The sequence below is a fragment of the Pristimantibacillus sp. Z349TD_6 genome (genome assembly GCF_056173205.1).
Map to the genome: position 1 here is coordinate 5,652,007 of NZ_CM149662.1, position 45,494 is coordinate 5,697,500.

The window sequence follows — 45,494 nt, forward strand, 5'->3', positions numbered from 1 at the left end:
CTTCAACATGGATTTCGTGTCAGACAACGTATTTCCGTCATTCAAATCACCGATAATCCATTCCATTTGGCCGTCATTTTCAATAACCGAACGACGGATTGACATATCCACGCCCGTCTCAGCCATATGGTGGATGGAGCTGAAACGAACATGAGCGCCTGGCTTCACGAACACTTCAACAACAGATGGATGTACGAAAGGAGCACTGCTTGCTCCCGGTTCGGATACAACACAATCCACATATGTCACTCGGCTATTATTGTCCGCTACGATCAAGATATGCGGAGCAAATGTCGCTTCAGCATTATCATTGTAAAAAATCGCTTGAAGCGGCAGCTCGACTTCAACATCTTTAGGAACGTAAACGAATACGCCGCCGTTCCAAAGTGCTGCATGAAGCGCTGTAAGCTTATCTTCGTCCTTCGCTACTGCTTGGAACAAATATTTTTGAACGAGGTCGCCATGCTCTTTGCATGCCGTCTCCAAATCTGTGAAAATAACGCCTTTGCTAGCCAATTCGTTTGAAAACTGATTCCATACGATGCCGGAATTACGTTGAACAAGCAAATTTTCAGTTCCTTCTGTGATCAATTCACGAACAGCTTGTGGAAGTTCGCTAATTGCTCCAACCGTTGTTGGTTGCTCGTAGTTTCCTAGTGCCGTCAAATTCCACCGTTCAATACGAACCTTCTCAGGCTTAGGCCATCCGAGTGTTCCGGCAAGGTCTGCCGCTTCTCCGCGCAGTTCAACAAGCCAGTTCGGCTCGCCTTTACTACGTGCCAGCGCTTCAGCAGCTTGACGGTTGGCCTGCGTTGATAGTTGTGTACTCATCCGTTTTGCCCCCTTCTCTGCTTAAGCCTGACCGACCGTTTCATCTTCGATTCCAAGCTCTTCTTTTACCCAATCATAACCTTCGTTTTCCAAACGCTCAGCCAGCTCAGGACCACCCGATTTAACGATGCGGCCTTGCATCATAACATGTACATAGTCTGGAGTAATATAGTTAAGCAAACGCTGATAGTGAGTGATGATAAGGAAACCGCGATCTTCCGAACGCATAGCATTTACGCCTTGTGATACGATACGAAGTGCATCTATGTCAAGACCTGAATCGATCTCATCAAGAACAACGATTTTTGGATCAAGAAGCATCATTTGCAAAATTTCGTTACGTTTTTTCTCGCCGCCTGAGAAACCTTCGTTAAGGTAACGGTGAGCGAATTCAGCATTCATTTCAAGCTCTTTCATTTTGCTTTCCATTTTGCGAATGAATTTAATCAACGAGATTTCATTGCCTTCGCCAAGACGTGCATTTAGCGCGCTGCGTAGAAAGTCAGAGTTCGTTACGCCTGGAATTTCACTTGGATATTGCATTGCAAGAAACAAACCAGCAAGCGCGCGCTCGTCAACACCCATTTCAAGAATGTCAGCGCCATCTAGTACTGCCGTTCCTTCTGTTACTTCATATTTAGGATGTCCCATCAAAGCGGATGCCAGTGTAGATTTACCGGTACCGTTCGGGCCCATGATTGCGTGAATTTCTCCACCTTTAATTTCTAGGTTAATACCTTTCAAAATCTCTTTTCCGTCGATAGCCGCTTTCAGACCATCAATGACAAAATGAGTAGACATAATATGCTGATCCCTCCAAGGTTGGTTTAATTCGCTCAGTCACTTCTATAAATAATAGACTTTCTATTATAGAGTGATTCTCAATGATTCTCAATAATCATTTTAATATAGTTTTTGTTATAAATCAATGTGAGATGTCTTTGATTCATTGATAATGTCTTTTTATTGTAGATATAAATCGAAAAGCTAAAGGTTGATTTCGGCTTATATTTCTCCTATTTCACCTTTAATCGGCAATTAGATGGGTTTTCCACGTAAGATCCTTTGATCAAAATAAATCTTTTATGCCAATGCATTTTTAATCTTTTGAACTTCTGACAGAAATGTTTCTTCATCCAGTACAGGCAGCATTTTTGGAGATGGTATTTCATCTTCCATTCTTACCCAAGATTTGCATCCATTATAAGCAGGCCTCATCGAAATTTCCAAAGGCGTCTCCAATCGGTAAACACGGAGCAATAAAACATGCAGCGGCTTGGTTTTTTTCCAGCGCAATCTTTCCTCTGCAAACGTATCTGTCCATATATGCAAATCGCGTAAACGATCGAGTGTTTCTTGATCCGTTACTTCAATATCTTCAACGACCTCGGCGTAAGCTTCTAGCTTAATCGTTTCCATGTCTATCGACCAATTCGCTAACGTTTCTTCCAAACCGTCAACATATTGCTCCTTTAATAGATGCTTCTTTTGGTGCTCGTACGCAGGCATTAAATAAAAGCTAGGGCTAATAAGCTGGAAATCTCGCGTTTCTTCTATGATTCCGCCTTTACGCATAACGATAATTTGCTGCCCCTCTGCGAGCGCTTTTACACTGACAGCCCACTCTTTCAAAGCGATCGACTGTTGTTCATTTTGTGCAGTCACTATACTTCCTCCATCCAACTTGTCTATAATTGATAACATTATATCAAATGAGGGTATTCCAAGGCGAAATAATATACATTATACTATGTTGAGATGAATACTGGGCATTGCTGCCCAACTACTATAAACCGGAGGTGGACAGCCGTGTCTGCATATCATCCATTATCAGAACAAGAAGCCATTCAAATAGCTCTTTCGCTTGACGGTTATTTCCCAGAGGGAGCAAGTTTAACCAGCCGAGAAATTGGAGACGGTAATTTAAACTTGGTTTTCCACATTGTTGATTCTAGCAGCGGCAAGAGCCTTATTATGAAACAGGCGCTTCCTTATGCTAAAGTTGTTGGTGAGTCTTGGCCGCTTACACTCGATCGTGCACGTATTGAAAGTGATAAGCTTATTTTGGAAGGCGAGCTTGCTCCTGGACTTGTTCCAAACGTTTATAAATATGACCCAGAGCTCTATCTCACCATTATGGAAGATCTCAGCGATCATATTATCATGCGTCAAGGGTTGATTGGCGGAACACGTTATCCTAAATTCGCGGACGATATTTCAACATTTATGGCGCGGACTTTATTTTTCACCTCTGATCTTGGCATGAACCAGCAGGAAAAGAAGCAGCGCGTAAAAGCTTTTATTAATCCTGAGTTATGTAAAATAACAGAGGATCTCATATTCGACGATCCTTATACCAATTCGCCTAACAACAGCTTTGATCCAGCAATTCAGGATGCTGCTGAGGCGCTTTGGCAGGATTCACAGCTTCATCTTGAAGTATCGATTTTGCGTGACAAATTTTTAACAAATGCACAAGCGCTGTTGCATGGCGATCTTCATACGGGCAGTGTTTTCGTAACGCCTGAATCTACAAAGGTCATCGATCCTGAATTCGCTTATTATGGGCCAATTGGCTTCGACATTGGTGCTGTTATTGCGAATTTGCTTCTCAACTTTGCAGGGCAAGAGCATTGGAGCACGGATACAGAAACGAGAAATGACTTCCGTCGTTATTTGACCGATTCGGTGCGTGATGTGTGGAACCTATTCGATCAAAAATTCCGTGCATTATGGGATGAGCATGGTCTTGATCGTATTGCTTCTTCAACACCAGGCTATCAAGATTATTATATGAATCGTTTGCTGCAGGACGCTGTTGGTTTTGCAGGCTGCAAAATCGTACGCCGAATCGTCGGTTTGTCTCATGTAATTGATGTAGATCGTATCCCTGATGCAGCTGTAAAAGAGAAAGCTCAGCGCCTTGCTCTTGCTATTGGAACATCGCTGATTCGCAACAACCGCAATACACAATCCATTGAGGAAGTTATCGACGTTGCCTTATCACTTGCAAATAAATGATTGAACACAGAGAGGAAATGACACCATGACAACAAATAATTATGCTGGCTTGCAATCGGTTATTTGGACCGAAGACAGGCTTGATCTACTTGACCAACGGCTTTTGCCAGAAGAAATCGTTTATTTGCCTTTAACGACAGCAGAGGATGTTTGGGAAGCGATTCGCCACTTAAAAGTACGCGGAGCTCCAGCCATCGGCATTTCAGCAGCTTACGGCGTCGTTCTAGGCAGCCGTGATGAGCAAACCACTGAGGCATGGCTCGCGCAAGTCGTCAAGCAAGCAGAATATCTCGCGACTTCAAGACCAACCGCTGTTAACTTGTTCTGGGCACTTGATCGCATGAAAGCAGCTGCCGCTTCTTACATCGAGAAAGGCTTGTCGCTCGAGGAAAACAAAGCCGCTTTGTTAACGGAAGCAATCGCGATTCAAAGCGAAGATGAAGAAACAAACAGAATGATCGGTGAACATGCACTATCATTGTTTAAAGATGATATGGGCGTATTGACACACTGTAATGCTGGCGGCTTGGCTACGGCTAAATATGGCACAGCTCTTGCACCCTTCTACTTAGCCTTGGAACGCGGTATTACACTGCGTGTATATGCTGACGAGACGCGTCCTGTCCTTCAAGGCGCTCGGTTAACAGCATTTGAATTGCAGCAGGCAGGCGTCGATGTTACGCTTATTTGCGACAACATGGCTGGTATGATTATGGCTAAGGGCTGGGTAGATGCGGTTATCGTAGGTACTGACCGCGTTGCTGCAAATGGTGATGTAGCTAACAAAATTGGAACGTACAGCGTAGCTGTACTCGCTAAAGCTCATGGCATTCCTTTTTATGTAGCAAGCCCTCTTTCCACAATTGATTTGAATACGCCGACTGGTTCTGAAATTCCAATTGAAGAACGCAACGCGGAAGAAATTACAGAGGGCTTCGGCAAGCGCACTGCTCCTCAAGGCATTAAAGTATACAATCCAGCGTTCGACGTAACGCCTAATGAATATGTAACAGCCATTATTACTGAAAAAGGCATCGTCCAAGCGCCATACGATGTTAACCTTCGCAAGCTGTTTGAATAATCACTAAATAATAAGAGCCCTAATCCGATGTTCGCGGCATTCACGCGTACAGCTTGATTGGGGCTCTTTGTTTTATTTTTGTTAAAGCATCAATTGGAGCGCTTCCGAGCCCTTCATGCCTACTACAACACCCTTTGTCTCTGCTGTTAAAGTAACCGATTCCAAAGGGGCTTCCATCAACTCTTCCAACGTTTTTACTCCGACAGCTCTGCCAGCTATAATTTCCCGGTCTTTGAGTCGCTCATTAAGCAGAGAAACATCAAGCGCACCGCACATAATATATCCTTTGTCCGTCATGATAGCGAGCAAAGTTGTTTTGGGCAGCTTCACTTCAACGCCAAGAACGGTTTCTCCATTCTCCAGTGTGAAAGGAACCATCCGCATCATATAGGATCCACCCCCTTTTTTTACATAATGTAAGAGGCAATGCACTGCAACATCAGTATATGCAAAAGTAAATTTGCAGTGTTGGACGTTTGCTCATTTATGCAGTGGTTGAGGGGTGAAATCACAAATGCAGTCACATATTTATGAGTGAATCAATTTGCTCTGCCAGCTCTTGTTGCATTTGGAGACCACATGAAACAGAGTTTTCATTACCCTAAAAAATTCAGCTCTTCTTTAATTTTCTTTATCTCATTTATAGCATGTTCAATCAAATTTCTATTGATTTTTTCACCAGTGTATACATTGTAATCATCAATTACTTCTATTAGATATTCCTTCAATTCGGCATCAGACTTATCCAGCAATTCTATACCATGCCATACTCCATCCCAAATCGCAGCAACACGCTGCCTTTCATCGTCATTTGTTTCGTCAAAATAAAATACCCAATAATTATACTTCTTATTGATTTTCATCTCCTCATCTCCGTAAAATGAAACCGTTATTTATCCTCAAACTTATGTGGCTCAATAACAAAACTTTTTAATATATATCCACACTTTATACAAATTACATGAGTAACATCTGATCCTAATGTTAGCATTTTTTTCATAGGGTATACTCTGGCTTCACCGTGCGACTTACCTTTCCCAAAGTTGGTTCCTCCACATTCGGGACAAAATTCTTCTTTTTTCATCTCGAACCTCTCCCTTTGAAATTAACCTTTCCTTGCCTTTCTAATCAAACTAATCACAACCTAACGGATACTTACTATCCTTATACTTATACGTCAGGTACTCTGCACCTTCCCCCTTCAAAAAAGAAAATCAACTGGTTAACAAACTCGGATGTTTTTCATCTTTACTTATATGGCTTTCTAGGCTTTAATTCTGTTTCTCCAATGACAAATCCCTTCGCTCTTTATTTTGTATGGTTCTTCTTCTCTCTAGTCTATTACCCATAGAAATTGCAATAACGAATGACTTCTTGTTTAAAAGATATTTCTCACCTCAGGCAGATGTCCAAGCGGGCAGGTTAATGCCTGCATTAAATAGTTAGAAATTATAAATAGGAGGGATTTAGGTATGGGTTGTAATAATTCTGCAACTGCTTTAACTTGTTGTGCTGATAAAAACTTTGTGCAAGATAAAGTATGTACACCATGGAGCGGTACCGTTGTCGCTGCTGACGTCCTAGTTGTCGTATTCACAAATAATATTAATCAAAATATTGTCGGTACCGGGTATTTGCAATACGACATCGGTCCAGATGATATTACATTTGATTTTCTCGACAGCACGGGAACTCCTATCAATGCTGCTCCATTTACACTCTCTCCCGGAACAAGTCTTGCTTTTACGTATAGGCGCTTCAGTGCCATTCAAATAACGCTTCCAGCAGCATCACCAGGTACTTATCAAGGTGAATTCTGCATAACTACCCGTTACCCTGTCCAATAAAATAAACGAGTGGAGGGATAAACGAATATGTGTGAAACAAATTCTACACTTAGTTGTTGCTCAGACAAAATCATTGTGCAAGATAAAGTGTGCTCGAATTGGCAATTAGCTGCAGCTGGAACCCAAATCATTTATTCGGACAATATATCACAAACCATCAATGGGACAGGGTATGTTAAATATGAAACCGGTACAGCACCATTAACAGTAAACTTCTTCAGAACAGGAATCGTAGCAGCTATTCAAACCATAGTTATTCCTGTTGGAGGCAGTGCATCATTTACGGTAGCACGTTTTAATACCATTTCCTTAACGACGACGGCAGCAGCACAAGGAGAGTTTTGTATTACAGTCCGTTATAGCCTATAAATCATATAGCCTAAAAATAAGGGTGGTTCTTCATTTATTGAAGAACCACCCTTTATAATTGTTCATTTAATGGAATGGGGTTCGAATGCAGACCAATCGTAGTTGAAATTACATATTTCCCTTCAATATAAAGTAACTCATTGCCTTTTGCAGAAACTTTTACAGACTTAATGCCTTCACCAATAAAATTAACCGTATTACCAGGTGGCACAATCATTAGTTTAGTTTCAGTACCAACAATTTCTACTTCCAAAGGATCAGTGCTCGATGGGCTCGAGTATATAGTCATTTGCGCCACCTTAACTTTTGCTTCAATATCTGTTTCCCATATTTGAAGTCCTGTTAGATTACCTTGGAGTAATATATTTCCACAGCATTCTTTTTCAACCAACGTAGTCGTAGGATCAACGCAAGGTGGATCTGGACATGGTCTAGGACAAGGCCTTGGACATGGTCTCGGTCTTGGCCTGTGACATCGCTTAGGAGGACACGGAAATATTGGGAAACATCTCTTCCTACGCGTTCTTTTTTTACAGCATTTTTTCTTTATTATATATTTTGATTTTTGCTTATTTATTTGAATAAAAGAGGGTTTCACCATGAGAACATTCATTGATTCAAATAAGGGCTTTTTCTTTGAACAGAATCTCCTTTTCAGCATATTCCCCCCTCTTTCAAAAAACACATATTCCATTTCATACTTATATTAAATGTATCTTTCCGGCACATGGTTATACATTATCTGAATTTATTCCAAAAGAGGTCATATGCCTAGTAGATTTAACCTCCATTAACGAAATGCATGATTGATTATTACGTAAGTTCATGCATGGACCAAACTACACCATTTGTAGATCCGCCACCTATATTAAGTGCGATAGTCAGACCGTTCGCATTATAGTAAAGCCCAACAACATCACCAGCGGTGAGCGTAACCTCACCTGCCAAGGTTACAGTTCCATTTCCGAGTACGGCTCTTAAAGTTAGAAGCAATGCAATATTAACATTCAAAATAGGTAATAATCCCGTAACTAGACTTGTTGTTGTAGGTGCTGTTCTTTGAACTAGAAAAAAGGGGTTTACTCCAGCTCCGAGGCTTACGCCAATAGCTGCTGTGGTTATATAATTTACTGTTGCTAAAATAGAATATCTACCAGTGACCGGTATTGTGAAATTTCCAGTTGCAGCATTGAAATTCGCATTTCCGTAATAAGGATTCGCTACAGACCAGTTAATAAGCTGACCTGTTGCAGATAAAGTAAGAGTAGACAAAAATGCTGAAAATCCTTCAGCAGCAAAGTTTGGGCCAGTAGCTCCTGTAGCGCCGGTTGCGCCGGTTGCGCCGGTTGCGCCGGTTGCGCCGGTTGCGCCGGTTGCTCCTGTTGCACCCGTAGCTCCTGTCGTTCCGGTTGCCCCAGTTGCTCCTACTCCTGTTGCACCCGTCACTCCCACTCCCGTCGCTCCTGTAGCCCCAGTTGCACCCGTTACTCCTACTCCAGTGGCTCCTGTCGTTCCGGTTGCTCCAGTTGCACCCGTCACTCCTACTCCCGTAGCTCCTGTCGACCCGGTTGCCCCGGTTGCACCGGTTGCACCTGTCACTCCTATTCCCGTCGCTCCTGTCGACCCTGTTGCTCCCGTTGCCCCGGTTGCACCTGTCACTCCTACTCCCGTCGCTCCTGTCGTGCCCGTTGCCCCAGTTGCACCCGTCACTCCCACTCCCGTCGCTCCTGTAGCGCCGGTGGCCCCAGTTGCACCCGTTACTCCTACTCCAGTGGCTCCTGTCGTTCCGGTTGCTCCAGTTGCACCCGTCACTCCCACTTCCGTCGCTCCTGTAGCGCCGGTGGCCCCAGTTGCACCCATTACTCCTACTCCAGTGGCTCCTGTCGTTCCGGTTGCTCCTGTTGCACCCGTCACTCCCACTCCCGTCGCTCCTGTCGACCCGGTTTCACCCGTCACTCCTACTCCTGTAGCGCCGGTTGCCCCAGTTGCTCCTGTCACTCCTACTCCCGTCGCTCCTGTCGACCCTGTTGCCCCGGTTTCACCCGTCACTCCTACTCCCGTCGCTCCTGTCGCCCCAGTTACTCCTATCGCACCTGTTGCCCCTGTCTCCCCAGTTGCTCCTGTCGCTCCTGTCGCCCCGGTCTCCCCAGTTGCTCCTGTCACTCCAGTTATTCCCGTTGCCCCTGTCGCCCCTGTTTCACCCGTCGCCCCCGTCGCGCCAGTTATCCCCTTCTTACGCGTCCCGTCGCAGCTTAATGAACCGGAGCATGAACAATTGCTACTTGAACATTGCGATCTGTTAAGTTTTGAGCTGCCACAATACTTATCCATTAGCCCCATCCTTTGTTCAACAATCTCGAATTCATATATCATAAAAAATCAGAATCGATGAAATTTTTCGATCCCAATTTTCCTATCATTGAATCTATATAAAACTTATCATCTAAAATAAAAATTCTCCCAGAAACAGAAAACATTCTACCCCTCTATCGGCAGACTCTATTAATAGTAAATGAATTTTCCTCAGTTAATGATTGTACTCAAGCCTTATTTTCCAAATAATAGTCATTTGGAGGATACCTAAAAATAGAGCCACCGCTGCCTTCAATAAGGCAAAGTGACTCTATCTTTTTCACTACTTTTAACCTGTCTAACCCTTCCCATACTAAGACCACATAATATATCGAGACCAACAATCCATTTTTTATTTTTTTATAAAATTTTACATTTATTCTGGATTTAATCTTTACATCACAACTTCCGTTTAATGTTTCAAAGAAATAATAATATATGCTAAAATAGATCAGCCGAACTTTATTATAAGTAGTTAGGTCTTTATACCGTATAGCACAGATTTAATCTAAATCCTGTATCTATCCATTTGAATGCGGATACATTTTCTTGCATCACTCGAGTTATCGCCGCTCACTACTACATGAAAAATCGATTTAGTGGTATATTAGTACTATATCGAATCGTCCGGAGGTCCTATGGAAAAACATAACTCTTCACAAGACCGAGCATCCTTTATTTTTAATATTGAGGTGCTTGTAGAAGGGAAAAACAACGCTGCAGCGCTTGAGCAATTGCTTCATTCGCTAAATGGTTCTGACTTTGTTGATTTCCGTATATTATCCGGCATCCAACTTGGAGAGCAAATCGATCATCGCAAGAATAATACAAGCTCCACCCGTGAAATTCCTTTGCCGCCTAACCTAACTAAAAATGCTGACAACGTACAACCTAACAGAACTTCAACCACCACTCCTGAGAAAACAAAAGAAGCTAAAAAGGTCGACAAACCAGCAGCAGATGCTCTAGAAGCTTTAAGCTATTACGACAAAATAAGGGCACTCATGAAAAACAATACCTTAATCCGGCTCCTCGTTAATAAAGGCTTAGGTATTACGCTCAGCATTCCTTGCCGAATCATTAATATGGATGAGTCGGAAAATATTATTACCGTTTATCATGTCGACGAGAAGCAAGTGTACACGTTTCGAATGAACGAAATTGAAGACTTCTCATACTAATCCACGCATGAAGAAAAAAAACCGTTCAATGACTGTTTTTCAGCCATAGAACGGTTTTTTATGCATAACCGGGGGATAACATTTGTTCAATGTTGTCACTTGATACAGGGGGACTCCAGAAGAAGCCCTGCATTTCATCGCATTTATGCTTGCGAAGAAACTCCATTTGCCCTTCAGTCTCCACGCCTTCTGCGATAACCTGAATATTCAGGTTATGAGCCATTGCAATAATTGCAGCAACGATTTCTGCATCACTCGGGTCCTGCTGAATATCACGTACGAAGGAGCGGTCAATTTTCAACCGATCAATCGGGAAGTTTTTCAAATAATGGAATGAACTATAGCCTGTGCCAAAATCATCAACGCTAATATTAACGCCTAATTCCGTCAAGTCGAGCAAACAGCGAGACACATGGCTAACATCCATCGTCATCGACTCCGTGATTTCCAGATCCAAATATTTTGGATCGAGGCCTGTTTTCTCAAGTACTGCCGCTACCTTGCCTGCGAGATCCGTTTGAACGAATTGCCTAATCGATAAATTGACGGATACTGGCATTAATGGCAATCCAGCGTCTTGCCATGCTTTGTTTTGACGGCAGGCCTCTTCCAGCACCCAATCGCCAATTTGGACAATCATGCCGCTCTCTTCAGCTAACGGGATAAAGTTCCCTGGCGGTATCATGCCTTTAATCGGATGATTCCATCTTACAAGCGCTTCTACGCCAACCATAGTACCTGAGCTCAAATCATATTGCGGCTGATAATGCAAAATAAATTCCTCGCGCTGAATCGCGCGATACATCTCATGCTGCAGCGTAAGTCGCTCCAATGACGAATTGCTCCAGTCCTCCGAATAAAGCAGGCAATCATTTTTCCCGCTTTCCTTCACTTTGACAAGCGCCATATCTGCTTTCTTGATAAGCGAATAACTATCATCATCCGCGTTGCGGTTTGTAACCAAACCAATGCTCGCTGTAATATGTAACGGGAAGCCGCTCAGCTCATAGGGCTCTTCAATCGACTTGAGGAGATTTCTGCACAGCTCAAGCAAATGCTTCTCCGATCGTAAATTGCAAAATAATAAAGCAAATTCATCGCCTTCCATACGCGCTGCAAAATCATTGTCATCAAGATCTCGATTTAGTCTTTCTGCAACTTGCATGAGAAGAATATCACCAAATTCGCGTCCAAAAGATGCATTGACCAGCTTGAAGCGATCTAAATCCAAATAACAAATACCAACGATACGTTCTTCTTCCTTCGCCCTTGTCAACGTCTCCGTCAGTTTCATTTGAAACAAAGTGCGATTCGGCAATCCGGTCATATCATCGTGATAGGCCATATAGCGAATTCGTTCAAGATTACGTTTGCGATCGCTTAAATCCTGGCTTATTACTACCGTTCCGATGACTTCATCCATCTGTATCATAGGTGAGCAAACAACTTGAAGCTCGAGCGGAAAACCTGAACCATGTGTAATGTTAATATTGATCTGTTTGGTTTCACCAAGCAAAGCATGCTCAAATGTTTCTTGCAGCAATTGCCGGCTGCCCGGTTCGACTAGTCGCAAGATCGTTTCACCGAGAAGCTCGGTTCGGTCATAGCCAAGTGTACGGCCAGAAGCCTCGTTCAACTCCATGACAATACCGTTTTTATCCAATATCGCCAGCGGAACGGCATCTGAACGAAGCAAAGTCTCTACAATTGCCGTATGATAATTTTGGAAGCTAAACGTCACATTTCGCTTTATATAAACAATTACTGCAGTTACGATTAACGATGCAGCGATGGCCAAAGCGGTCCATTTGTACATCGTGTTAGAAATTAATATAAATGATACGATAATCCAGACCAACCCGAGTGCTGCCAGCAAACTGCTAATAACCAACGATCCATTCAATGATTGCTTGAGGAGTTGCCGCTTTCTATCAGGAAAACCATCTATCCGTTTCGTCACGCACAAACGTCCTTCCTCTATTTCGAGTCAAGTCAGTGTTCGCTTTATTATAAACGATGTACGCGCTCTGGTATAGAAATATTTACTAAAGCAACTTGTTTTTTTGTTGTAATACAGAGTAATATGTCGTCAATTCATTATTTATTTCTAACTAATTACTTTCTTTCTTAAGTGCTGCAGTAATAATACATATCCAGCCAGCAATAATCGCAACGCCGCCAATAGGTGTAATCATGCCAAGCTTGCTGAAGCTCGTAAGCGATAATACGTACAAACTGCCGCTAAAAATGATCATTCCTGTTAGAATTAATCGACCACCATTTAAAGCAAGCTTGCTCGTCCCCATTTGTTTCGCGAACAAGGAAATTAGCATTAAACCGAGTGCGCTGTACATGTGATAACGAACGCCTGTTTCAAAAACCTCTAAATAATGATCACTCAATTGTTTTTCTAATCCATGTGCTCCGAATGCGCCTAAAGCAATGGCTAAAGCCGCGTTTATTGCTCCGATTGCAAAATATTTTGGAAACATTTGTTTTCAATCCTCTCGTATTTGTGTATAATTTTACCGTAATTAGTAAAGGAGCTGATATAAATGGAAAATGAAACCAATAACAATGCTAATCCATCTTCCAGCAATGAGCCTTATGGCTCAAGACCCGTTTTCTCAAATGACCAAACTATCTATGAAGGTCCTAAGAAACATTCAGGAATTGGCATTGCATCCTTCATCATTGGGCTGCTCTCAGCCGTATTGCTTATTATTGCAATCGTCTCAGGCTCCTCATTCGCTGATCAGATCGCAAATACAGACATCGTTATAGCAGACCCTTCTGATAAAGCAGCTTTTCAAGCTTCAATCGAAGCGCTTGGTCAAGAAGTTCTTGTTTCTATGATGCTTACTATCGTTTGTATTTTTGGAGCAGGACTACTCTCCCTTGCAGGCCTTATATTAGCCATTATCGGTGCCGTCTCCAGCAAGCGTCGTAAAACGTTTGGCGTTATTGGCATTGTACTTAACGTTGTCGTATTTGTAGGCGGTATTGCCTTATTTTTTGTAGGCTCTGCTTCTATTGCTTCATCTGTTGCCTAATTAAATTTCGGCCAGCTGTAAAAAGTCTGTCTCAGCCTCAATGGAGCGCTCGAAGCAGGCTTTTCTTATTCAAGCCGCTTATCTCACCGTTAATTTCGTCCGACTAAAACCTTCCTTCGTCTTATTAACCTCAAGGCAAGCCGGGAATGCATCCTTAAGCTCCTGAACGTGAGATATAACACCGATCATCCTTCCTGATTTCTGCAAATCAACAAGTGCTGTAATAGCTTTCTGAAGCGATTCCTCATCCAGTGAACCAAAGCCCTCATCAATGAACATCATTTCAATCGTCACGCCGCCCATGTGGGATTGAATAACATCCGTCATTCCAAGTGCAAGACATAACGAGGCGTTAAACTTCTCACCGCCGGACAATGTTTTCACGTCACGATTCTGACCTGTATAAGCATCATAGACATCCAGGCCTAGTCCGCTTTGCTTGCCGCGAGTTTCAAGGCGATCACTTCTTTGCAGCATAAATTGCCCATTCGATAAATCGTGCAAGCGCGAATTGGCAGCAAAAAGAATCTGCTCCAAAAACTCGATTAGAATATAGCGCTCGAACGATACCTTGAGCGCATTATCCCCTTTCAGCATCTGGAATACATCCATGACCTCTTCTAGCTTAGCCTCAAGCTCGCTCACATAATCATTGGCTTTTCCAATTGAAATGGCAAGTCGCTCAGCAACTTGACCGGTCCGCATTGCCGTTTGTGCGGCGGCAAATAGTTTCTCCTGCTGCTGCTTCAAAGCAGCAAGCTGCTCCTGAAGCTGCGACAGATCAACTCTAGGTTTGCCTGCAAGCTCGCTTTGCAGTTCAACCAGCTGCTGCATAAGTGAAGCAACGGCTGCTTGGTATGCAGCAATTTCTTTTTTCAACTGTTCTCTAGCTGAGTCAGGCAAAGCTGCTTCTCGATATTGCTGAACCGTGTCAAAACCCGCTTTCACGAGCTCATCCAGCAATCGCTGCTCTGCTTGCTGCCTGCTTTTTTCCGCTTCTAGCTGCTGCTGCTCGGATTGCACGGCATATGCTTTCTGTTCAGCCAGCTTCGCCGTCATTTTTTGCTGCTGCTCTTGAACAGACTTCCAAGCTGCCGACATTCGGTCATATACTACCTGCTGCTCGTTTAGTTTTTCAGTCAGCTTCTCAGGAGTTCGCAGCGTTTCTGGGATGCGGCCCAGCTCCTGCTGCAGCGTCGATTGCTGTGACGTTCGCTCAACGATTAAGCGCTGCTGCTCCTGTTGTAGTTGTTCCTTAAGAAGCTGTTGCTTCTCGAGTTGCTGCTCCTGACGTTCGATCAACTGCTTGAGCTCAGGAAGCTGCTTCACTTTCAATAGAAGCTTGTCCGTTTCTTCTTTAAGGCCGCGCCAAAGCTGCAGCAGCTGCGCTCGTTGCTCTTCCAGCATGACGGCTTTCAATCCAAATTCCGCCAGCTCTTTAGCACCATCCTCGCGTGTTGCTTGTGCTGCAGCTGCTTGTGCTCGCGCTTCAAGCCATTCCCGCTCCACTGCGGCTAATTGTAATTTTGCCTCTTGCAGCCGTTCACGAGAAGGAATCTCTGAATGTATGACCGACTTTGCTGGATGCTCCTCACTGCCGCACACAGGACAAGGCATGCCCTCATGCAGATGAACAGCTAGCAGTGACGCTTGCCCCTCAAGCCATGCAGCCTCAAGCTTATCGTGGTTGTCTTTTGCTTTGCTGAGAGTTTGAGCAAATTCTTTCTCTAATAGAGCGATTCTCGTCATTTCCTTCTCGACGTCAACTACTCGCTTTAATTGTTTCCCCTGCTGCTCAATAAGACGCAGCTGATCCAGCTTATCTGTCAGCTCTGCCGTTTCAAGCTCTGTTTCCTTCACTTGTGCATTTGCAGAGAGCTTCGCTTCTCGCAGCTTTATAAGCTCTGCATCCAATGCCTCGAGCTTAGTTGTACAACCCTTCTCCGCAATTACGAGCTTGTCGATCGCTTGCTGCTGACTAGAGAGCGTTTTTACGATTGGAGCTATCTCTAGCAATCTGCTGAGCTCACGTTCAGCTTCTCGCCGTTCGTCGCTGCGCTGCTCTTCTACTGCAAACCGCTCAACTGCAAGCTTAAAGTCGCGCTCCGCGGTCTCCAGCCCCGCTTGCCTCGTAGCAAATTGTTCCCGCTTCAACTTCGCATCAGCAGCGGTTCGTTCAGCATGCTCCTGATAAGGTGCCAAATGGGCTGCTTTTTCAGCCAGCGCCAGCCGCTGCTCCTTCAAGCCATATTCCGGCTTCTGTCCATCCAGCTGCTCAAGCTGCGTCCGCTTCCTCGCATGCTCCTCGTACTTGCTATTAAGCGCCATCGCAACCCTCAGCTGCACTTCTGCCGCTTCAAGCCTTCCTGTAAGCAGCTCCTTTTGCTCTTCCGCTTCTCCTGCAAGCTTCTTATAAAATTCGAACTCCAGCGCCAATGCATCAGTCACTTGCGTCGCACTATATACTTCCTGCTTAAAGGTTTCAACAAGCTTACTATTTTCTCGCTCTGGCAGCGCCTCTTGCACTTGCTTCATATAAGCATTAAGAGTCGCTTTTGCTTCTTTCAGCTGATCCTGCAGCGCACGATTTTTTTGCTGAAAACGATTTTCCAAACGCTCATACAGCTCTGTCCGGAAAATTCGGCGCAAAATTTCTTCCTTATTATCCGTATCGGAAGTTAGCAGCTTTCGAAACTCTCCTTGCGGCAGCATGACAATCTGACTGAATTGCTCCTTGGTGAGGCCAATTATCTGCTCCAGCTTAGCATTCACGTCAGACAAAATAAAACGGTCCACAGCTGGAATGGGTTCCCCGCTAGTCGTCTCGTACAGCTCGCACTTACCGCCTGTTTCACTTTTGTTCCCGCCCTTGCGATGAGGCATCTGCCTAAGGACCAAGTAGCTTCTGCGACCGATAGCGAAATCGAAATGAACCGCGGTGTGTATTTCTTCTGCAGCAAAATGACTGCGAAGCATACGGGGATCAGCTCGATCCTCTCCACTTGCCGTTCCATAGATAGCAAAACAAATCGCATCAAAAATCGACGTTTTCCCTGCGCCTGTATTACCTGAAATAACAAACAAGCGTCGATCCTCCAGCATGCTGAAATCAATCGTTTCCGTGTCTCGATAGGAGCCGAAAGCTGTCATTGTTAATTTGATTGGCCTCATAGCATACCTCCTTCCTCACGCAGCAGCTCTGCATACGTATTCGCAAACAACTGTTTTTTCGCTTCTGAGAGTGGTTGCTGCTTTACTTCTTGATAAAAAGCTGCGAACAGCTCGATTGGATCAGCCTCACGCCGTCCTTTCGCCACTCCAGCGTCCAAGCTGCTGCCATCGCTCGAATGGCTGCCTGAAGATAATGGCCTGCGTTCCACATGAAGCGCATTCGGATAAACCGCACGCACCTTCTCCATTGGAAACAATACGGGATTATCATTCAAAAGAGTAACAAAAACATAATCCTCGTTTATTTCATGCTTTGTTATCTCTTCAATAGTAGCAGTTATACGGCGCATGTTGCGAAGCGGAAGCAGCTCGCGCTTCTCAATCTCCACTTCACCCGCTTCATTAAGCTCAATGACGAAATAACCCTTCGCATGGTTTTCTTCAGAAATCGAATATTTAAGCGGGGAACCCGCATACCTTATCTTGTGATTGCGAACGAAATGAGCCTGATGCAAATGTCCAAGCGCTGTATAATTAAATTTCTCAAAATAAGCCGCACTCACATGTTCAGCTCCGCCAACAGACAATGGCCGCTCGGAGTCGCTTGTATTAAGCTCCGGCTCTCCGGTTGCCGTAACAAAAGCGTGCCCGACAAACACATGCCGAGCTTCTGAATTCATAGACTCAGCAATGTTTGCTGTGACTGCCCGCATCGCATCGTCATGCGTTTTTATCGATTCATCGCCAAACTCGTAGCGTGCTTGCGCAGGATCTGCGTACGGAACAAGATGGAAGTGAACCTCGCCGAATTCATCATTTAGCACGATTGGTCCGAGCGTTTTGCGGAGCTGTCCCGCCAAATATAAACCGCGATTTTCCATCATTTTTGTACCAAAATTAATACGATCTGGACTGTCGTGATTCCCTGATATTGCAAGCACTGGCGTACCTAAATCGATGACGATCCGGCTGAGCAGCTCATCAAGCAATTCTACCGCTTCCGTAGGCGGCACAGCCCGATCATAGAGATCGCCAGCAATAATGACCGCATCCGGCCGTTCTATTTCGATTGCTTGCAGCAGCTGCATCAGAACATAACGCTGATCCTCTGTCATATATACGCCTTGAACGAGCTTGCCCAAATGCCAGTCCGCAGTATGAAATAGCTTCATTCGTCACAAACATCCCTTCCTTGCATTTCTATCTATCTTAACACGTTATTGGTCTATCATTTATTTTAACATCCGATTCATCAAGCCGCATAGTAAAGCTGAAATTGCTTTCCGGTATCTATTGCACATCGCATAAATACACGATAAAGTTAGACACGGCATACGTTTATCAAACTCTATTCCTATTATAATGACAACGATGGAGGACTACCAAATTGTCTCGTTTCACTACTACTTTATCCAAAAACTACATACTGCTGCTTACTGTCGTTTTCGGAGGTTTTCTCATCTTTGGCTTCTCCGAAAATATTAAAGGGCCTGCGCTTCCTAGAATGCAGAGTGAATTGAAGCTTGACGAGCTGCAAGTCGGAATTTTGTTAGCATTTAACTCCCTTGGCTATTTGCTTGCATGCAGCTTTACCGGGTGGCTAACCCGCAAAGCAGGCATGAAACTCACCCTGGTACTCACATTTGGCTCTATGGCGGTGTCTGGTGTTTGCATCTATTTTGCAGCAAACTACACCTCTCTTTCATCCGCTTATTTCCTCATGTATGTCGGAAATGGGATGCTGGAAATCGCGCTAGCCATCCTTGCGGCTCGAATTTTCATCAAAAACACGGGCACGATGATGAACCTCGCACACTTTTTTTATGGGCTCAGCTCAACCTTTGCCCCGATCATTGCTGCTTCGCTGATGGGTGTTCATGTATTTGGCTCTGCTCTAGGCTGGCGGGGGATGTACATGCTTATGCTCGCGCTCTCGATTTTGCCCATGCTTCCAGGACTTTTCGCAAAATATGCCGGTGATGAGCAAAAACACGAGGATCGAATTTCTTTAAAGGAATTTGCTCGTGATAAGATCGCTTGGCTCATTGTAGTCGTACTATCTTTCGGAGTAATATCGGAGCTTGCTGTTGGCGGTTGGCTCGTTAACTTTTTGGAGAAGGCTTACGGCTGGAGCGGTGATGCATCGGCTAAAATGCTATCTGCCTTTTTCTTCTGCTTTATGCTCGCAAGGCTCGTTCTCGGCCCCGTCACTGACAAAATTGGCTACACGAGATCGCTCATTTTGTTATCTGCTTTTTCTGGGTTATGCTCAGTTGCAGCTATTATCATCGGCGAACCAGGGGCCTTTCTGTTTGCACTCGCAGGAGTTGGTATCGCTCCAATCTATCCAACCGTCATGGCCTTGCTTGCCAAACGTTACCCGAACAACGCCGATACCGCTATTACATTTACTGTAACCTTAATGGGTATAGCGAGTGTCATCGGCAACCTCGCTATCGGCGCCATTACAGAATGGACGAAGCAGCTGTTCGCCGGAAGTGGAAACTCGCAGGCCAGCCTCGTTGCAGGTCTGCAAGGCGGTTATCTATTCATCGGGGCATGTGCGCTTGCCTGCTCGGTCACTTCGATCATTCTTTATCGCATGCTTAGAAATAGGAATGCTGTATTATAAATAGAAATGCCCCTGCCAGTGCTGAAGCTCAGCACCCTGCGGGGGCATTTTTTATTCCAGGCAGCCTTTTCAAAAATATCTCGATGTTATCATTTTTTTCTTCGTATAAAATTCCACTCCGTCCTTTCCATTGGCATGCAAATCTCCGTAGAAAGAGTCCTTCCAGCCCGAAAATGGAAAAAAAGCCATTGGTGCAGGCACGCCTACATTAACGCCCAGCATGCCAGCCTCCGCTTCCTCGCGGAACTTTCGAACCGCCTTAGCATTTTCCGTATAAATGACTGCTGAATTACCAAATCTAGAACTATTCACTATAGTAAGCGCCTCATTTAAATCTTCCGCGCGCAGGACAGATAATACTGGACCAAATATTTCCTCCGTGGCAATCTTCATTTCAGGCTTCACTTGGTCAAAAATCGTCGGTCCAAGAAAATATCCTTCGCCGCTGCGTTCCGTTGCAAGCCTGCCATCCAGCAGAAGCGCAGCCCCTTCAGCAATCCCGCTCGCAATATACTTTTCGATGCGCTTACGATGCTCATCGCGTATGACTGGCGTTAAGGTGACGTCATCGCGCATTCCCGAACCGATGATCATTGCTTCCGCTGCAGCTTGCAGCGCCTTCATAAAGCTGCTCCCATCACCGACTGCAACGACAGCAGAGCAAGCCATGCATCGCTCACCAGCACTGCCAAAGGATGAGGCAATGATGTTCTCAACCGTTTTATCGATATGCGCGTCCGGCATTACAATATGGATGTTTTTGGCGCCGGCAAGCGCTTGAACTCTTTTGCCGTTATACGCAGCACGTTCATATACGTATTTGGCAACAGGCTGCGAGCCGACAAATGAAATTGCCTTAACACTCGGACTGCTCGTCAATGCATTTACAACATCGTGAGCGCCATGCACCACATTAAGTACACCATCCGGCAATCCCGCTTCCCGCAATAGCTCCGCAAGCTTGTTAACGGTAAGCGGCGTACGTTCTGATGGCTTGAGCACAAAAGTGTTGCCAAGCGCGATGGCAAGCGGGAACATCCAGCAGGGTACCATCATCGGAAAATTAAATGGCGTGATGCCTCCCACTACACCAACCGGCACCCGGAACAGCTCCGAATCGATGTCCGTTGCAATGTTTGCAAGCGTTGCGCCCATCATATGCGTCGGCGCTCCTGCCGCAAACTCCACATTTTCGATGCCGCGCTGCACTTCTCCGACCGCTTCTTTGTAGCTTTTTCCGTTCTCCATCGTTATAATCTCCGCCAGCTCCTCCGCATGCTCCTGCAGAAGCTGCCAGTAACGAAACAGTACCCTCGCCCTGCGTGGAACAGGGGTATTGCTCCATGCGGGATAAGCCTGCTCCGCAGCATGCACAGCAGCTTCAACATCCTCTTGGACGGATAACGGGACGTATGCGATTACTGCACCTGTAGCTGGATTGATCACTTTATCTGTTCGTCCATTTACAGACTCCACCCAAACACCATTTATAAAATTACGTAATTTAAGCGAATCCTGTAGGGAAATAGGTTCTATAGCCATCCTATCAGCTCCTATGTTTGTTAATTATCGTTGGGAACAAACCTTTTATCCTTTGGCGCACTCAAGCAGCTATCTCTTTTTGGAAAACGACGCTCAAATTTTTACTGCGCGTCTTTTTGTTCTCTAACATCTTGTTTAAGAAGCACATTAACAAAATATTTGCGAGCATCCGCCGTCTCAATCAGCAGCGAAGCCTCATCTCCGCCGGGGTGCTTAAGCTCCAGCCAATCGCCGCTCAGCCCTTCACGTACAGCAGTAATGACATACTCCTGATTCAAATACGCATCAATCTTGTTTTTCTCCTCGACGAATTGCTCATAGGCGGACATGCCTCTTCCTCCTTTGGCGCTATGCCTTCCTTTATCCCTCATGTCGCAAGGCAGCCATGTGAAGAGCAGCTACCGATTAGCACCCTTATAAGGAGCCCGCTTCACGTATCGTCCAGTCCCAAGAGAGCCAACAAATTGACAATCTTGAATAACAAATTCACCGCGTGATAGCACGCTAACGGGCAAACCTGTCACCTTCAATCCTTCAAACGGGTTATAATCAACGTTCATATGATGTGTTTCTGCTGAGAGAATACGCTCTGCTAGCGGATCAAAGATGACGATATCCGCATCACTGCCAACGGCAATCGTCCCCTTCTGAGGAAAAAGACCAAACAGCTTGGCGCTGCGCGTCGATACAATGTCTACGAACTGATTAAGCGTAATGCGCCCTTGATGAACGCCCTCCGAATAAAACAGCGAGAATCGATCCTCTATAACGGGGCCGCCATTTGGAATTTTACTGAAATCCCCCCGCCCCAAATCTTTCTGTCCGTCAAAATTAAAAGAGCAGTGATCTGAACCCAGCGTTTGCAGCTGGCCGCTCTTCAGTGCATTCCAAAGCACCTCTTGATGGTGCGCTTCACGAAGAGGCGGCGACCATACGTATTTTGCCCCTTCAAAATCCGGCTTCTCCAGCTGCGACTGATCGAGCACCAAATATTGCGGACAAGTTTCGCCCCACACGTCTACGCCTTGATTGCGCGCCTCTGCGATTTGCTGGACTGCTTCGGCGCATGTCACATGCACGACATACAGTCTCGCTCCAGCAAGCTCGGCTAGTTTTGCTGCCCGTCCAGTTGCCTCTCCTTCAATAATCGATGGTCTCGTAAGCGCATGATAAATAGGCTCGGTGTTGCCTTCCTCCAACGCTTTATGAATGAGAAAATCGATGACATCGCCATTCTCAGCATGGACCATCACCATCGCTCCATGCTCCTTGGCTGCGAGCATCGTCCGAAACAACGTGCCGTCATCCGCTTGAAACACATTTTTGTACGCCATAAACACCTTCAAGGAGGTAATGCCCTCTTCATTAATAATCGATGGAAGCTCGGCAAGCACTGCATCGTTTATTTCACTAATCATAAGGTGAAAGCCATAATCGATAACGGCTTTTCTGCCTGCTTTTTGATGCCAAGCCGCAATGGATTCCTTAAGTGGTTTCCCTTTTGTTGTCAAGCAGAAATCAACGATCGTTGTAGTTCCTCCGAAAGCTGCAGCTTTTGTGCCTGTCTCAAAATCATCCGCCGTAACCGTGCCGCCAAACGGCATATCAAGATGGGTATGTGGATCAATGCCGCCTGGAAATACGTATTTGCCTGTTGCATCGATAATCTCATCCGCTTCCGATTCGAGGTCAATGCCGATTTTGGCGATGATGCCTTCCTTAATTAGCACATCAGCTTTATACGTGTCGGCTGCCGTTACAATAACCCCATTTTTAATGAGCTTCACCGTCATCCTATACAGCCTCCTTCTTATCGCCATCGTCAGAATCATTGCTTTTTCCCAGTGACGCAATTGCCGCTTGCCGTTGATTCCAGCTTAGAGCTGGCTCCGTCGATGGAACCTCTACCATCTCAATTGCACCTTCAACCGGGCAAACAATAGAACAAAGGTTGCAGCCTACACAATCTTCCTCGCGAACCTTCAGGTATGCTGCGCCAGTATCGTCTATATGCCGCTCAATACACTGATGCGACGTATCCTCGCAAGCGATATGGCATTTATTGCAAACGATGCAAATATCCTGTTCAATTCGTGCAACGACCGCGTAATTAAGGTCAAGATCTCCCCAATCCGAATAGCGCTCTACCGATTTGCCTATTAGCTCATTGACTGATTGTAAACCCTTTTCATCCAAATAATTGTTCAGACCGTCGATCATATCCTCTACGATGCTAAAGCCATGATGCATGGCCGCTGTACATACTTGAACACCAGTTGATCCCATCAAAATAAACTCAACCGCATCCCGCCAGCTCGATATTCCTCCAATACCGGAAATGGGCACCCCGACTAAAGGATTTCGGGCACATTCCGCAACCATATTAAGCGCAATCGGCTTAACAGCAGGCCCGCAGTAGCCCCCATGCGCGCCTTTTCCGCCAACATGCGGAATCGTATTCCATGTATCGATATCCACTCCTGCTAGCGAATTAATGGTATTGATCAGAGAGATCGCATCCGCTCCTCCGCGAACGGCTGCTTTCGCTGTCGCGGTAATGTCCGTAATATTCGGCGTAAGCTTGACTATGACTGGCGTCCTCGCTGCCTCCTTGACCCACATTGTCTGCATTTCAACCAGATCAGGCTGTTGTCCGGAAGCAGCGCCCATCCCCCGCTCCGCCATGCCATGTGGACATCCGAAGTTCAATTCCAGTCCATCGACACCGACAGCCTCTACTTTTTTTACAATTTCATGCCATTTCTCGCGTTTAGGCTCCACCATCAATGAAACGACAAGCGCATGCTCCGGGAATCGCTTCTTTGTCTCGTAAATTTCCTTTAAGTTCACTTCAAGCGGGCGATCCGAAATCAGCTCAATGTTGTTGAATCCTGCTACTCGTTGGCCATTAAAATGAATAGCTGCAAATCGCGAGGATGTATTAATAATTGGATCGCCCAGCGTCTTCCATACCGCTCCGCCCCAGCCCGCTTCAAATGCTCGCTGAACCTGATAGCCGGTGTTCGTTGGCGGCGCTGATGCAAGCCAAAAAGGATTTGGAGAAGCTATGCCTGCTAATTGAATGCGCAGATCAGCCATCGTTTTCCCTCCCTGCAACTAGCGTTTTGTAAATCGAATAAGCTGCCAGCTTGCCTTGCTGTGCGGCGGCAACCACCATCGCATCCCCTTGACCTTCACCGAAAATAACGTCGCCAGCAGCGTAAATTTTGGGATTAGAGGTCTGATAGGTTTCCGTATTCACCATCACTATTCCTCGTTTATGATGCAAGCCCAGCTGCTCAATTAGCGGTAAGTGACGTGTCTGACCAATTGCCTTAATGACAACATCAACATCAAGCAGGAAAGAGGAGCCTTCTACCGGTGTCACCCTCTTTCTTCCTCCTTGTTCATCCTCTTCAAGCTGCATCCTCACGCATTCAAGCGCCTCGACATTTCCATCAGCATCTCCGATAATCCGGCTGGGAGCGCTTAACCATTCAAACTCCACGCCATCTTGCTTCGCGAATTCGAATTCAAAATCGTAGGCGGTCATTTCCTCTCTCGTCCTGCGGTATACCATCTTCACCTTCGAAGCCCCGAGCCTTACCGAGCAGGTGGCCGCATCAACCGCCGTATTGCCCGCACCGATTACCGCTACACGTTTTCCAGCAAAGTCATTTGTAAGCTCCGTTTTGGTCGCTTCTACAAAATCAATGGCGTCATACACACCGTTTAATTGTTCGCCCTCGATGTTAAGATAAGGCACCTTCGACATTCCTATCGCAAGTAAAACCGCATCATACTGCGCCAGCAGCGAATCTGTGGCTATGCCAGAGCCAATTGCTGTATTCGTCCGAATATCAACGCCCAGCTTCTTCACCTGATCAACCTCCCACAGAGCGATGCTCTGCGGCAAACGAAACGAAACGATGCCATATGTATCCAGACCGCCCGCTTGTTCCTTCGCTTCGAATATCGTAACGGCGAAGCCGAATCTCGCAAGCTCGCGCGCAGCAGACAGACCTGCTGGTCCGCCGCCTATAATTGCGACCGATTTGCCGTTGCTTTGACCCGCTGCGAACAGCTGTTGATTATTTTTTATCGCCCAATCCGTAGCATAGCGCTGCAGGCTGCCGATCATAATCGGCTTTGAGGATTCGTTCATTACGCATGCGCCCTCGCACAGCTCCTCAGTCGGACATACTCTGGCGCAGGTCGCTCCAACGGGATTGGCATCCATAATGACGCGAGCAGACCCCTTCATATTGCCGGAAGCAATTTTTTTGATAAAAGAAGGGATGTTAATGCCCGTCGGGCACGCTTTTATGCACGGAGCATCGTAACAGTACAAACAGCGGTTCGATTCCTCTATAGCTTCCTTTGGCCGCATGCCTGCCTTCACCTCTGCAAAGTTTCGCCGCAGTGATTCGACAGGAATAAACACCGTCTTTCCTATCGCGCCCATGCCCATCTCCTCCTTATTCAATTTCAATATTTTTATAGGTTTCAAATATTCAGTCACGCTGAAAGCATTACATGTCTATAACCCGGGCTAGAGTTACTGGTCTACTATAATCGTTCACTTTTAGTCACTTAATCTGTGCGCTGTTCGGTATAGAAGCTCTACACCGAGTTCGATATCTTCCGGTGATGAATATTCCTTCGGATTATGACTTATCCCGTCCTTGCAGCGAACAAATATCATTCCGTAGTTGCAAACATAAGACATCGTTAACGAATCATGGAACGGGCCGCTCATCAGAACGGGCGGGGCAAGACCTATTTTCGCCGCTTCCTCCTGCATAAGCTCCCTAAGCTCAGGCGCGCAGTAACGCGGATCACTCCTCGTATCCTCACGAATCGTGTACGTCAAGCCATGCTCTAAACAAACAGCATCTATCCTTGCAAGAAGCTGTTCCTCCAGCCTGTTCCTGCGACTCCGATCAATATCACGGAAATCAACGGTGAAGCTTACTTTCTCTGCAATAATGTTGCGCGAGTCCGGAAATACCGACAGCGAACCAACCGTTCCTACAGTCGGTGCGCCAGCTTCAGCGCTAGCTAATTCGTGGAGTGCGATGATAACCTTAGCGCTGCCGACCAATGCATCCTGGCGCATAGACATTGGCACGGAACCCGCATGTCCTGCGAAACCAGTCATTTCTACCGTCCACCAGACAGGGCCGGATATGCCGCTGACGATTCCAATCGGTTCATGGAGCGACTCCAGCACTGGACCTTGTTCAATATGCAGCTCCAGAAAAGCAGCTATCCGCCCTTCCTCAAAGACATATCCTTCAAACGCAGCAGGATCACATCCAAATGCGATCAACGCCTCTCTGCGAGTCACACCATTTTTATCCGTCCGATCAAGCTCCCCCTCCTCAAGCTTCCCGGTCATTCCTCTTGCGCCAAACAACCCTTTGTTAAACCGGCAGCCTTCTTCATCGCAAAAAGCGACAACTTCAATATTTCTAGCTGGTTTAAAGCCTTTTTCAACCATCGTTTGAACGGCTTCAATTGCCCCTAATACCCCAATCACGCCATCGAATCGTCCGCCGTACGGCTGTGAATCAATATGGGAGCCAAGCATAAGTACCGGTGCTGCCGAGTCAGCTCCTTCTAGCACGCCGATCAAATTGCCGAACGGATCTATCCGCGCCTCCATCCCCGCTTCAAGCATCCAACTCCGCACCAGCTCTACACCTGCCAAATCCTCCTTCGACAGCGCCAGCCTGCAAACACCTGTATCACCGATTTTGCCAATCTGAGCGAGCTCATCAATACGCCTGTGCAGCCGCTTCGCATTAATGCTGAGTTCTTTCACCACTCTTTTATCCGCCTCCCTCAGACACCGAAAACCTGAAGCAGCGTTTCGGCGATAAATGCAATCTCATCATCCGTAGTCGACAAAGGCGGGCTCAGCGTCAAAATATTCATAAAACCCGGCACTGTATCGCCATTTTTGCTAATGAGCAGTCCTTTTTGCTTGCACTCCGCAATAATAGCAGCAACTCTAGCCGCAGATGCCGGCTCCTTTGTTCGTTTATCCTCAACCAGCTCGATACCGATAGCCGAACCAAAAATTCGAAGCTCGCCTACGTACTGATGTGATTCAAGCGGCTTGATTCGGCTAAACAGCTCTTTGCCTATATAGGCAGAACGGCTGACTAAATTTTCACGTTCTATAATTTCTATGTTTTTTAGGGCCACTGCGCAGGATACAGGATTGCCTCCGAAGGTATTCACATGACGGAAATGATTGTCTGCTCCGCTTTCTTTGAAGCTTTCATACATTTCGGCGGACACTGCCGTTGCAGATAATGGAGAATATGCGCTTGTCAGCCCTTTCGCCATCGTCACTATATCAGGCCTTACCCCGAAATTCTGATGTCCAAATTTCTCTCCAGATCGCCCGAAGCCACAAATGACCTCATCAACAATGAGCAGGACATCATGCTTATCGCAGATCTTTCGCAGCCGAGCTAAATATGGATCAGGCGGCACAATCATTCCACCTCCGGTAATAACTGGCTCAACGATAATGCCAGCGACCGAATCTGCACCCTCCCATAGGATGGCATCCTCATAGGCTTGAGCGCATTGCATTTTGCAGGAGCCTTTCGTTTGCCCGAAAGGACAACGATAGCAATAGGGCGGAGGCACATGGGAAAATCCCACACCTAGCGGCTCGTATCTCAGCTTGCGCTGCGCTTGCCCTGTGGCGCTAAGTGCACCCATAGAATTGCCGTGATAGGCGCGGTGGCGTGAAATGTATTTGTACTTAGAGCCCTTCCCACGTTGATGATGATACTGGCGGCCGATTTTGAAGGCGACTTCATTGGCATCTGAACCTGAGTTGGAGAAAAAAAAACGATAATCGCCAATGAGCCATTCATTCAGCTTCGCAGCCAGTTCAATTGCTGGAACATGAGATTGAATGAGCGTCGCATAAGCTACTGTCTTCATCTGTTCCGCAGCCGCTTCAGCGATTTCGACCCGGCCATGACCGACATTGACGCACCACATCCCGGACATGCCGTCGAAATAGCGATTCCCGTCCATATCCGTTAACCAGCTTCCTTCTCCCGACACGATAACCATTGGATTCTCATTATGAGGAGAAATATGATGCCATAAATAGTTCCGGTCCTTCTCTAACAGCGCTGCTTTGTCTTCTTCATTCATTGCTGCTTCATTCACGCCCATGCCTTCCTTTCCTCCTTCGCGGCTGCCGCTTCTATAATAGAACGAACCGTGGATGAGACCATCAGCGGTCCTTATAGACTAGCGTATGCGGCTTCTTCGCTGCTTCTTCCAAATTGTTTCTGAGATTGCTGCTATGACTCAAAAATAACCTCGTAAAGCAAGGCAGGAAGCTTGGAAAAGATACCTATTTTTCGGCGGAGTTAATCTTCTAGAAGCTGTTTATGGGGATAAATTCATGTGATCCCTGTTCATTTTCCCTCACATAACCGCTCTGCTCTTGAATATATTGAGTAACAGACAAGAAATAAGCGATGAGCATGTAAGGCTTTTTTTCATTCTGCAGCGTTAACATAATGGAATGAGGTGAGGGAAATGGAGTCAGAGCCGCTATTTATTGTTTCAAGGGAAGATTGGTCGCTCCACCGCAAGGGTTATGAGGATCAAGCGCGACATCAGGAGAAGGTGCACGAAGCCATTAAGCAAAATCTTCCCGATCTGGTTTCCGATGAAAGCATCGTATTGTCCGATGGCAGGCGAACGATCAAGGTCCCTATTAAAAGTCTCGACGAGTCCCACTTTATATACAACTACAACAAGAAGCAGCACGTCGGACAAGGCGATGGTGACTCTCAGGTTGGGGATGTGCTCGGCGTCGATCCACAAGCAGCTAAGGGGCCCGGCAAGGGTCAGGATGCAGGCGACCAGCCCGGAGAAGACGTTGTTGATACTGAGATAAGTATCGATCAATTGGAGGATATGCTGTTCGAGGAGCTGGAGCTTCCTAATCTGGAGCAAAAGCAAAAGGATCAGCTGCAAACTACCGAAATCGTTTTTCACGATATTCGGAAAAAAGGCATTATGTCCAATATTGACAAGAAGCGAACATTAATTGAAAACCTGCGCCGCAACGCAAATGCGGGCAAATCCGGCATTGGCGGCATTTCGCCTGACGATCTTCGTTACAAAACATGGAATGAGGTCATCAAACCCCAATCCAACGCGGTTATTCTTGCCCTCATGGACACATCGGGAAGCATGGGCTCGTTCGAGAAATATTGCGCGCGCAGCTTTTTCTTCTGGATGACACGCTTCTTAAGGCGCAAATATGAGCATGTGGAAATTGTGTTTATCGCGCATCATACGGAAGCAAAGGAAGTTACTGAGGAGGAATTTTTCAATCGTGGGGAAAGCGGCGGCACCATCTGTTCGTCCGCTTATCAGAAAGCGATCGACATCATCGATAGCCGGTATCCGACTCCCAATTGGAACATATACCCGTTCCACTTCTCTGATGGCGACAACCTAACTTCAGACAACGAACGCTGTGTGAAGCTAATCGGTCAGCTAATGGAGAGAAGCAATATGTTCGGATACGGAGAGGTCAATCAATACAATCGAAGCAGTACTCTGATGTCCGCCTACAAACACATCAACCACAAAAAGTTTATGTATTCGGTGATTAAGGAGAAAGGCGAAGTGTACAAAGCGCTTAAAACCTTTTTCTCCAAGCAAGTGACCGGTGCCTAATAAAAGCACAAAAAAAAGCCGTCCCGATGGGTTCAACCCATTCTGGACGGCTTATTCGCATTTTGAATAAACATCCCTTCAACTTGTAAGAACAGAATCTGATTCCTCATTATCTGGATCGATCCCTTTCGTTTCTTTGCCAAAGAATAAAACCGTTAGCGCGCCTATCACAATCGTTACAAAAAAGATCATAAAAATAGATGGTATCGCGACTTGTTTAGCAACGAGCATCCCAACAAGATAGGGCCCAATAATACCCCCGACCCGGCCGAATGAGGCGGCAAAGCCGACGCCAGTTCCTCGAACAGCTGCTGGGTACAGCTCCGGCGTATAGGCGTACATGCCTCCCCACGCTCCAAGGTTAAAGAAAGAGAGACAGATGCCCGCAGCCAGCAGTACCCCTTCTGTTTCCGCGCTGCCGAACCAAAGGGCGCTGCCCGCAGTTAGCAGCAAATAAACCACTAGCACAAATTTTCGCCCAAACTTCTCGATAAAATAAGCAGCAGTGAAATAACCCGGCAGCTGGGCGAGTGTCATAATCAGAACATATTGAAAGCTTTTCACCAAATCAAAGCCCTTGAGCACCATGACGGAAGGCAGCCAGAGGAACATGCCGTAATAGGAAAATACGACTGTAAACCATAAGATCCACAATGTTACTGTCGTTTTTCGGTAGCGCAAGGACCATATGGATTTCATTCTGTCGCTTAGACTCAGCTTGCGGCTCTGCTGCGCATTGAAGCTGGGCGAGTCTTTAATAGCTCTTCTCAAATATAGGGCAAAAAGTGCAGGAACAGCACCTAGCGCAAACGCCATCCTCCATCCGTAATCGGGAATGATGAAGTAGGCAATCAAAGCCGCAGCAATCCACCCGATCGCCCAGAAGCTCTCCAATAGGACGACTGCCCGCCCCCGCTCCTTGGCAGGGACAGATTCCGATACAAGCGTCGACGCAACTGGCAGCTCCCCGCCAAGCCCAAATCCGGCTATGAAACGCAGCGCGCATAAGACGATAAAGCTCGTTGCCAGAGCGGACAAACCGCTCGCAATGGAGAAGATCAGCAGCGTCCAGAGCAGGATCGCCCTGCGTCCGTATCGATCGGCCATCAAACCGGATACAGCGGCACCAACTGCCATGCCGATCGAATTAATTGCCATCAGCAACCCTACTTGTTGTGAACCAAGCTGCCATTCTACTGCCAAAGCAGCTACGATAAAGGAGATCATTCCGACCTCCATCGCATCAAAAAGCCAACTAAGCCCCGCGCTAAACAACAGTTTCCGCTGTTTCGGCTCGCGCAGCAATGTCATTTTACTCATATGTAAACCCCTTACCCTATGCTCAAGCTCTATTTGACTAGGCGGCATTTTCTATTTGTATGGATATCCTACTCTATATTACCACGTTTTCAAAGTTTCTAATGATTACAGCCCTATTACAAAGAATATACCCTCTACAAGGCGACAACAATCATCATGCAAAAAAAGAAGAGCACCCATGCTCGCTCAGCCATGGAATCGCTCTTCTTTATATAAGTGTATCCTCACCCTTACTTAATCAAATCATCGCGCAGCGGCGTGAAGGAATCGAGCAGCGCCGAGGCTTCCAATGCCGTTACCCCGTGCCTCGCCCCGCATGGTATAACGATGGACTCTCCTTGCCGGATCACTTGCTTCTCGCCGTCAATTGTAAATTCAATGGCGCCCCTCAAGCAATAGCTCAGCTGCTCATGCGGGTGAGCATGCTCATAACCAACCGCACCAGGCTCAAAATGAACCTCCATCAGCATCAGCGTTTTTCCCGGCTGCAAAATTTTACGTGTAACGCCAGGCTCCGCATTTTCCCATACTCCGATATTGCTCATCCGATTTCCTCCTTTAGCTTCTACCATCCCATTTGTCTAGCCATGCTCCGCCATCGTCCCACATCAGCGAGTACTCATCCCTGATACCATCTGCTGTAAATGTCATTCGGTAGCTCTGATCCGACATTTCCGTAATCTGCAAAGCTTCCGCATTTACTAGCGTTTCCGTTTTCTCTATTTTTTCAATAACCTCTACTGTTCCTATAGACTCTATTGTATCAGCATAATCTACTGATTCAACGTTCCCCACCAGCTTTGCTCCTTCGGACAACGGCTCTTGCTCCAAATCATAAAACAGCACTTGCGCAAAAACGATCGTTTGGCTGGTTTTCACCTGCATAATAAGTGAGGTCCGGTTCCGATCCGGCGGGTTATCCGGTGTCAAAGCCGAATAGATCTCCACAGGCTGAGAACTCCACAGATGCTGCCTCAAGCTCCCATTCTCCATTTTATAGCGAAAAGTTAGTGATCCTTCGGAAATTCCACCAGCCACAAACCTGCTTTTGTGCTTAAACCATTGCTGATCAAGCCTGCTTAAGCATACATCTGTCGATTGCCAGACCTTGTGCTCTTCCTCTTCAAGCCTCCCGCTAAAATGATTCATCCAGCTGATTTCCTGCGGCTCGCTTACATCTACCTTAACCATATCAAGTAAATAATGCTCAGTCAGCACATTTATTCTTCTAATAGAAGCACCTTCATAAGCCAAGAGATCCCATGGACTAAGCTCCGGGGGCAAAATAATCCGGTCCTTCATCTCATACGCTTCCGCTTTCCAGTCTACCATCGTTTCTGTCCATATTCCCCACGGGTGCTGCTCAAACCGAATAACCCGCCCATCCGCCGGAGGCTGGTCGGCGCCATTTAGGCACACCGTATTATGCGAGAAGGTATGCTTAAACCACCCATAATGCGCAGGCACGCCATAAGCGGTCGTGCCCGGATCAACGAGCAGCGGCACTTCCCCGCATACGACGGACAAGCCGAGCCGGTCCATATGGTCATGCTCGCCGCCGAACTTGCTGTGCTTAATGAACGCCTGCCAGCGCTTCGCATTGACCAGCTTCGTTATCCCACTCACAGGCATAGATACTGAACGTTGTGATGCCTTCCACAGCTGTTCGCCTTCAGAAGCGTCCGCAGGTGCAAGCTCACAGCCAAACAATAACGCTAGAATAGAGTCTCGCTCCACTGTCTTCACGCCTGTAAATGCCGTTTCCGCCCACGGCGTGCCATATGCCGTATTCAGCAACGAGCGATAGAGCTCATCTCCGAAAATATCCAGCGCTATTTCATAATAAGGCGCATAGGTATGAATGCCGCCCGCGCTTCCTGCATCATTGAAAGAAGGCATATAGCCATTAGGCAATATCCAGTAAACCGGATAATCAAACATCGATTGGAGGCCAGACTCCTGCCAAATATCCCAAGGCGTCCCTTCCGCCATAAGTGCGTAATTCAGCAGCGACTTGAACGCATAAAAATGATACTGAACATTCCCCTCGTACCACAGTCCGTCAGCAAAGCGGCCCCGCTTCATTTGATCATGCAGCCCGTACTCTCCAGAGAGTCCGGCATGAATAATCCCCTCATCGTTCAGCAAAATGCCCAGGGATGCGATCGCGGAAGTAATTAGCACCGCATGGTTATGGATTTGCTCCTCCTTGTGCGCGATTAGAAAATGCACGCAAGGCTCCAGCAAGCCATAGCGGATATGAGCCTCTTCCTCTTCAGACAACGAAGCCCGAATGAATTGAAAGCCTACGGACAAATCAATAATCCAATGCGCCTCGTCAAGCGTCTGGGCAAACAGCTTACCCGGACCGTTGTACGGGATGCTCCCGTGAATTTTATACCCTTCGTAATTGTCTGCATAAGACAGAAGAAACTGCTTCGTTTGATGGAGCAGCGCTTCATCCGGCTCTATAGTGTGAAGCATCGCCATATGATAAACCGCGCGGCCTATATTCGCATGCACAAAGGATGTCCATGCAGAGTCAAAGGGTTCGCCAGACCAAACCGTCCCGCATACCGGACATACATGCGCGTGCGGTTGCTCCCAATCAAAGGAGAGCTTCGCCCCGTCATGATGGCAGTAGTACTGATGCATCCATTCTCCATATTCTGCCGGACCTATCATATACGAGATGCGTGATGCCTCTTCCGCTTCCTGTCGCAGCAGCCGCATAGCCGCTTCAAACTGCGGCAGACATGCGTTTGTTCTCATTTTCACCAGCCGTTTATCATTCATAACGCATGCCTCTTTCCCTACCCTTTCAGTGATCCTGCCGTCATCTGCATAAATGATTTATTCGCGAGCATGTAGACGATAAGCAGCGGTAAAATCGACAAGCAAGCCCCGGCCAGCATATAATGCGTCTGAACCGCCGCCGACGCTCCGTAGCGCAGGTAGGAAAGTCCCACCGTTAATGTTTGCAGCTCGGGCGTATTCATCGTAAAGACGAGCGGCCTCAAATATTCGTTCCACGCCCCGCAGAACGTGAACAACGCTCCCACTCCAAGACCCGGTCTAAGCAGCGGCAAAATAATTTTCCAAAAGATGCCTGCATTAGAACAGCCGTCAATCCGCGCCGCTTCATCCAGCTCTCTGGATATTCCTTTCAGGAAACTAAGCAGGATGAAAAAAATATATGCGTGGCCGCTGATTAATATCAAAATAACGCCCCATAAAGAGGTATGCAAATGCAGCTTGATCATCAGCTCGTATTGGGGGCGAATGACGACCGCACCTATCGAGATAAACATCGTCGATGCTTGTATCGTCACGAACAAACCTTTGCCCGGAAAATTCATCCGTTCTACAACATAAGCAGCCATCGAAGCGACGATAAGCGTGCCAATTGTTGTCATGCCGCTAAGCATGAGACTGTTCCAAGTAAAGCGGGAAAAGTTCGCTTGTACCCAAGCCTCCGCATAGTTTTCAAAATGCCACACCGATGGCAAAATGTTGCCACCCGTAGCGATCTCTGCATTCGACATAAATGAACCAAACAACGTAACAATTATGGGAAACAAGATCAGGAGCGCCGTTGCAATCAAGAAAATCCAGAGCAGCAGCTGACTGCCTAATTTCCCTGTGCGAAGCGGTTTTCGTTTCTGGTTCGTTTGAACATGGGGTATAACTTCCGTCTTCATAGCATCCTCCCTTATTGCATTTTATTCATGCGATTAGACAGCAGATGGTAGACAAGCGTAATGATGCCTACAATGACGGCTGTAGTGAAGCCGACTGCGCTTCCGTAGCCGAACTGCTGGTCAACGACCGCACCGGAGGAAGGCGTAGGGAAAAATAGCTTATATACGTATAAATACATAACTTCAGTTTTTCCAACCGGGCCGCCCTCGGTCAGTACCATAATTGTTTCATAACCTTTAAGCGAGTTGATAATTGCCAGCATAATAACGATTTGCAGAACAGGTCCAAGCATCGGAATCGTCAAATACCAAAACTGCTGTCTTTTGTTTGCACCGTCTAGCGAAGCACTCTCATACACATCATTCGGAATATTCTGGAGTCCGGCCAAGAACAACAGCATATAGTTGCCCACGGCGCCCCAGATGGCAATAATAATCGTAGTCATCATTGCGTTTTTGGGTCCAAGCCAGTCAATTCGCTCGGAGATAATATGGAACTTAAGCAAATACTGATTCAGCACCCCGTTATACGAATTAAAAATAATAAAGAACACGACAGCCATAACCGCGGAGCTGATGACCGTTGGCATAAAATAGATCGCACGAAGTACATTGCGGCCTTTGAGCTTCTGGTTCAAAATAACGGCTAGCAGCAGGCACAGCGGTATTGTTACAATGAGCTTGCCGCCCGCATAAATGAACGTATTCACTACGGAGTCCCAGTACTGGGTATCAGCAAGCAGCCTGCGGAAGTTGTACAAGCCGGTAAATCTAGCTTCGCCATAGCCTTTATAATCATAAAACATATACCGGATAGCCCAGCCTAGCGGATAGATGCCTAGTACAACCGTTAGCAGCAGGCTTGGAAATAAAAAGAGATAAGAAAAACTCATTTGACGCGCTTTGTTCATCGTTTCCACTCCCGTACACTCTGTCTTAGGGGAAAGCAAAGGGTGGAGTCTGCACTCCACCCCGCATTGCTGTTCTTATGGTGAAGCCTTTATTTGGCACCCAGCTTCGTTGGATCAAAATCTGGTTTCGCTGCCGTGGTCACATCGCCGCTAGCAATCGCTTTATCAAGCGCCGCATTGTACCTTGTGTTCAAATCCTGAATGATCGCATCCAGATCCCCGCCGCCTAGCATATATTTAAAGAATGCATCATTGTACTTAATGCCCTCAATCGTAACAGCCGGACTTAATGGCCACGTAGCATCGTTGTCGCTTGGCAGGAAACCATCAATGCCATTGATGTCCGGTTTCGCGGCAACTGCCGAAATCGAAGGTACCATCGAGATGCCAAAGCCTTTTTCATGATACGTTTTCAAAATTTCATCGCCGTACATATACTCCATGAACCTCCACGACGCTTCTTGGTTTTTGGAGGAACTGCTCAGCGCCAGCCATTGGCCGCCAAGGAACGAGCTTGCTCCTTTGACTGTGCCATCAATTGTTGGCACAGGTGCCGCAGCCCAATCGATTTTCGCAGGGAATTGATTTTTGTATACACCCGGCTCGGAAGAGAAGGAAAGGTACATGCCTAGCTTGCCTTCCGCGAACTGCGCCCGCAGCGGATCGATATCAAGCGACTCCATGCCCGGCAGCGTGCTTCCGTCGTCATACATTTGTTTGAAGGATTGAATTATGTCTTTGAAGCCTGAAAAGTCGTATTTTCCAGTTTTAAAATCATATCCGAAGCCGCCGTAACCGCTCACTTCAGCAATGACACGTGCAGAACGGCCAAACGCGCTGTCCGCATTTTTGAAGTTTTGCGCGAAGCCGTAAGCGCCCTCTGCCTTGCCGACAGCCGTTACTTTCTTGGCTGCGTCGACCATTTCCGCAAGGCTTGTTGGAGGAGCGGCAATGCCTGCTTTGGCGAACAGATCCTTGTTGTACACCAGCCTTAATGTCGAGCCATAGTTTGGCAAGCTGTACATTTTGCCATCAATTTGATTAAAGTCCTGAATGACTGGGAACTGCTCCTTCATCTTGTCTGTCAGCATCGCATCAATCGGTGCAAGATAACCCTTAGTTACGTAAGTCTTGATCGTATTCTCCTTCACTCTGAACACATCCGGCCCCTGTCCGGAAGAAAACGCCAAGTCGATTGCCTGATCGTAATCATCCGTCTTGACGACCATTTCCACCTCGATGTTGTCCGTATTCGTGTCATTAAAGCTTTGAACAACCCCCTTGATATAGTCCATATCGTGGCGATCTCCGGTCCAATACACGATTTTTGTCTTTTTACCGCTTTTCGCTGGAGTTGTTGCGCCCTCCGATTCCGCAGGCTTGTTGGAAGCTCCGCTCTCAGCCCCTGGCGAATTGTTGTTTGTGCTTCCGCATGCTGCCAGTGATACGGCAAGAAATGAGCTCAGCACGATCGTTCCGAGTTTTCTGTACATTGGTGATCCTCCCTTTGTAGGTGAAACCGTTTGCTTGCTTCTTAACTATAAGAGATCAGACCTACATAGGTAATGTGGCTACCTTGCGAATAAGGGCAGATATTTCATGTTTATCAAAACCCTGCTTCTACGGCTTTGGCGACCTGCCTAAGGAGATTTCCTTAAACTCGGTCGGCGTAAGGCCGGTCTGCTTTTTGAATACCTCGCTGAAATAACGCCGGTGTTCATAACCAAGCTCCTGCGCGATTTCCTGCACTTGAAAGTCCTCGATTAGCATCGATTTCGCCCGCTCGATTTTGGCCTGCGTGACGAATTGCTGGAAGGTCGTTCCCGACACCTTCTTGAATAAATTGGAATAATAACCCCAGCTTAAATTCGCCTGCCTTGCGCAATGCTCCAAAGTTAGGTCAAGCTGCAAATGCGTTTTAATATAATCGATCGATCTATATATAATTTTTTGCGATTCGCTTGCCCTCTCCTTATCGATCAGCCTGCAGCCGATTTGGCAAAGCTCAGTCAACCATTGCCTATACTCCTGCAGCGACGAACGGCTTCCCCGTCTCGCCTCCTGCACCTTCGACTCAAACTCCTTTAGGCTGCTGCGTGGAAACTTCTCCAGCAGCACCCTGAGCATTCTGAGAGATAGGCCGTGAAAGAGATGCTCGACATCGCTCGGCTCGGGGAGCACGGAGGAGCTTTGCATTTCATCAAAAATGGAAGCAAGCCACTCTAATGTCTTCTCCTTATTGCCCGAGCGAAACCCGAATAAAAATTCATTTTCACTCTCTGTCGTATAAATCCATCCAGCGGCGCTGTCCTGCGCTTCTTGCTGGGAGCTAAATGCGCCATTTCCACCGGTATAGAAATGATAAGACAAGGCGCTGAGCGCTTGCTGATAACTCTTCGGGAGCTCACGCACACTCCCCGCCTCCATCCCTATGCCGATGGAAATAGTAAACTTCATGTAGCTGGCGATATTTTCGCAGCAGGAATCAGCAATCCGCATCAAATGATCCCCGGGCTGCGCCTGCATAATGCAGACGTAGCGATTAAGCGCCTCCCGAAAGATAACCGCCGATGTATGCTCCTTGATTGTCTCCTCAACGATATTTTGCAGGGAGAAACGCGCCAGCTCCAGCTCTTTCACAACCAAGCCGCCATATTTGTCCGTAAATTGGTCAATTTGAATCACCATGACCGCAAGCGGAGCCTGCAAAGGCGGCAGATCTAGAAATCCCCACCACTGTGAAATATCCGCCTCTTCGGTCTGATGATGGACAAGCAGCGACATATACTCCTGCCGCAGCGCGGGCAGACTTTCCTTGATCTTTTTCTCCAGCCCAATGACATGTGAACGCTCCCGTTTGTCTTGCTCTGATGCTTCTTTCGCCTTTAAGACAACTTTGATAATATCCTCGATTGAAAACGGCTTTTTCACATAATCAAGCGCCCCGTACTGAATCGCTTTTTTCGCATATTCAAAATCGGTGTACGCGCTCAAAATAATAATTTTGCTATGAGGCAGCATTTCCACAATACTTCGTGTCATTTCTAGCCCGTCCATCTTCGGCATTCGAATATCGGTCAAAATTATGTCCGGCGACGTTTGCCGGATGACCGCAAGCCCCTCCTCGCCATTCGTGGCGCTGCCGACCACCTCGATCCCATGCTCCGCCCAAGGGATTTTGTGCTTTAGCATATCTACTACACTTCGAATATCGTCTACAATGCACAATTTCACCGGTTGACTCATGTTACCCCATCCCTTCCGTCTGCTTCGGAATCCAAATTTCAATCCGGGCTCCGCCACTTTCATTATTGCTTATGATCATGCGCTGCTGGTCGCCGTAGTACAGCTGGAGCCGATGATAAATATTGCGGAGAGCATATCCCTCATCCATCGTCGTTGGATGAATAATCGAAGCCATGAGCTGCTCGGGAATGAGCCCCGTCCCATTATCCTCTACCGTCAAATGCAGCCAGTCCTCTTCCGATTGCGCATTAATATAAATTTCACCGCCTGATTCACGATCTTGAAAACCATGCAAAATGCTGTTTTCTACAAGCGGCTGAATGACGACTTTTGGAATTCCGCAGGCAAGCAGCTCCGGCTGCACCTCGATATGGCAAACGAACAGCTCCTCATAAGAAATCTGCTGAATAGCTAAATATTGGCGCACATGGTCAAGCTCATCCTCCAGCGTAATTAAGTCTCTCCCGCCGCTGAGGCTAAGCTGAAACATTTGGGATAAAGCCAGAATCATCTCATTTACGTCCTTATTCTCGCCAAGCACTGATTTGCAATAAATTGTATTCAGCGTATTGTAAAAAAAATGAGGGTCCATCTGTGCGGAAAGCGCCTTGATCTCAGCCTTTCGTTTCTCACTCTCCCGCACCTTGACGTCTTCAATCAGCTGCTTGATTTCGTCCAGCATCCGATTAAAGCGAAACCCCACCTGGGATACCTCATCTTTGTATTCGCTTTCGAAACGCACGTTCAGATCATTTTCTTCCACCCGTTTCATCAATCTTTGGAGACTGTACAACGGCTTTAACACTAAATAGATCATGTTGTTCGCTATGAATAATGACAGAACCATTAATCCCAGTATGACGTAAATCGTTGCTTTCTTGATGCCGTTCAGTTTCGCTAGCAGGTCGCTCTTCGACTGGATACCAACAATCATCCAATCATTCTTTACCTCCAGCCTTGCGTAGTTCACCAGATATTCCTTTTTCTTATCCTTATAAAAAAACGATCCCATCATTTCATCGCTCAGCTGTTTCGTGAATGCCGAATGCTTTGTCAACTGATCCTCCTGACTCGATCGATTATCTAAATTCACATCTTCGCCCTCTGAATCTACAAAATAATACTGTTTCTCTGCTGTCGACAGATTTTCCATAAACAGCTCATACAAATCATCTTGCTTTACATTAATGACCACATAAACATCCGATCGTTTCTCGCCCAGCTCGTTGACTCCCTCCACAACAAGAGAAATCACATCCTGTTTATCCATAAAAAAGGCATCCTTATGCCCTTTCGTCCAAAAGCCACGTTTTATTTCCTTGAAATGCTTATACAAATCCGAATCATAAAATGAGTTTGCCGTGTCCCGGACATTGGACGTATGATAATAATCGCCGATCGGCGAAGCAATCAGAATGCTGTCAATCATCGAGTCATTGAATTTTACCTGCGAAAAGACTCCCTGAAGAGAAGTCCACGTATTGTAGTAGTGGTCTCTGTCATTGTTTTGTGCATCGGTCATCACCTGCTTGAACGGGTCGCTGAACATAAGCGCACGAACGGCAATACCGATGTTCTTAAGCCGTTCATTTACGATTTGAGCAGATTGGTTGACCGTATCCTGACTTGTTTTGAGCGCATTCCTCTGTATTTCCTTCGAAGCGATCCAGTAGGCAATACCTCCTGTTGCTGTAAGGCCAAACATGATTAAAACAACGAAGGTCAGCCATATTCTGTGCTTGAGCGATAGAGAATAATATATTTTTTTAATAAACGCTTCCCAAGTTTTTTTGCTGAACATCATCATTCACCTCTCATCGCCTAAGTGGGCTTAGGCACACTCTTCTTTATTATAATGGAAGTTAAAATAGCTAAACATGCGGCAAAGTCAGGGATGAGGGCAGAATTCTAAAGATTTTAACATTGCTTTTGCAATATAAAATGGTTTGGAATAACAAAAAAACCTCAACCCCTGTAATGAGGTTAAGGCTTTTGGACGTACTTTACTAGATATTTAAATCAATGCCCATCTGATCTAAGCTTTTGAATAGATATCCTTGCCGGCGAGCCTCGTCTATAATTCTGCCGAGTGCCTCGGTATTGTCTTTGGAAACAGAATGCAGCAGGATGATCGCTCCGGGATGGAGCTGCTTAACAACCTCGTTATACGCATATTGAGATCCTCTTTGTGCATTTACATCCCAATCCTTGTATGCCACTGACCAAAATACATTCGTATAGCCGAATTGTTTGCTAGCGGCAAGCATCCGTTCGCTGAATATGCCTCTTGGTGGCCTCAGATACTTCATTTCCTTCTGGCCGGTCAGCGTTTCTACATGCTCCTTGACCTTATCAAGCTCCGTTTTGATGCTTGATTCTGAGAGGGTCGACATATCTGGATGACTCCAAGAATGGTTGCCTACAATATGCCCCTCCAGCACCATCCGCTTTAAAAGCTCCGGCTGATCCTTGACATAATGTCCCGTTACAAAAAAGACCGCTGGTACTTGTTTATCTTTTAATACATCGAGAATACGCGGTGTATATCCATTTTCGTAGCCGTTATCGAAAGTAAGATATAGCTCCTTTTGCGTTGTATCCCCTAGAAACAAAGCCCCATGCTTCGTTACGATTTCTTTAAAGCCCTCCTCATCGATCGAAGGCAGACGCCCCTCCACGCTTTTCTTAAACCCGAAGTGGAATACCCCTGGCTGCCCATATGCAGCTGCTGGACTTATTAAACCCCATAAGATCGCAATAAGCATGACAGCGACTCTAACCCTTTGCTTCAACAGTAAAGCCTCCTTATTCAATGAAGTGATTGCACTTCATCCGCATATTGCGTTTATATTTCCCCATAAACACATAAAAAAACCGCTATTTCTATAAGTCCTGTAGACTTTGAAAATAGCGGTTTATGTTGTGAATCATTCTGTTAAAAGATGGTCGGGACGACACGATTTGAACATGCGACCCCCTGGTCCCAAACCAGGTGCTCTACCAAGCTGAGCTACGTCCCGAGAAAAGATGGTGCCGTCGAGAGGACTTGAACCCCCAACCTACTGATTACAAGTCAGTTGCTCTACCAGTTGAGCTACAACGGCACATCGATTATGTCCACCATGTAGGTGGTTTTTGATGCTTGCTTGGCATAACCAAGAGGCATCTTAAGAAAAATGGTGCCGTCGAGAGGACTTGAACCCCCAACCTACTGATTACAAGTCAGTTGCTCTACCAGTTGAGCTACAACGGCGTAACGGTTATGTCTACCTTTGCAGGTAGTTTTGATGCTTGCCTGGCAACAACCAAGGAGCATCCAAAGAAAAAATGGTGCCGTCGAGAGGACTTGAACCCCCAACCTACTGATTACAAGTCAGTTGCTCTACCAGTTGAGCTACAACGGCATATGGATTTTTTTCACCATGTAAAGGTGTTTTGGTTGCGGGGGCAGGATTTGAACCTGCGGCCTTCGGGTTATGAGCCCGACGAGCTACCGGGCTGCTCCACCCCGCGTCATCTTGAAAGAAAAAATATGGTGACCCGTAGGGGACTCGAACCCCTGTTACCTCCGTGAAAGGGAGGTGTCTTAACCACTTGACCAACGGGCCTAGATAAATTGGAACGGAGAGAGAGGGATTCGAACCCTCGCACCACTTACGCAGTCTAACCCCTTAGCAGAGGGTCCCCTTGAGCCACTTGGGTATCTCTCCAAACTTGGCTCCCCGAACAGGACTCGAACCTGTGACAACTCGATTAACAGTCGAGTGCTCTACCAACTGAGCTATCAGGGAAAATATGGTGGGCCTTAGTGGACTCGAACCACCGACCTCACCCTTATCAGGGGTGCGCTCTAACCAGCTGAGCTAAAGGCCCTAAACATAAACATAAATCTTATGTAAGATCAATTGTTTATAATCAGGTAATCAAGTTGCGCCCTGAAAACTGGATACGAAAGATTAGGCTTGCTGAAGCCTTTATGCTGCTGTCTACTGGATGTATGGGTCACAGTAAACGTGTTTAGGATAAGCCCTCGACCGATTAGTATTCGTCAGCTACACACATTGCTGTGCTTCCACCCCGAACCTATCAACCTCGTCGTCTTCAAGGGGTCTTACATACTGGGAAATCTCATCTTGAGGGGGGCTTCACGCTTAGATGCTTTCAGCGCTTATCCCGTCCGTACTTGGCTACCCAGCGGTGCTCCTGGCGGAACAACTGGTACACCAGCGGTACGTCCATCCCGGTCCTCTCGTACTAAGGACAGCTCCTCTCAAATTTCCTGCGCCCGCGACAGATAGGGACCGAACTGTCTCACGACGTTCTGAACCCAGCTCGCGTACCGCTTTAATGGGCGAACAGCCCAACCCTTGGGACCTACTTCAGCCCCAGGATGCGATGAGCCGACATCGAGGTGCCAAACCTCCCCGTCGATGTGGACTCTTGGGGGAGATAAGCCTGTTATCCCCAGGGTAGCTTTTATCCGTTGAGCGATGGCCCTTCCATTCGGTACCACCGGATCACTAAGCCCTACTTTCGTACCTGCTCGACTTGTAGGTCTCGCAGTCAAGCTCCCTTATGCCTTTGCACTCTTCGAATGATTTCCAACCATTCTGAGGGAACCTTTGGGCGCCTCCGTTACATTTTAGGAGGCGACCGCCCCAGTCAAACTGTCCACCTGACACGGTCCCCGAACCGGTTTCACGGTTCTAGGTTAGAACTCCGATACGATCAGGGTGGTATCCCAACGTTGCCTCCACACAAGCTGGCGCTCATGCTTCAAAGGCTCCCACCTATCCTGTACAGATCGTACCAAAGTTCAATATCAAGTTACAGTAAAGCTCCATGGGGTCTTTCCGTCTTGTCGCGGGTAACCTGCATCTTCACAGGTATTAAAATTTCACCGGATCTCTCGTTGAGACAGCGCCCAAGTCGTTACGCCATTCGTGCGGGTCAGAATTTACCTGACAAGGAATTTCGCTACCTTAGGACCGTTATAGTTACGGCCGCCGTTTACTGGGGCTTCGGTTCACAGCTTCGGGTTACCCCTAACCGCTCCCCTTAACCTTCCAGCACCGGGCAGGCGTCAGCCCGTATACTTCGCCTTACGGCTTCGCACAGACCTGTGTTTTTGCTAAACAGTCGCTTGGGCCTTTTCACTGCGGCCCCCTCGGGCTATTCACCCTACCGAGGCACCCCTTCTCCCGAAGTTACGGGGTCATTTTGCCGAGTTCCTTAACGAGAGTTCTTCCGCGCGCCTTAGCATACTCTGCTCGCCTACCTGTGTCGGTTTGCGGTACGGGCACCTAGATCTCACTAGAGGCTTTTCTTGACAGCCGGAGTACATGACCTTCGCTACTGCAATTTTCGCTCCCCATCACAGCCCAGCCTTATGATCGACGGATTTGCCTATCGATCAGCCTCACTGCTTGGACGGACTATTCCATCAGTCCGCGTCACTGCCCTTCTGTGTCACCCCATTGCTCAAACGATCTTCGGTGGTACAGGAATTTCAACCTGTTGTCCATCCACTACGCCTTTCGGCCTCGCGTTAGGTCCCGACTTACCCTGAGAGGACGAGCCTTCCTCAGGAACCCTTAGGCTTTCGGCGGACAAGATTCTCACTTGTCTTTTCGTTACTCATACCGGCATTCTCACTTGAATACAGTCCACCAGTCCTCACGGTCCAACTTCAATCCGTATTCAACGCTCCCCTACCCAAGTACCATTAAGGTACATGTCATAGCTTCGGTGGTGTGTTTAGCCCCGTTACATTTTCGGCGCAGAGTCACTCGACCAGTGAGCTATTACGCACTCTTTAAATGATGGCTGCTTCTAAGCCAACATCCTGGTTGTCTTTGCAACTCCACATCCTTTCCCACTTAACACACACTTGGGGACCTTAGCTGATGATCTGGGCTGTTTCCCTCTTGACAATGGATCTTAGCACTCACTGTCTGACTCCCGAGTAGCACGTCTATGGCATTCGGAGTTTGACTGGACTTGGTAACCCTTGGCGGGCCCCGCACCCAATCAGTGCTCTACCTCCACGACGCTCATTCCTCGAGGCTAGCCCTAAAGCTATTTCGGGGAGAACCAGCTATCTCCGAGTTCGATTGGAATTTCTCCGCTACCCCCACCTCATCCCCGCATTTTTCAACATGCGTGGGTTCGGGCCTCCAGTGCGTGTTACCGCACCTTCACCCTGGACAGGGGTAGATCACACGGTTTCGGGTCTACGACCACGTACTTATTCGCCCTATTCAGACTCGCTTTCGCTACGGCTCCGTCTTCCCGACTTAACCTTGCACGTGATCGTAACTCGCCGGTTCATTCTACAAAAGGCACGCCATCACCCATTTAACGGGCTCTGACTTTTTGTAAGCGCACGGTTTCAGGTTCTTTTTCACTCCGCTTCCGCGGTGCTTTTCACCTTTCCCTCACGGTACTGCTTCACTATCGGTCACCAGGGAGTATTTAGCCTTGGCAGATGGTCCTGCCGG

Annotated in this window: 36 protein-coding genes, 9 tRNA genes and 1 rRNA gene (2 of these 46 only partly in view); 8 read left to right on the forward strand and 38 right to left on the reverse strand. The window is 46.9% G+C overall.

The genetic code is table 11. The annotated features are described in order from the left end of the window. From sufD to AC0VYE_RS24685, 3 genes are all read right to left on the reverse strand, one after another. Nucleotides 1–831 carry the 5' portion of a Fe-S cluster assembly protein SufD gene (sufD, locus tag AC0VYE_RS24675; protein WP_339204088.1) on the reverse strand. It extends 477 nt beyond the left edge of the window, so the window shows 831 of its 1,308 coding nt (coding positions 1–831); it begins with the start codon at nt 829–831; the stop codon falls past the left edge of the window. A 21-nt stretch (nt 832–852) separates the two neighbouring features. After that, complete coding sequence (gene sufC, locus AC0VYE_RS24680) at nt 853–1,632, reverse strand: Fe-S cluster assembly ATPase SufC (protein WP_076270273.1); 780 nt, start codon at nt 1,630–1,632, stop codon at nt 853–855. Between the two features lie 282 nt (nt 1,633–1,914). After that, nucleotides 1,915–2,496, reverse strand: coding sequence for a DUF1802 family protein (locus tag AC0VYE_RS24685; protein WP_475443194.1), 582 nt, complete (start codon nt 2,494–2,496; stop codon nt 1,915–1,917). 144 nt (nt 2,497–2,640) lie between these two features. Between AC0VYE_RS24685 and mtnK the strand changes: the two genes are divergently transcribed. Together mtnK and mtnA are read left to right on the forward strand one after the other, a co-directional pair. After that, the gene (gene mtnK, locus AC0VYE_RS24690) at nt 2,641–3,852 is read left to right on the forward strand and encodes an S-methyl-5-thioribose kinase (protein WP_475443195.1); all 1,212 of its coding nucleotides are present in this window, start codon (nt 2,641–2,643) and stop codon (nt 3,850–3,852) included. Nucleotides 3,853–3,877: 25 nt separating this feature from the next. Further along, nucleotides 3,878–4,933, forward strand: a complete 1,056-nt coding sequence (gene mtnA / locus AC0VYE_RS24695; RefSeq protein ID WP_475443196.1) for an S-methyl-5-thioribose-1-phosphate isomerase — start codon at nt 3,878–3,880, stop codon at nt 4,931–4,933. Between the two features lie 81 nt (nt 4,934–5,014). On the opposite strand, the gene AC0VYE_RS24700 is transcribed toward mtnA, so the two are convergent. From AC0VYE_RS24700 to AC0VYE_RS24710, 3 genes are all read right to left on the reverse strand, one after another. Beyond that, entirely contained in the window at nt 5,015–5,320 is a 306-nt protein-coding gene (locus AC0VYE_RS24700) for a YunC family protein (protein ID WP_076270277.1), read from the reverse strand. A gap of 209 nt (nt 5,321–5,529) precedes the next feature. Then, complete coding sequence (locus tag AC0VYE_RS24705; RefSeq protein WP_475443197.1) at nt 5,530–5,796, reverse strand: hypothetical protein; 267 nt, start codon at nt 5,794–5,796, stop codon at nt 5,530–5,532. 26 nt (nt 5,797–5,822) lie between these two features. Continuing rightward, on the reverse strand, nt 5,823–6,017 hold the full coding sequence (locus AC0VYE_RS24710) for a transcription initiation factor TFIIIB (protein WP_076270279.1): 195 nt from the start codon (nt 6,015–6,017) through the stop codon (nt 5,823–5,825). 388 nt (nt 6,018–6,405) lie between these two features. Between AC0VYE_RS24710 and AC0VYE_RS24715 the strand changes: the two genes are divergently transcribed. Further along, on the forward strand, nt 6,406–6,780 hold the full coding sequence (locus AC0VYE_RS24715) for a DUF3992 domain-containing protein (RefSeq protein ID WP_076270280.1): 375 nt from the start codon (nt 6,406–6,408) through the stop codon (nt 6,778–6,780). A 27-nt stretch (nt 6,781–6,807) separates the two neighbouring features. Continuing rightward, nucleotides 6,808–7,149: a DUF3992 domain-containing protein gene (locus AC0VYE_RS24720; RefSeq protein ID WP_475443198.1), complete on the forward strand. Its 342-nt coding sequence runs from the start codon at nt 6,808–6,810 to the stop codon at nt 7,147–7,149. 52 nt (nt 7,150–7,201) lie between these two features. Here AC0VYE_RS24720 and AC0VYE_RS24725 read toward each other — a convergent pair whose 3' ends face one another. Together AC0VYE_RS24725 and AC0VYE_RS24730 are read right to left on the reverse strand one after the other, a co-directional pair. Then, on the reverse strand, nt 7,202–7,810 hold the full coding sequence (locus AC0VYE_RS24725) for an S-Ena type endospore appendage (RefSeq protein ID WP_475443199.1): 609 nt from the start codon (nt 7,808–7,810) through the stop codon (nt 7,202–7,204). 152 nt (nt 7,811–7,962) lie between these two features. Next, a complete protein-coding gene (locus AC0VYE_RS24730; RefSeq protein WP_475443200.1) occupies nt 7,963–9,480 on the reverse strand; it encodes a hypothetical protein in 1,518 nt (505 codons plus the stop codon). Nucleotides 9,481–10,139: 659 nt separating this feature from the next. On the opposite strand from AC0VYE_RS24730, the gene AC0VYE_RS24735 reads away from it, so the two are divergent. Continuing rightward, complete coding sequence (locus AC0VYE_RS24735) at nt 10,140–10,682, forward strand: hypothetical protein (protein WP_076270283.1); 543 nt, start codon at nt 10,140–10,142, stop codon at nt 10,680–10,682. Between the two features lie 58 nt (nt 10,683–10,740). Here the strand turns inward: AC0VYE_RS24735 and AC0VYE_RS24740 are convergent, their stop codons facing one another. Both AC0VYE_RS24740 and AC0VYE_RS24745 read right to left on the reverse strand, forming a co-directional pair. Beyond that, the gene (locus AC0VYE_RS24740; RefSeq protein ID WP_475443201.1) at nt 10,741–12,642 is read right to left on the reverse strand and encodes a putative bifunctional diguanylate cyclase/phosphodiesterase; all 1,902 of its coding nucleotides are present in this window, start codon (nt 12,640–12,642) and stop codon (nt 10,741–10,743) included. Between the two features lie 151 nt (nt 12,643–12,793). Further along, nucleotides 12,794–13,174, reverse strand: a complete 381-nt coding sequence (locus AC0VYE_RS24745) for a DUF423 domain-containing protein (RefSeq protein ID WP_430063522.1) — start codon at nt 13,172–13,174, stop codon at nt 12,794–12,796. Between the two features lie 63 nt (nt 13,175–13,237). Here AC0VYE_RS24745 and AC0VYE_RS24750 point away from each other — a divergent pair, with 63 nt between their 5' ends. Beyond that, on the forward strand, nt 13,238–13,735 hold the full coding sequence (locus AC0VYE_RS24750) for a hypothetical protein (protein ID WP_475443202.1): 498 nt from the start codon (nt 13,238–13,240) through the stop codon (nt 13,733–13,735). Between the two features lie 78 nt (nt 13,736–13,813). On the opposite strand, the gene AC0VYE_RS24755 is transcribed toward AC0VYE_RS24750, so the two are convergent. Beyond that, entirely contained in the window at nt 13,814–16,906 is a 3,093-nt protein-coding gene (locus tag AC0VYE_RS24755) for an AAA family ATPase (RefSeq protein ID WP_475443203.1), read from the reverse strand. After that, the gene (locus AC0VYE_RS24760; RefSeq protein WP_475443204.1) at nt 16,903–18,078 is read right to left on the reverse strand and encodes an exonuclease SbcCD subunit D; all 1,176 of its coding nucleotides are present in this window, start codon (nt 18,076–18,078) and stop codon (nt 16,903–16,905) included. The genes AC0VYE_RS24755 and AC0VYE_RS24760 overlap by 4 nt, the downstream gene beginning before the upstream one ends. Before the next feature lie 215 nt (nt 18,079–18,293). Here AC0VYE_RS24760 and AC0VYE_RS24765 point away from each other — a divergent pair, with 215 nt between their 5' ends. Next, the gene (locus tag AC0VYE_RS24765) at nt 18,294–19,538 is read left to right on the forward strand and encodes an MFS transporter (RefSeq protein ID WP_475443205.1); all 1,245 of its coding nucleotides are present in this window, start codon (nt 18,294–18,296) and stop codon (nt 19,536–19,538) included. Between the two features lie 69 nt (nt 19,539–19,607). Here AC0VYE_RS24765 and AC0VYE_RS24770 read toward each other — a convergent pair whose 3' ends face one another. From AC0VYE_RS24770 to AC0VYE_RS24800, 7 genes are all read right to left on the reverse strand, one after another. Further along, on the reverse strand, nt 19,608–21,080 hold the full coding sequence (locus AC0VYE_RS24770; protein WP_475443206.1) for a CoA-acylating methylmalonate-semialdehyde dehydrogenase: 1,473 nt from the start codon (nt 21,078–21,080) through the stop codon (nt 19,608–19,610). A 101-nt stretch (nt 21,081–21,181) separates the two neighbouring features. Then, complete coding sequence (locus AC0VYE_RS24775) at nt 21,182–21,409, reverse strand: hypothetical protein (protein WP_076270291.1); 228 nt, start codon at nt 21,407–21,409, stop codon at nt 21,182–21,184. A gap of 69 nt (nt 21,410–21,478) precedes the next feature. Beyond that, nucleotides 21,479–22,873, reverse strand: coding sequence for a dihydropyrimidinase (gene hydA, locus AC0VYE_RS24780; RefSeq protein ID WP_475443207.1), 1,395 nt, complete (start codon nt 22,871–22,873; stop codon nt 21,479–21,481). 1 nt (nt 22,874) lies between these two features. Continuing rightward, complete coding sequence (preA, locus tag AC0VYE_RS24785) at nt 22,875–24,179, reverse strand: NAD-dependent dihydropyrimidine dehydrogenase subunit PreA (RefSeq protein WP_076270293.1); 1,305 nt, start codon at nt 24,177–24,179, stop codon at nt 22,875–22,877. Beyond that, on the reverse strand, nt 24,172–25,545 hold the full coding sequence (locus AC0VYE_RS24790; protein WP_475443208.1) for an NAD(P)-dependent oxidoreductase: 1,374 nt from the start codon (nt 25,543–25,545) through the stop codon (nt 24,172–24,174). Before AC0VYE_RS24790 ends, preA begins: the two co-directional genes overlap by 8 nt. Before the next feature lie 120 nt (nt 25,546–25,665). After that, entirely contained in the window at nt 25,666–26,910 is a 1,245-nt protein-coding gene (locus tag AC0VYE_RS24795) for a M20 family metallo-hydrolase (protein ID WP_475443209.1), read from the reverse strand. Nucleotides 26,911–26,927: 17 nt separating this feature from the next. Continuing rightward, complete coding sequence (locus AC0VYE_RS24800) at nt 26,928–28,289, reverse strand: aminotransferase (RefSeq protein WP_475443210.1); 1,362 nt, start codon at nt 28,287–28,289, stop codon at nt 26,928–26,930. A 372-nt stretch (nt 28,290–28,661) separates the two neighbouring features. Between AC0VYE_RS24800 and yhbH the strand changes: the two genes are divergently transcribed. Further along, nucleotides 28,662–29,816 (forward strand): sporulation protein YhbH, encoded by a 1,155-nt coding sequence (gene yhbH / locus AC0VYE_RS24805; RefSeq protein ID WP_076270296.1) that lies wholly within the window; start codon nt 28,662–28,664, stop codon nt 29,814–29,816. A gap of 78 nt (nt 29,817–29,894) precedes the next feature. On the opposite strand, the gene AC0VYE_RS24810 is transcribed toward yhbH, so the two are convergent. The 19 genes from AC0VYE_RS24810 to AC0VYE_RS24900 form a co-directional block, all read right to left on the reverse strand. Beyond that, nucleotides 29,895–31,136 (reverse strand): MFS transporter, encoded by a 1,242-nt coding sequence (locus tag AC0VYE_RS24810; RefSeq protein WP_076270297.1) that lies wholly within the window; start codon nt 31,134–31,136, stop codon nt 29,895–29,897. Nucleotides 31,137–31,366: 230 nt separating this feature from the next. Beyond that, nucleotides 31,367–31,681 carry a cupin domain-containing protein gene (locus AC0VYE_RS24815; protein WP_475443211.1) on the reverse strand — a complete coding sequence of 105 codons (315 nt, stop codon included), beginning with the start codon at nt 31,679–31,681 and terminating at the stop codon, nt 31,367–31,369. Nucleotides 31,682–31,694: 13 nt separating this feature from the next. Further along, nucleotides 31,695–33,932 (reverse strand): heparinase II/III domain-containing protein, encoded by a 2,238-nt coding sequence (locus tag AC0VYE_RS24820; RefSeq protein ID WP_475443212.1) that lies wholly within the window; start codon nt 33,930–33,932, stop codon nt 31,695–31,697. Nucleotides 33,933–33,949: 17 nt separating this feature from the next. Then, nucleotides 33,950–34,837, reverse strand: coding sequence for a carbohydrate ABC transporter permease (locus AC0VYE_RS24825; RefSeq protein ID WP_475443213.1), 888 nt, complete (start codon nt 34,835–34,837; stop codon nt 33,950–33,952). 11 nt (nt 34,838–34,848) lie between these two features. Further along, complete coding sequence (locus tag AC0VYE_RS24830) at nt 34,849–35,748, reverse strand: carbohydrate ABC transporter permease (RefSeq protein WP_076270300.1); 900 nt, start codon at nt 35,746–35,748, stop codon at nt 34,849–34,851. Nucleotides 35,749–35,837: 89 nt separating this feature from the next. After that, nucleotides 35,838–37,241 (reverse strand): ABC transporter substrate-binding protein, encoded by a 1,404-nt coding sequence (locus tag AC0VYE_RS24835; protein ID WP_475443214.1) that lies wholly within the window; start codon nt 37,239–37,241, stop codon nt 35,838–35,840. 127 nt (nt 37,242–37,368) lie between these two features. Further along, the gene (locus AC0VYE_RS24840) at nt 37,369–38,994 is read right to left on the reverse strand and encodes a response regulator (protein ID WP_475443215.1); all 1,626 of its coding nucleotides are present in this window, start codon (nt 38,992–38,994) and stop codon (nt 37,369–37,371) included. Between the two features lies 1 nt (nt 38,995). Further along, complete coding sequence (locus AC0VYE_RS24845) at nt 38,996–40,801, reverse strand: cache domain-containing sensor histidine kinase (protein ID WP_475443216.1); 1,806 nt, start codon at nt 40,799–40,801, stop codon at nt 38,996–38,998. 199 nt (nt 40,802–41,000) lie between these two features. Then, nucleotides 41,001–41,759, reverse strand: a complete 759-nt coding sequence (pdaA, locus tag AC0VYE_RS24850; protein WP_179089892.1) for a delta-lactam-biosynthetic de-N-acetylase — start codon at nt 41,757–41,759, stop codon at nt 41,001–41,003. Nucleotides 41,760–41,937: 178 nt separating this feature from the next. Further along, nucleotides 41,938–42,014: transfer RNA gene (locus AC0VYE_RS24855), tRNA-Pro, on the reverse strand. Nucleotides 42,015–42,022: 8 nt separating this feature from the next. Further along, nucleotides 42,023–42,098 (reverse strand) — tRNA-Thr (locus AC0VYE_RS24860). Nucleotides 42,099–42,171: 73 nt separating this feature from the next. Continuing rightward, nucleotides 42,172–42,247, reverse strand: a tRNA-Thr gene (locus tag AC0VYE_RS24865). 75 nt (nt 42,248–42,322) lie between these two features. Beyond that, nucleotides 42,323–42,398: transfer RNA gene (locus AC0VYE_RS24870), tRNA-Thr, on the reverse strand. Between the two features lie 32 nt (nt 42,399–42,430). Beyond that, a tRNA-Met gene (locus tag AC0VYE_RS24875) sits at nt 42,431–42,507 on the reverse strand. Between the two features lie 20 nt (nt 42,508–42,527). Beyond that, a tRNA-Glu gene (locus AC0VYE_RS24880) sits at nt 42,528–42,602 on the reverse strand. A gap of 14 nt (nt 42,603–42,616) precedes the next feature. Beyond that, nucleotides 42,617–42,704 (reverse strand) — tRNA-Ser (locus AC0VYE_RS24885). Nucleotides 42,705–42,709: 5 nt separating this feature from the next. Next, nucleotides 42,710–42,785: transfer RNA gene (locus tag AC0VYE_RS24890), tRNA-Asn, on the reverse strand. Between the two features lie 5 nt (nt 42,786–42,790). Further along, nucleotides 42,791–42,867, reverse strand: a tRNA-Ile gene (locus tag AC0VYE_RS24895). Nucleotides 42,868–43,012: 145 nt separating this feature from the next. Then, nucleotides 43,013–45,494: ribosomal RNA gene (locus AC0VYE_RS24900) — 23S ribosomal RNA — on the reverse strand (it continues 451 nt past the right edge of the window).

Bases quoted from the DNA above. Each gene is read 5' to 3' on its own strand.
- AC0VYE_RS24845 (WP_475443216.1), bottom strand. From the start codon at position 40,801: ATGATGATGTTCAGCAAAAAAACTTGGGAAGCGTTTATTAAAAAAATA.
- AC0VYE_RS24715 (WP_076270280.1), top strand. From the start codon at position 6,406: ATGGGTTGTAATAATTCTGCAACTGCTTTAACTTGTTGTGCTGATAAA.
- AC0VYE_RS24775 (WP_076270291.1), bottom strand. From the start codon at position 21,409: ATGTCCGCCTATGAGCAATTCGTCGAGGAGAAAAACAAGATTGATGCG.
- mtnA (WP_475443196.1), top strand. From the start codon at position 3,878: ATGACAACAAATAATTATGCTGGCTTGCAATCGGTTATTTGGACCGAA.
- AC0VYE_RS24770 (WP_475443206.1), bottom strand. From the start codon at position 21,080: ATGGCTATAGAACCTATTTCCCTACAGGATTCGCTTAAATTACGTAAT.
- AC0VYE_RS24750 (WP_475443202.1), top strand. From the start codon at position 13,238: ATGGAAAATGAAACCAATAACAATGCTAATCCATCTTCCAGCAATGAG.
- AC0VYE_RS24820 (WP_475443212.1), bottom strand. From the start codon at position 33,932: ATGAATGATAAACGGCTGGTGAAAATGAGAACAAACGCATGTCTGCCG.
- AC0VYE_RS24830 (WP_076270300.1), bottom strand. From the start codon at position 35,748: ATGAACAAAGCGCGTCAAATGAGTTTTTCTTATCTCTTTTTATTTCCA.
- preA (WP_076270293.1), bottom strand. From the start codon at position 24,179: ATGGCTGATCTGCGCATTCAATTAGCAGGCATAGCTTCTCCAAATCCT.
- AC0VYE_RS24755 (WP_475443203.1), bottom strand. From the start codon at position 16,906: ATGAGGCCAATCAAATTAACAATGACAGCTTTCGGCTCCTATCGAGAC.
- AC0VYE_RS24745 (WP_430063522.1), bottom strand. From the start codon at position 13,174: ATGTTTCCAAAATATTTTGCAATCGGAGCAATAAACGCGGCTTTAGCC.
- AC0VYE_RS24825 (WP_475443213.1), bottom strand. From the start codon at position 34,837: ATGAAGACGGAAGTTATACCCCATGTTCAAACGAACCAGAAACGAAAA.
- AC0VYE_RS24725 (WP_475443199.1), bottom strand. From the start codon at position 7,810: ATGCTGAAAAGGAGATTCTGTTCAAAGAAAAAGCCCTTATTTGAATCA.
- AC0VYE_RS24790 (WP_475443208.1), bottom strand. From the start codon at position 25,545: ATGGGCGCGATAGGAAAGACGGTGTTTATTCCTGTCGAATCACTGCGG.
- AC0VYE_RS24720 (WP_475443198.1), top strand. From the start codon at position 6,808: ATGTGTGAAACAAATTCTACACTTAGTTGTTGCTCAGACAAAATCATT.
- hydA (WP_475443207.1), bottom strand. From the start codon at position 22,873: ATGACGGTGAAGCTCATTAAAAATGGGGTTATTGTAACGGCAGCCGAC.
- AC0VYE_RS24730 (WP_475443200.1), bottom strand. From the start codon at position 9,480: ATGGATAAGTATTGTGGCAGCTCAAAACTTAACAGATCGCAATGTTCA.
- AC0VYE_RS24760 (WP_475443204.1), bottom strand. From the start codon at position 18,078: ATGAAGCTATTTCATACTGCGGACTGGCATTTGGGCAAGCTCGTTCAA.
- AC0VYE_RS24840 (WP_475443215.1), bottom strand. From the start codon at position 38,994: ATGAGTCAACCGGTGAAATTGTGCATTGTAGACGATATTCGAAGTGTA.
- AC0VYE_RS24835 (WP_475443214.1), bottom strand. From the start codon at position 37,241: ATGTACAGAAAACTCGGAACGATCGTGCTGAGCTCATTTCTTGCCGTA.
- AC0VYE_RS24815 (WP_475443211.1), bottom strand. From the start codon at position 31,681: ATGAGCAATATCGGAGTATGGGAAAATGCGGAGCCTGGCGTTACACGT.
- AC0VYE_RS24700 (WP_076270277.1), bottom strand. From the start codon at position 5,320: ATGATGCGGATGGTTCCTTTCACACTGGAGAATGGAGAAACCGTTCTT.
- AC0VYE_RS24810 (WP_076270297.1), bottom strand. From the start codon at position 31,136: ATGAGTAAAATGACATTGCTGCGCGAGCCGAAACAGCGGAAACTGTTG.
- AC0VYE_RS24800 (WP_475443210.1), bottom strand. From the start codon at position 28,289: ATGGGCGTGAATGAAGCAGCAATGAATGAAGAAGACAAAGCAGCGCTG.
- pdaA (WP_179089892.1), bottom strand. From the start codon at position 41,759: ATGCTTATTGCGATCTTATGGGGTTTAATAAGTCCAGCAGCTGCATAT.
- sufC (WP_076270273.1), bottom strand. From the start codon at position 1,632: ATGTCTACTCATTTTGTCATTGATGGTCTGAAAGCGGCTATCGACGGA.
- AC0VYE_RS24710 (WP_076270279.1), bottom strand. From the start codon at position 6,017: ATGAAAAAAGAAGAATTTTGTCCCGAATGTGGAGGAACCAACTTTGGG.
- AC0VYE_RS24705 (WP_475443197.1), bottom strand. From the start codon at position 5,796: ATGAAAATCAATAAGAAGTATAATTATTGGGTATTTTATTTTGACGAA.
- AC0VYE_RS24735 (WP_076270283.1), top strand. From the start codon at position 10,140: ATGGAAAAACATAACTCTTCACAAGACCGAGCATCCTTTATTTTTAAT.
- yhbH (WP_076270296.1), top strand. From the start codon at position 28,662: ATGGAGTCAGAGCCGCTATTTATTGTTTCAAGGGAAGATTGGTCGCTC.